The following is a 50370-nucleotide window of genomic DNA, read 5'->3' as shown; positions in this document are numbered from 1 at the left end:
TTGAAACTAGGTATATGGTTATCGAGAGCTAAAAAATATTTTCCAAATAGCCACAATACTATTATTCGTTGGTTTGATGAAATTATTGCTTACTTTGATAATAGGACAACTAGTGGTACTGTTGAGGATATAAATAACAAACTCAAGCTAATTAAACGCTCGGGTTATGGATTTAGAAACTTGGAAAACTTCCGGATTAGATGCTTATTAAATTGGCATTTTAATTGTTGATCTAGCATAACAGATACTGAAGAGCCAATACAATTTAAGCCTAGAATTGCTTGTGGTAGGTATATAAAGAAACTTCCAAATCCAAAATTATCCCAGAAAAAAGCTATGTCTCAAACCCATAAACAAGATGATGTTATCTCAGGTGCTGCCTTTGTTACCGGAGGCGCGGCGGCGGGTGCTGGAGTTTCCGCAGCAGTTGGTGGGATGGGCTTAGTCGGAGGATTCGGAGCAGTTGGAATTGGCATGGCACCCGTTACAGCAGCGGGCGCGGTTGCTGGTGTTGCTGCTTATGGAGCATTCAAAGCGATAGGAGAAGGAGATGCTTTCGCTTTAGGTTCGATGGGAATTGGTGCAGTAGGCGGCGCAGGTTTTTCCTCTGTTTTTGGCGGCATGGGATTAGCTTTCAAGGGAACAGCCGTTGGAATTGGGATGGGTTCCTTTGCAGCAACAGGTGCGGTTTTTGGACTGGGCGTTTATGGTTTATTAAAGCTGATTGACGAATCTGGAAGTGGGGAAAGTGCATATCAAGCTTTCGAGCGGATGGAAGAAAAAGTATTATGGCAAGAAGCTTATACTAATGCTCTTCTAGAGCTAGAATTGACAGCGCTAGATAACAAGTTATCGGGTGATGTTTTAGAGAAAAAATTTGCTGCTTTGGAAATTGAGGACGAGTTGAAGGCGCTAAAAGTAAAAATACCGACTAAAACTGTTTTTAATCTGAATTATTCTGCACCCTTTAAAAACGTTTCATCTCCAGTCTCTACATCTAACTCAAGTTTCAAGTCATCTGTAACTCCTAAAACTTCCACCCATCAAACACCGTTACCTCAACCGGAATTTGCTAAGCCTAAGATGGCAGCAGAATCGATGGCAATTGAGCCTCAGATACCTCAAGCTTGGAAATGCGTACATACCCTCAAAGGACACTCAGCCTCAGTCAATTCTATTGCCATCACCTCCGATGGTCAGACGATTGCTAGTGGGAGTGATGATAGAACCGTTACACTGTGGAACCTGAAGACTGGAAACCGGATTTTCAACTTCCTTGGGCAAGGACAGGAAGTTTCTTCAGTGGCAATTAGCCCAGATGGTCAGACGATTGCCAGTGGCAGTTTTGACCAAAAAATTACCGCCTGGAATTTGCGTAAAAAAGAATTTCTCCACACCTTCTTTTATTCAAACTCTTCTTACAGTCATTCGGGCTTTGTTTACTCGGTTGCCTTCAGCCCTAATGGAAAAATTATTGCTAGTGGAAGCGCTGATAAAACGATTAGGCTTTGGGGTGCCTATACAGGAAAACTAAGAAGCACGCTTAATGGACATTCTGACGCGGTTTTGTCTGTTGTTATTAGTCCTGATAGCCAAACTCTTGGCAGTGGAAGTGCTGATAAAACTATCAGGCTTTGGAATTTGAGCGGTGGACAACAGCCCCGCATCCTTATAGGACATTCAGGCTGGGTTACTTCTGTCGCCTTCAGCCCGGATGGAAAGACTCTAGCGAGTGGGAGTGGAGACGCGACAATTAAGTTGTGGAATTTCCAGACTGGAGAATTGCTTGGCACTCTTACAGGACACTCATCTGCGGTTGTTTCTATCGCTATCAACCCCGATGGCAAAACGCTCGCCAGTGGCAGCCGAGACGGCACCATCAAACTTTGGAACCTAAGCGCTGGAGAACTGCTGGATACTCTGTCTGGGTGTCATCCCGTTGCCTTCAGTTTCGATGGACAGACGCTGGTGAGTGGCGGTGAGAGGAACACGCTGAAAATTTGGCAAAAATGTGGCGCGAGTGAATCCATACTTGACGCCGTGCCATCTGGGGAATGGTGGGAAGTTTTGGGCGTGGTAAGGAACGCTGATGCTGACGATGTTAAGCGTGCTTACCGACGATTGGGAAGGCAGTATCACCCTGATGTTAATCCTTCTACCCATGCAAAAGCTCAAATGCAGGCGATTAATCAAGCTTATGCCAAGTTTGAGAAACAATTGAGCGATCGCTAACAGCATAACCCCTTTCAGAGATTCTCCCCACAAGTCCCCTCTAGCCTCTAACTATTTGACCTCACCTAGTCGTGAATGCTGCCATCGGGCATGATGGCTCCACTCAAATTGGCTTGGCTGAGATTGGCTCCACTCAAGTTGGCTCCACTCAAATTGGCTTGGCTGAGATTGGCTCCACTCAAGTTGGCTCCACTCAAATCTATCCAAACCATATCTGCCTTGCTCAAGTTAGTACCGCTCAAGTTAGCTCCACGCAGATTAACCCCAGGAAGGTTCGCTCTACTCAGGTCTATCCCTGCCAGCAATACATTCGGGGCAATCAACAACGCTCCTGCCAGTTTTGGGTCAAACTCTTCGGGAAACTTAGTTTGTTCGCTGTAGAGCGCTCTACGGAAGTTAGTCCCCACCAAGTTGGCCTCCCTTAAGTCAGCTTCATAGAGATGTGATGCGCTCAGATTAGCTCCACTCAGGTCAGCTCCACTCAGGTCAGCTCCGCGCAGGTCGGCTAAACTCAAGTTAGCTTCGCTCAAATCAGCTCCAATCAAGTTAGCTCCAATCAAGTCGGATAAACTCAAATTGGCTCTCGTCAAATCGGTGCCAATCAAGTCGGATAAACTCAGGTTGGCTGCAATTAAGAAGGTTCCAAGCATTTCAGCTCCACTCAAGTCGGCTCTACGCAAGTCTGCCTCACACAGGTCGGCTTCCTCCATGTGGGTTGCAGCTAGGGTGCATCGGCTCAGAATCGCTCGACTCAAGGTAGCTTTCTTTAAGTTGGCTCCACTGAAATCCGCCTGACTTAGATTTACCCCACTCAAGTCAGCTCCACTTAGGTCGGCTAGACAAAAATCTCTTTCGCCCTCTACATATTTCCTCAGTAGTTCATCTGCGTCCATCGATTCACACCCATTTGCGGAACAGTTGCATGATTTCCAATCGGGAAAGTCGCTTCCTGTCTAAGATTTTCAACCCAAAATCCCAAACCTCAAATCTAAAATTTTAAGACTCCTTCCCTCCTCCAATCAGTAGAGTAACTTTTCCTCATAAAAAAGCCCCCAATTGGGGGCAAGTTTGGTCAAAAAAAGCAAAAACAAAGATTCAAATCAGATAGAGGATGGTGAACAGAACAATCCACACAATATCGACGAAGTGCCAATAAATCTCTGCGGCTTCGACGCCAAAGTGGTGTTCGCTGCTGTAGTGACCTGGTTTGAAACTGCGCCACAAAACGGCAATCATCGCCCCCAGCCCCAAAAGAACGTGGAGACCGTGGAAACCAGTTAGAACATAGAACGTGCTGGCAAACAAGTTAGTGCTGAGGCCAAATTCTAAATGGGTATACTCGTAAATCTGACCCCCTAGGAAAATCGCTCCCATCAGGGCAGTTGCGGCAAACCAAGTCCTTAAGCCTGCCACATCGTTCTTTTTGATGGCAGTATCCGCATTGTGGATGACGAAACTGCTGGAAATCAGAATAATTGTGTTGATTCCGGGCAGTAATAGCTCTAACTTTGGCGTTCCTTCCGGGGGCCAACTCGGTGCCACGGCGCGAAAGGCTAGATAGGCGGTAAATAAGCCTACAAAGATCATGCCTTCCGCAATCAGAAACACAATCAGCCCCTGGATGCGGAAATCATGATGTTCTACGCCGTGGGCTTCCACGGTTGCTTCTGAGTTGTGGTGATAATTGAGGGCAGTCTTCGCTGGGTCAATGGTTGAACCTTGCATGAATCTCCTCTAGAAATTGGATAGGTAATGGGTAGTGGGGAATAGGTAATGGGTAGTCGTTTTTGCCCGATTACCTTTTTCCCGATTACCGATTGTGACTTTCTCCTTGGCGGTCATCTGGATGCGCCGCCACTGCGGGATCGGGATCGGCACGTAGAACCGAGTCAGGGCCAGCAGCCAAGACTGGATTTCGAGGCTCGTCAAGGGGCACCTCGACTTGAGTCCGGCGATCGCCCATGCCATAGTCATAAGGTCCTGTGGCTAACACTGGGTCTTTCTCAAAGTTTTCCGGTGGCGGGGGCGAGGTCGTCATCCACTCTAGGGTCAGTCCTTGCCAAGGGTTGTCAGGTGCCTTGGGACCCGCAATCCAACTCCAGCAGGCATTGACAATAAAAGGAATGGTGGACACGGCGAGTATGTATGCCCCAATAGTGCAAATTAAGTTGAGCGTAGTAAATTTCGGGTCATACTCAGCAATCCGCCGGTTCATGCCTTCTAGACCTAGCTTGTGCATCGGCAGGAAGGCCATATTGAAGCCAATCAACATCAAGACAAAGTGAATTTTGCCCCAAGTTTCGTTCAGCATCCGCCCCGTCATCTTGGGGAACCAGTGATAAAATCCGGCATAAATGCCGAATACACTGCCGCCAAAGAGGACGTAGTGCAGGTGAGCCACTACAAAGTAGGTGTCGTGAACGTGGATATCGAAGGGCACGGCTGCCACCATGACGCCACTGATGCCGCCGATGACAAACATGGAGATAAAGCCCATTGCGAACAGCATGGCGCTGTTTAGGCGCAGTTTGCCACCCCAAATGGTTGCCAACCAGCTAAAAACTTTGATCCCGGTAGGGACAGCAATCACCATTGTGGTGATCATGAAAAACATCCGCAACCAGGCAGGGGTGCCGCTGGTAAACATATGGTGCGCCCAGACGATTAGCCCCAAAAAGCTGATCGCCAGACTGGAATAAGCGATCGCCTTATAACCAAAAATCGGCTTGCGGGCGTGAACCGGCAAAATTTCTGAGATCATCCCGAAAAAGGGGAGGATCATGATGTAAACCGCCGGGTGAGAGTAAAACCAGAATAGGTGCTGATACACCACCGGATCTCCTCCGCCAGTCGGGTTAAAGAAGGACGTACCCACCAGCAGGTCAAAAGATAGTAGAATCAGTGCCCCTGCTAAGACTGGCGTAGCGATGAGAGCCAATGCAGAGGTAGCGAGCATTGCCCAGCAGAACAAGGGCATTTGATTCCACCCCATCCCCGGCGTCCGCATCTTCCAGATGGTGACGAGAAAATTTATCGCTGCCAAAATCGAGGAGGTTCCCAGGATCAGGACGCTGAGAATCCAAATCGCTTCACCGGGTTTGCCACTGACAAGGCTCAAGGGGGGATAAGAAGTCCAACCCGCACCGGGTGCCCCGACTAAGAAACTGCTCAACAGCAGCAACCCAGCGGGTGGGATCATCCAGAAGGCGATCGCATTCAGTCTGGGAAACGCCATATCCCTTGCCCCAATCAGCAAGGGCACCAGGTAGTTACCAAAGCCGCCGGTTCCCGCAGGCACGATCCACAAGAAGATCATCACCGTCGCGTGAACCGTAAATAAGCTGTTGTAAACATCTGGGGGGACAAAATCGGACGCTGGTGTTGCCAGTTCCGTGCGAACGGCTGTTGCCAGTACCCCACCGATCAAATAAAAGATAAACGTCGTGACCAGATATTGAATCCCAATCACTTTGTGGTCGGTACTAAAGCTAAAGTATTCTCGCCAATGCGTTACCTTCGGTTGTTTACCGTGAGCCGGTAGATTGGCTTGTTCTTGAAGCTCTACTTGTGTCATAAATCATTGAAGAATTGCTAATTGAAGAATTGAAGAATTGTCTTTTTTCCCATTAGCCATTAGCGATTAGCAGTCTTCCATTAATGGTGGTGGAGAGGGTGTAGAGTTTCGGCATCGATCCCCATTTCACTAGCGTAGGGAGCCAAAAACTCAGCATCGGAGCGTTCTGCGGGGTTTACTGCCACCGCCCGATCTAGAGCATCCGAACTAGCAACTTCTTGCTGTTCGGCAAGCCATTTCTGGAAATCTTCGAGTGTCTCAACAATTACCGTTGTCTTCATGGCTCCATGATAAGCACCACAGAGTTCCGCACAAATTACCGGATACTGACCGATTCTGCTGGGTGTAAGCCGCAGCTCAGTTTGTCGTCCTGGAATCGCATCCTGCTTGAGGCGAAACTCAGGCACCCAAAAAGCGTGTATGACATCATTTGCCGAGATGTTCAATTTCACTTCCCGTCCCACCGGAAGATGCAATTCGCCAGCTGTCACATCGGTTCCAGGGTAGTTAAAAAGCCAAGCAAACTGTAAACCCGTCACATTCACAAAAAATTCTGGGTCTTGACCTTGCTTGTCAGGTGTGGGACCAATGCGACCGGAAGTTGTTATGCCCATGTTGGATGAATCCCGCAGTTGGGGAAGCTCCTTGCGAACTTTTGCCGTAGCCTGGTCTTCCAGGACTTTTTCTTGCAGCTGCTGATTGCGATTTTCAGTGTCTGTGGCGTTTTCAGCCTCTGTCAAGGTAGCTGCGATCGCTGCTCCTGGCATTTTGGCAACCTGCTGATGATTATGACTCTGAACGTGGGCAACCGAATGCTCCATCGGATTCAGTCCGCCTATCTGACCATAAACCTCAAAACTGTAGATCGAGATTCCCAGGACGATCACTGCTGGAATCGCCGTCCACAGAATTTCTAAGGGAACGTTGCCATGCACGGGTGGCCCGTCCGTATCATCACCAGGACGACGCCGAAATCTAATCGCCGCAATGATGATTATTCCCTGAACCAGCAGGAACAGACCTGTGGAAATGGTCATCATCGCGTTAAACAGCGTGTCTATTAGGGGCGCTTCCTCAGAGGCTGCTATCGGCAAAAGACCGTGGTTTTGACCGTACCACAGGCTGACAAGGGTCAGCACAATGCCAACCAGTAAAGTTAATATCGAGCTTGGGATTTTCACGGGCTTTGTCTTGGATTTGGTGCAAAACTTCTGAATAAAACAGTGTGGGCTGATGCAAAAGACAGATTCGGTCTATCTAGACTGCCTCGAATTGAAGCTGCCTTTGTGTTCGATCTTAGAAAATCAGTTCCGCCTCATTAACCACGGTAAGGCAGAGATCCCATAAAGGTGAGCCTATCTGACTTATCTTTTGGTATTTTTTTGGGATCGCCGCCATTTACTCAGGAAAGTTACCAGCAGACAAAGCAATTGCTGCCAGGATTCAGCCTGGTAGGCGTCTCCCGCCATTTGGGGGATTCAGGATTTAGCAGCCCAAGGTTGCCTGTGGATTTTAGCGGATTTTTTTCTAAATACAACAGGACTCGCCGCACATCACCACATAGGAAGGGCAACCACAGGGGGATTGAACCCGAAAAAACGCTATATGCATAAGCTTTGCGTAAGTCCTATACCAGTGATTTTTTTGACAATTAACTACTTAATCTAGAAGAAATATAAAAATTTTAGAAGCCAATGTCACCTCATCGCCCGAATTCGCGTCAATTTCCGCCAAATCTCGGCAATTGGAAGAAATTCATAAAGCTGTGGCTGATGGTGCAACGGGATCATTAGAGTGGTAGCTAGAGTCGGTCATCTTCCCTAAGCAGATGCTAGGTTGGAATTGAGCGGATACTCTGGATTTGATTAAGAAAAATTAGCTTTTTGAACGCTATGACAGAATCCGTCCTTCATCAGGATGTTCGCACTCTGGAGGATTCCCACCCAAGGGACAAGATCCGTCGCTTGGTGTTTCGGCTGGGCGTAGCTACGCTGGTTTTGATGGCGATTGGGAGTGCCACAAGAGTGATGAATGCTGGGCTGGCGTGCCCGGATTGGCCTTTATGCTACGGTCAACTGGTGCCTTCTTCGCAGATGAATCTTCAGGTGTTTCTGGAGTGGTTTCACAGGTTGGACGCGGCGGCGATAGGCTTAGGGGCGATCGCGCTAGCTGTTCTTTCCTGGTGGCACCAGCGATCGCTCCCGAAATGGTTGCCTTGGGCGTCCACCTTCGCACTCTTTTTAGTGGTATTTCAGGGCGTCTTAGGGGGACTGACGGTAACGCAACTGCTGCGTTTTGATATTGTCACCGCTCACCTGGGAACAGCACTGTTGTTTTTCATCACCCTACTGACAATCGGCGCGGCACTCTTGCCTTATCAAGGCACGGGCACGGTGGGAAAATTGCCTTGGGTGAGCTTAACGGCTGCCATTTTGGTCTATCTACAAAGCCTCCTGGGTGGATTAGTGGGTTCTCGCTGGGCGCTACATCAGTGCTTTGGGGCGCAAGAATTGTGTACGGTGATGAATAGCCACATTGCGGGTGTTGTTCCACCAACTTTAGCGATCGCCGCCGTCGTGCTTTTGGCATGGCGCACACCCGCACTGCACCCGCTGCTGCGCCGTCTGGCTAATCTAGGTGGTGGTTTACTGATGTTACAAGTGATTCTTGGTGTGGCGACCTTCCGTTTACACCTCCAAGTAGAACCCTTGACCGTGGCTCACCAGGCAGTCGGAGCCGCCTTACTCGGATCGCTGGTTGCTTTTAGTGTTTTAGCGTTGCGCGATCGCGCTAGTGTCATTCCAAACCCCTCCGTATAGCTCTTCATCGCTCCGCATCCCTCAGGGTGGGACTCCACAAACAAAGCCTGCGCTCGTTTACCCTTGAGCGATCGCGTTGCGGCAGGCTAAGTAACTTAGGAAAAAAATAAATAATGCAGGAAATGATAGTTGGAACCGATGTCTCCCGCAGACACCAAAACTTCCTAGAGGTCATTCAAAGTTACTACCAGCTGACAAAGCCCCGAATTATCCCCCTGCTGCTGATCACAACGGCGGCGAGTATGTGGATGGCATCAGATGGACAGGTAGACCCGCTGTTGTTATTGGTGACGATGGCAGGCGGAACTCTCGCTGCTGCATCTGCTCAAACCCTTAACTGCATCTACGATCGCGATATCGATTATGCAATGGAGCGCACCCGCCACCGCCCGATTCCTTCCGGTCGGGTGCAGTCCCGCGATGCGCTAATTTTTGCAATTGTCCTGGCAAGTCTTTCTTTCACCTTGCTGAGTGTCTTCGCCAACCTGCTGTGCGCTCTCTTAGCAATATCAGGCGTTGTCTTCTACATGGGCATCTACACCCACTTGCTAAAACGCCACACCACGCAAAACATCGTGATTGGCGGTGCAGCAGGGGCGATTCCGGCGCTAGTCGGTTGGGCAGCTGTTACCGGCACCTTAAGCTGGGCAGCTTGGCTGCTTTTTGCCATTGTGTTTGTGTGGACGCCTCCCCATTTTTGGGCGTTAGCTTTAATGATTCGAGATGACTACGCCAAAGTCGGCATTCCGATGCTGCCAGTTGTTGAAGGTGAAGTTGTCACGACTCGGCAAATTTGGCTTTACACCTTGATTATGGTACCGATGACGTTGTTGCTGGTTTATCCTTTGGGGGCGTCTGGTATCGTTTATGGCATTTTTGCCTCAATCCTTGGGAGTATCTTTATTAAGAAAGCATGGCAGCTGTTGCAGTCACCTGGAGATAAACAGGTCGCGCGATCGCTTTTTAAATACTCCATCCTCTACATGATGCTGCTCTGCACCGGCATTGTCGTCGATAGTTTGCCAGTGACGCATCAATTCACCGCATTTGTTGGCGAACAGCTACAGACATTAATCAGCGCGATCGCAATTTTGCAATGATCCGGCGATTAGAAATCGCGTCTACACAAAACCCGCACAGGCGGGTTTTTTTGCGTTAAAAGCGATCGCGTTTTAGCAAGGAACTCTCAAGAGGCACTCAGGGCTAAACTAGGAAACATAAAGTAACGAAGGGTGTGAATTATTCCTACATCAGCACAGCTATTGACTTGCTTCATCCTGAGTTATTGGGCAACAAAGATGTATTTGCCTATTTATATAGTTCGCATAGATGAACCCACAGGAGGAGTATTCTTTCTAGCTGGAGAAGAGACAGCAATCCTGATTAATCGCAATGGACTTTGGAAACTTTTATGACGAAACCAAATTTTGAGGAAATGAGTCGCAAAGAACTACTAACCTACATACGAAAAAATCGAGACGACGATGAAGCCTTCCGGATTTACATGGATAGGGTGACGGCTGAACCTACTACAGAATGGTATCCGGCTCCCCAGTCAATTGACGATCTTAAACATTTTCCTGAGTTGCTAGAAAAACATCGCGTCCGACGAGAAGAGGGTTTGTAGGAGTAAAGTTTGAGAGCGATCGCCTTTCCATCAACAATTCGCGCGATCGCATACATTGAACCTGACAGTAGCAGGATTGCGCCTCAAGCCAACAACTCATCCACCGCTACATTAAATCCCGGCAATACCGTTTGAGTGCTGATTACCTCACCCGTTGTCAACATCAACGCTTGAGTTTGGGTAATCACAATTATCCATCGACTTTCAGGAAATACCAGCCAAACTTCCAAACAACCTGAATCCAAATACTCGCGTGCTTTGAGAAATATATCCTCACCCAAATCAGTGGGTGAAACGATTTCTGCAACCAGCGGGAAACTCTGCGGCAGAGTCTCAAATTCGCCATACTGCTCTAACAGTTCAGGAGTGATATAAGCTACATCTGGACGCCGTCCCTGTTTGTTGGTGCGACAAGGGACATCTGTGTAAGCTTCTCCCCCTTGACCACTTGAGATCATGTAATCTCTCCAGTCACTGCCCAGTCTCAGCTGAATTTTACTATGCTTGAGCGTCACTCCATTTTTCTCCACAAGTTCCCCATCCACCCACTCCATTTTTTCGGGGGGATTTCGCATAAAGTCTTCTAGAGAGAAATTTGCTGGGACAACAGCAGCAGTCACCATAGGTATTCACTCTCCTTTGCAGTATTAATCGGCGGTCTGGGTCTGAGCCAATGCTAGCGCGATCGCTTGCTCCGTATGCTTGTCTGGCGCTGTTCGTCCTGGGATGTCACGGTACGGACTTTTCGCCTTTCAAGTAGAGAATTCCAGTACGTTAGGAGTATAAATCCTGATGAGGGATTGAAATACAATAGAAACAAAGAGTGTTTAGATTTGTTAATTTGGGACATCTATGGCTCCCGCTGTTTTAATCGAAAAGCTTCAGAAACGCTACGGCTCAGTAGAGGCCGTTAAAAATGTTTCCTTTCAGGTAGAACCGGGTGAAATTTTTGGTCTATTAGGACCGAATGGTGCCGGGAAAACGACAACCCTGCGGGTCTTGTGTACCCTGACAGCACCTGATGCTGGCAAAATTGAGGTTTCTGGCATCTCCGTTGTGGATAACCCTAGGGGGGCACGGCAACGCTTGGGCTATGTGGCTCAGGAGGTAGCCTTAGATAAGGTGCTGACGGGGCGAGAACTCTTGCAACTGCAATCCGCCCTGTATCACCTCCCCGGTGCTGTGGCGAAACAGAGAATTGAGGCGGTGTTGAGCATCTTGGGATTGCAAGAATACGCCGATAAAAAAACTGGCACCTACTCTGGCGGTTTACGCAAGCGCCTCGACTTAGCCGCTGGGTTGCTGCATCAGCCAGATGTCTTAGTTCTGGATGAACCAACTGTGGGACTGGATATTGAAAGCCGTGTAGTCGTGTGGGATTTCTTGCGCCAGTTGCGAGCCTCCGGGACAACGGTGCTGATGACCAGCCACTATTTAGAAGAAATTGATGCTTTAGCCGACCGGGTGGCGATTATCGACCGAGGGGTGGTGATTGCCTCTGGGACGCCTTCTGAGTTGAAGGATCGGGTGGGAGGCGATCGCATCACCCTTCGTATCCGCGAATTTTCTCCCGTTGAGGAAGCAGAGAAAGCAAAAAATCTGCTGCAATCTCTACCCTTTGTCCAAGAAGTAATTATCAATAGCGCTCAGGGGAATTCTCTCAATTTAGTCGTGACGCCCCAAAGCGAGGCGCTGATGACGATACAGCAATCTCTACAAGCAGCTAATTTACCGATTTTTGGCATTGCCCAAGCTAGACCTAGCTTAGATGATGTTTACCTCGCCGCTACGGGTAGAACCCTTATGGATGCAGAACTTGCAGCAGCGGGTAGCCGCGATCCGAAGGCAGAGAAAAAGCAGAATATGCGGTAGAGCGAGCTTTTACACCACCAAGCGACCAACATCCAACATCCAACATCCAAAATTGATATGAGCAGTACGATAACGCCTCCTAAACCTGACATCCGGTTGCAGCCAGAGGCATCTGGTAAATCTAATGCCGGTGCTGCATCCAGCCTCGTCAGCGACTTTATTCAAGAAACTCTGGCTTTAACGAAGCGCTTATTCATTCAATTGCAACGGCGTCCCTCGACTCTCGTGGCGGGAATTATCCAGCCTTTGATGTGGTTGGTTCTATTCGGGGCGCTGTTTCAAAATGCTCCTCAAGGCATTTTTGGCAATAACTTGAGCTACGGACAATTTCTCGGTGCCGGGGTGATTGTTTTTACCGCGTTTGCTGGGGCACTGAATGCTGGATTGCCGGTGATGTTTGACCGGGAATTTGGCTTTCTCAACCGCTTATTAGTCGCTCCTTTGGCATCCCGATTTTCGATTGTTGCTGCTTCTGCTATCTATATTGTGACGCTGAGCTTAATCCAAGCCGCAGTCATTGTTGCCGCTAGCGCTTTTTTGGGAGCCGGTTTACCCAATCTTTTGGGCTTAGGCGCGATCGCGTTGATTGTTCTGTTGCTGGTTCTAGGTGTCACCGCTTTGAGTTTGGGTTTGGCTTTTGCTTTACCCGGTCACGTCGAGCTGATTGCTGTAATTTTTGTTACTAACCTGCCTTTACTGTTTGCCAGCACAGCCCTCGCCCCTTTATCCTTCATGCCCAATTGGTTGCAAGTTGTCGCAACTCTCAACCCCCTCAGCTATGCGATTGAGCCAATTCGTTATCTGTATCTCCACAGTGATTGGGCACTCAGTAGCGTCGTCATGCAAGCGCCTTGGGGTGCTGTAACTTTTGGCACTGCGATATTGGTGCTTCTCGGTTTTGATGCAGTAATATTATTAGCAATTCAACCACTGCTGCGTCGCCGGTTTGCTTAAGAATCGTGTTGAGTGATGAGTACTAAGTCCCGATCGAGTTCTGAGTTATAAAGTTGAACATAGATAGAGATAAATTTCTTTGTCTTTATTCAAAACTCAAAATTCAAAACTCAAAACTTTCTTAGCGTGTTTCGCCCCAAATTGCCATGAATAAAAAAACTAAACTGGTTCTCGGTGTCCTGGCTGGCATGGGATTCGCCTCCTGCTTGCTGCCTCAATTAACTCTGGCTCAAGCAACCCTGTCGCAACCAGGGGAGGTCAATCCCGCAGACACTTTCCAAGAGCAAAATACAGACCCATTTTCTCGGACGAATAATGGAGGTGCTTCCGGTGTCTTTGACTTGATGCATCGAGCCACCCTGGGCAACATTCGCAGTATGGAGGAGTTTAATACCGACCAGAAGAAAAATCTGAATACTGCCGCCGAGCAGTTCCGGCGTCAACAACTACAACTTCTTGGCACTCCAAATCAGGCATCACCTGTCAACCCGACAAACTCAGTTACACCCGCCTCTTCGACGCCAAATTAGTCAGTATTCAAATAGTCCTGTGGTTGAGAAGCCCGGTTTCTTAACGAAATCGGGCTTCTCGTATTAGTCGCAGATACTAAAGTCGTCGGCTCAAGAAGCCAGTGCCGCTAAGATATCCTGAGCATGACTACCCGTGTTGACGCTGGAATCAACGTGAACGATCTTGCCAGTGTCATCAATAACGTAAGTTACGCGCTGGGCATAGCCGCTACTTCCTTCAACTTCATAAGCTTTGATGATGCTGCCATCGACATCTGCCAGTAGGGGAAAAGGCAAATTGAATTTCTCGGTGAATTTCTGGTGAGACGATTCATCATCCTTGCTCACGCCCAAGACTACAATATCTTTGCCTTGATAGTCTGCATAGGCATCTCGAAAGCTACAAGCTTGTTTGGTACAGCCGGGTGTATCATCTTTGGGATAAAAATACAAAATCACGGTTTTTCCCGCCAAATCAGACAAGGAGACGGTGTTCCCATTGGTATCTTTGGCGGTGAAGGCGGGTGCCGTTGTACCGACTGCTAGAGCCATAAATTCTATTTCCTGCTCAGTTATGATTGTTTGGTGAAAATCAAATTTTACAATATTTTAAAATTGCGCTTGGGCTAAGCTAAGGTGGATGACGGCAGTAGGTCTCCTATCGAGACGCGCCGGAGAGCGTCTGCAGCTACAACCATAGAGTTTGTGGGTGCGAACGATAAAAATCGGTTAATGAATAACCGAAATTGACTAGATGGCAATTGTTAATCCTCTGCTGTTTCCTGGCATTAGAGATAAGAGATGAATTCTGTTGAGGCAAAAAACTCCCAGTCGATTCAATATTCCCCTGGCAGTGTATCCCGTGCCGAACGGGCGATGCGCTGTTCGCCCTTCCTCCTCCCTTTGTTTGCGGCGATGCGCTCAACGAGCGTTCCCCTGCAAGCGATCGCTAGTTCTTCAGGCGTCCAACACCAGTACACCCGCCAGCCTTTGCGGGAACTAGGTGCAGAAAGTTCCCTGTTGTGGCTGATTCAGGTAGGCATCCTGCGGCGAGAAGTGGATGGTCAAGGAATCACCGATAGTTTTCGCCTCACACCCTTGGGACGCCAATTGGTAGAAAAATGGGAACTTCAGGGTGGTTCGTGGCCTCCCCCCTCTCTTGGCGATCGCTTCTATAATGCCTTAAATCGTTGGTTCCGGTTGTTCTGAGGGCTGAGGGCTGAGGACTGAGGACTGAGGGCTGAGGACTGAGTGCTGAGGACTGAGTGCTGAGGACTGAGGGCTGAGGACTGAGTGCTGAGAACTGAGTGCTGAGTAAGAATTTTCCCCTGCCCCCTGTTCATCTCCTGTTCCCGGCTTGCCTGCTCCCCCCTCTTCCTTGCCCCCCTGTTCCCCTGCTTCCCGACTTGCCTGCTCCCTCCTCTTCCCTATATCCCCTAACTATTAAAATGAAAGCGATTATGGTCGTGGGAACCACATCCCACGCAGGAAAATCTCTACTCACCGCTGCACTTTGCCGGATTCTATCTCGGCGCGGCTGGCGAGTGGCTCCCTTTAAAGCGCAGAATATGGCGCTGAATTCTTACGTGACGCCCACTGGAGGAGAAATTGGTTATGCCCAGGCAGTGCAAGCTTGGGCTGCGGGAGTAACGCCCTGGGTGGAGATGAACCCAATTTTACTCAAACCCCAAGGGGACATGACTTCCCAGGTGATTATCAAAGGCAGATCCGTCGGGCAAGTGGGTGCTGCGGAGTACTACGAGCAGTATTTTGACATAGGTTGGCAGGCAATTGAAGAATCGCTGCAACGTCTCTCCGAAGAATTTGATTTACTTGTATGTGAGGGAGCTGGTAGCCCAGCGGAGATTAACCTCAAGCACCGCGACATGGCGAATATGCGGGTAGCGAAGCATTTAAATGCTTCAACTCTGCTGGTAGTGGATATTGACCGGGGGGGCGCTTTTGCTCATGTGGTGGGTACTCTGGAGTTGCTGGAGAAGGAAGAACGGGCGCTGATCAAGGGTATTGTAATTAATAAATTCCGAGGACAGCGATCGCTCTTAGACTCCGGCATCACCTGGTTAGAACAACGCACCGGCATTCCCGTAGCGGGTGTCATTCCCTGGATCGATCAAGCTTTGCCCGCTGAAGATTCCCTAGATTTGTTTGAGCGTCGCACTACCAAGTCTCACAGCGATCTCACCATTGCCATCATCCGCCTTCCCCGAATTTCTAACTTCACCGACTTCGATCCTCTGGAAGCAGAATCCAGCGTTACGGTGAAATACATTAGCCCCAGAGAACCCTTGGGACATCCGGATGCCGTGATTATTCCGGGTTCCAAAACCACCATCGCTGATTTATTACTGCTGCAAAAAACCGGCATGGCGCAGGCAATTCAAAACTACGCGGCAGCAGGTGGCACCATTCTGGGGATTTGCGGCGGGTTCCAGATGCTGGGCAAATTTTTAGCCGATCCCGAAGGAATTGAAGGCGAAACGGGACGTTACAAAGGTCTGGAACTGTTACCCGTAAAAACCGTGATTACCGCCCAAAAAATCGCCCGCCAGCGACTCGTAACTTCTAACTATCCTCAAGCTGGTTTACCTGTCGCCGGTTATGAAATCCATCAGGGGCGCACGCGGCTGTTGGATTCAGAGGAAGGAATGGGGGCATCCGGGCAGGCACCGAGGCAATACTCCTACAAAACGCTGTTTGACGATCCCACTTTGGGGATTGTCGATGGCACTCAATCAGTTGTGGGCACTTATCTCCACGGTCTTTTTGATAATGGTCCTTGGCGAAGATCCTGGTTAAATCACCTACGGCAGCAACGGGGACTTCCATCTCTCCCCACAGGCGTCGCCAACTACCGCGAACACCGAGAAGCAATTTTGGATTCGCTGGCAGATACGGTGGAAGCTCACCTAGATTTAAACCCTGTTTTGTCTTAAAAAATTGGTAATTGGTAATTGCTTTTTACCAATTACCAATTACCCATTACCAATTACCTATTACCAACTACTGATGAGCGTAAGTGTACTTTTTTTACCTGACGACATTGCGGTTGACGCTGAGGTAGGAGAAGCGTTATTACAGGTAGCAGAACGGGCTGGGGTGTTCATTCCCACTGGCTGCCTAATGGGTTCGTGTCACGCCTGCGAAGTGGAGGTAGGGGACGGACATACTATCTGTGCTTGTATCACAGCAGTACCGGCAGGGTGCGAACAGTTAACTATCAATCTCTACGTTGACCCCGCCTGGTAGCAAACTACACACAGGGTTGAGCCGTTAATGGAATATTTGCTTTACGGATTAGCAGTCTATGGGTTGCTAGTAGTGGCACCCTACTTGATTTTTTTTCAGCGACTTTTAGGCTTGACTCTACAGTATATCGAATACGAAATTCGGAGCGGCGAGGAAATCCCTGCTTATATCAAAGATTTATTTGAGATTCCATTGCCAGAACTTGAAAAGCTAGGGTTTCAGTTCTGTTCCTATTTCAGCTTTAATGACATTTACCTGGATGCCTCGAAAAGCTGGGGGATGGTGCTATACAACGAGGCATTTAAAACATTCGCCAATGTAAACATTCGTAGCCTGCCGGAATCGGTGAGGCTGTTTACGATTGAGTTCTTTACTTTTTTTGAGGATGGTGTCCTGTTACACACGATGAATGGACAGGCTTACGGCGTGATTGGGAAAATACCCAATACCATTCTCCAAGATCCTTACGCGGTGGAAACCCAGGAACAGTGGCAAGTCCATCAAGACAAGCTTGAGCATTTGGCGCTTACAAAAATGCCCCTCGCCATGTCATCAAAGGCGTTTATTGAGACATTGCGATCGCATCATGTCACCTACATAGACAGCTTGGTGAAATCAGGGCAGCTGTCACCGATTAAAGGAACAGAACTGCTAGAACTCAATCTCGGTACTGCGATGAAAACAGCTATCAAGATGGGGAAAGATAACAGCAAGTATATAACTCTCGTCAAAAAGTGGACGCAAAAGGCAAAAACAGAACCCTATCGATATGTGGAGATTCCTCCGGCGGTGGAAGTTGAGGGATTCCGCCGGATGGAACGAATCGAACGGGGACGCGCCAGAAAGGGGATAAAGTCTTGGTTGTTGCTTGGCAGTTTGGTCGTGTTTGCCATCTCCTTCACGCCGTTTTTCGACTTGGAGACACTGCTGATTCTCATCGGCGTCCTGTTTTTGCACGAACTGGGGCACTTTTTGACGATGAGAGGGTGCGGCTATAAAGATACGTCGATTTTCTTCTTGCCCTTATTTGGTGCTGCGGCTTCCGGACGCAAAGAAAATGCTACGATTCGGGAAAAATTTCTGGTTTTGCTGGCGGGTCCGGTTCCGGGGATAATCTTAGGAGTTGCGATCGCGCTGGCAATTCCCGATTCTCTCCAGCGTTCCTTAGGTTTGCAAGAGGTAATCAGCTTTCTAGTAATTATTAACTACTTCAATTTACTCCCTATCTTGCCCTTAGATGGAGGACGCATCCTAGATTTATTAATATTTTCCCGCCATCCCTACACCGATGTTTTGTTCAAACTTTTCGCAGTCGGATTGCTAGTTTTTATCGGCATGAGTCCAGGGACTGGGATTTTTCTTTTCCTCGGATTTTTGATTGCGTTTAGCATCCCTGCTAGCTTTCGCAGTGCCAAGATTCTGAAGATACTGCGGCGAGAACTACCTCAATCAACTGACGATGCTGATAGCGTACTGATAGCTATTTTCCAGACGCTCAAAAAGTCTGGTTACGGTTCCCTACCGTTTGCTCAGAAGTATAGAATGGTCAAAGATATTGCCCAACGCTGTCGGGAATCCCATTCCAGTTGGGGAACCAGACTGTTGTTGTTAGGCGTATATTTGATGTGCTTATTTGGCGGTTTGATACTTTTAGGTAATAGCTTCGTACCAGTTCGTTAGCTATTTATCCGCAAATTGAAATTCAGATATTAGAGATCCCCCTTTTTAAGAGGGGTTAGGGGGTATCGGATCGGTTCTCATCGAAAAATGATATGAAAACCAATAGTAAAAGGATCTGATGAATCAAGAACAACTTAACATTGAAAGTATTCAAGAGGAACTTAGAAATATTCCTCTGGATGAACTATTTACTCTTGAGGAATGGAACATAACTTTCGCAAGATTCACTGAATTTATTGGTCATCAGAACGAGAAGATTAGAGAATTAGCGGTTGAGAGAATTGTTAAAGATATTTGCTCAGAAAATTTACAGAAATACCGCCAAAATAACTTTGTACCTGAATCCTCCGCGCAACGCATCGCACCAATTTTAAGTGCGATCGCTTACCAAGAAAATCAAACACCTGGATTAGTTGAAGAGTTTTGTTACTACGCTCAGCGCCTTATCAGATATGAAGATTATCTGGAATTAATTCTCCAATGGCTAAACAATTTGGCAGAGAATAAACAGTGTGAATCCCTAAGTGTAGAAACAATTCTAACTTGCCAAATCCGCTTTTTTTTTATGGTTATATTTGGAAAGAAGCTCAATTAAATTTACTCGCTGCTCTGGATCATCCTCACCCTTCAGTTCGAGCCTGTGCTGCACAGAAAATTGGTGAATTTTATCAGTATGGCGATCCAGATATGCCGCCAATCAATGAAATGATGCAATTAATTAAAGACAAAGAAATTGAACGTCCTGGAATTGCTGGACCGTTTTTTGATCCTATCTGTTTCGATTTTAAAAATATTCAGCAATCCTATGAAACGCAGATTGATGTTTGCCAATGGATATTGGATATTTTAGAAAATCGCAAATCTTCAAAGCCAAAATTAAAACTAAAATATTTCGGTGTGAGTATTGATTTTCAAGCTCACGAACTGCTTTCCAACAATCCCTCCCACATTCAACATCTAATAAAAATAGGTAGATTTGACATCGCTGTATTGGCGGCGACAGACAGGGAGCGGAAAATCGAAGCGCTTGAACATATTTTAATGGACTTAGGAAATCACAACGAGCCGGAAATAGTACGCCTCGCCTCTTGGCATTTGGCATATTATTACCATCGCTTGCATCCGAAAGGCGAAGAAATGAATTTTGTCAAGCTCATTTCTGAACTAGCTGATATTGATGTATTTCTGAATTTTTCCTCAGACTCAAAACCACCTTACGCAGCAATTATTTATCCAAAAGACGATAATAAACTAATGAATAATCAGACAGCTTGGACATGGATAAATAAACTTTTCCCGGAATCTGTTCGAGGCAAGGTAGTTCCAAATACCTGGGATAATGAAGATGAAGTGACTTACCAGTACGAGTGCGGTTACATCCAGTTTCGCGGTTCTGTTGAGCGAAAAGAATGGGAGAGTGTAACTATCGCAGATTATGGTAATTTTTGGAACCCTATAAAGCTACTTGAGCTACCCAATTAAGATTTAGCTTGAGAGTTAATGGCGTATTCTCGAAACCGATCCAAATCGGCTTGGATAGTGGATTCGACAACGCGCCCCAGAAAAAGATTATCCATTAATCTGCCCAACCAACCGGGAATGCCGTAAGCCACCGTTAGTTTAACAATGCTACTGCCGTGTCGGTCATAAAAGCGAATCGCACCCCGATTTGGCAATCCACCAACCGATTCCCATTGGATAATCTGGTTGGGCACTTTTTTCAGGATACGAGCAAGCCAGGTAAATTCTAAGCCGCCTGTAGCGAGTTTCCAGCGGGATAATTGTGGGTCATTATCCAGAACTGTAACCGAGTCAATCCACTTCATCCACCGAGGCATTTGCTCCAGATCGGACCAGAGGTTCCACACCTCGTCAATGGGAACCGGCACCTCTACCTGCACGCTATGCTCTAGCCAATCAGCCATTTACTTCTTTTCTTCCTTCGCACTATGCGGCGTCTTTGCGGTTTCTTCCTCTAAACTGCCGACAACTGACTCTTACCCTTTATTTCTTGCACATTTTCTAAAATCGCCTTCGCCGCCTGACGCCCAGACAGAGTTGCCCCTTCCATACTATCGATGTAATCTTGCTGAGTATAGCTACCCGCAAGGAAGAAATTTGCAATCGGCGTCTTCTGAGGAGGACGATAGGGGTCCATGCCAGGGGCTTCGCGGTAGAGAGACTGAGCCAGCTTCACCACACTGTACCAGGTCATGTTCAACTCGCGGGAGGAAGGGAATAGCTCATGCACCTGCTTGAGGACGTGTTGAGCGATCGCTTCGTTACTTTCCTTGATAAACGGATCTCCCGGCGTCAGCACTAGCTGCAACAGCGAACCTTGTCCCTCGCGGTAATAATCAGAGGGACTTGTTAAAGCTAAATCTGCAAAGCAGGAAAAGTCGGCATCTGCTGTATAAAGCAGATTATCAATTCCGGCAGCATGATGCACTTGGTGTCTTTCTTCGGCATCGTACAACTCAGTCACCCAGCCATCAAACCGCAGCTGCACTGTCGCCACTGGCACTGTATCCAGCTTATAAATATTGTCAAATTCCGACCATTGACGCCACGCTTGCGGCAAAACGCGCTGAATTCCTGGCACGTCGCAGGCGCAGACATAAGCATCTGCGGTGATGGTTTCTTCAGTTTCTCCTTTAGCAATCAGTAAGCCAGTCACTTGCGTCTCATTGCCTTCGCCGGTATATTGAATTTCTCGTACCCGGCGACGAGTATGAATTTTCGCGCCTCGTGCTTCTATGTATTCAATAATCGGCTTGTGCAGGTACTCGTAAGGAGAACCTTCCAGCATTCGCAGTACCGACGCCTCGGTTCTGGCGGCAAACATCTGAAAGATGGTTAGCATACAACGAGCGGAAATATTTTCGCAATCAATAAATCCGAGTGCATAAGCAATTGGGTTCCACATCCGCTTGATGCTGCCATTACTGCCACCGTGACTGCGAAACCAATCGGCAAAGCTAATTTTATCGAGAGCGCGAATTGTTTTCATCGAACCCTCGAAGTCTACCAAGCCGCGCACGATGGTACTGCTACCAAGTGCGATCGCATTCTGTACTTTATCCTGCAACGATAGCTGCGATGTTGTGAAAAATGCTTTCAATCCATTGAAAGGCGCACCTGTGATGAAGCGAAAATCCAAGGCACCCGTGACGCCTCCTTGATTGATAAAGGTGTGGATATGTTCTTTCAGGCGCAAATTTTCATCTGCCCCCACCTTCTTCATCAATTCAAATAGCTGGTAGTAGTTCCCAAAAAAGACGTGCAACCCCATCTCAACGTGATTGCCATCGGCATCCACCCAACTGCCGACTTTACCCCCCACAAACGGACGAGATTCAAAGATTTCGACTTCGCAACCGGCATCGACTAAATCGACTGCCGCTGCCATTCCAGCCAATCCTGCCCCGACGATTGCAACCCTCATGCCATCTGTCCTTGTCAATTTCTTTACAAAGTTTAACAGGTGACAGGAGAAGATTACCGATTTTTTAATGGAAGACTGGCTAATTGAAGGATGGCTAATTGATAACTCCCTCTGCTTTTCAGCTTGTCGCCGCATCACCAAATACAGATGGGGAAAACATCTCCCACAACACACGGAAGTAAGGCTGCAAAGTATCCGCTTGTGTAGAACTCAAGCGAGTCCGAATTTCCTGTCCCAACAAGTGGAGCAGTTGCCGCACCAGTTCCCACTTCACCTTTAATGTAGGGTACAGCATCACGCACAGGGGAAATAACTCCTCTTGAATCGCGCTGATGTTTCCTTCCAAGGCACATACCCACAGATAAACTTGGAACATCTCTACATCGCGGATGCTAGATGTCTTAACCGTGCTGTCACTGAGATTGCCAGTGTAGCTGCGATAGGCGGGATATAGTGCCATAACTCGCTGGACAATTTTATTGGCAATTTCTGTACTTACTGGCAATAGGTTTTGTACTGCTGCCAAAGCTGGCGAATCATAATCATGTTTAGCTGCTGCATCGTAGGCGCGTTGCAATGGCATATAGAGGTGATCGTCAATTACTTTGAAGTAAGCATTAACTAGCGATCGCTCTTGAGGAGAAAGCGTCTCTAGCAGCATCTGACTGGTGTAATGGAACTGCATACTTACAAAACCAATTATTCTCGGATCGTTACAAGTATATTTCTTCCGCATTGCTCCGATATCGGCACCAATTACTGTAGATAGCTGACTGGGGGCAACCTGTTCGGTATAAACTTCTAGGGCATTTTCATCAATCGGATGGGAATTGCAAGCCGTTTCCATCACTGCAAGACGCCGCGATACCGATTGTTGAGTATAGACTTCTAACGCCTTCTGATAGATGCCAAAGGAATCGGCTGCAACTTCCCAGGGATTAATTAACTTAGGGTCAATCCGATTTCGCTGAACTTCTTTGGCAAGCAACACCTCAGTTTTATTCCAGGCTTTGGCACTGACGAATCGCAGAGAATGCATTAAATTTTCGGCGGTTTGCGCCCGTCCTTCTTTAGAAATAATTTTGCCAAAGCTTAGCTCGTTTGTATCCTCTCGCTCTTCTGAATCAAACTCTAAGTTCTCAACATACTTTTTAGCCCATTGCTGTGCTAAACCTTCAAGATTACTAGAGTTTGGTATCTCTGTTTTTGGTTTATAATTATTGCTAGTTAAGTTTGTCATTATGCCCCCAGATTGGTATTTCTTTGTTTAGTAGAGCTAAAACGGTCTATTTTATTATTTAATACTATTGTTTGAAATTCTATAAGCGTAAAAATACCAGTTAAGTCTATTTAAATAAAATTTAATATTGGGTATTTTTACTGATTCAAACTAATTTAGTAAAATTGTTTTGACTACAGTTACTAACAACTTGTTTGATATAGCAATCCTACTTGAGTTGTGAGAAACGAACCGCTCTGTTCGCTTTAGACGCAGAGAAAGACAGGAGAGAATTTCGCAGCTAATTTATGACTGTTATAGCAATCCTAAATGAGAGGTGAAATTTTATTTATATAGACGTTCTATAGAACGTCTCGGAAGAAGGACAGACTCACCACAACCTATTTAGGATTGCTATATATTTTGGGTCTTCCGGGTATACAGGTTTAACCGTATACTGGGATACAAAAAATTGGCTCTGATAGGGCTGAAACCCCTGTCCTGCTAAACATAAATCTTACTTATCACCCAATACCTAGGAGAGCCTATATTTTTACTATTGTTACAATTAATAAAGCAGATTGTCAAATAATCAAAACCGATGATTATTAAAGATTTGATTAATTAACTCTAGGTAAAAGGTTTAGTAATTAGTTAGATTTACGGCTCCTCTGGGTGGGGTGAATCTAGAGCAGTCCTATTTGATTGGGAGCATCTCGCTTTTGTCGCCGACACCCTTGAGGGTGCGATCGCCTACAAAAACGCGCCTTGCCGTGGTTTAGTAGTCAGGACTTACGCAAATATCACCACATCTGAGGGCAACCACAGGGGGATTGAACCCGAAAAAACGCTATATGTATAAGCTTTGCGTAAGTCCTGTTAGCCTGAAGAGAGCAGTCGTTGTTTGACAAGCCACGACTTTAGTCGTCAGGTGTTTTTACAAAACTAAGATGCACCTATTTGATTTGTAAAGAGACGCTGGCATGAAAGCGTCTCTACTTTCAACTTCTCAATCCACCTCAAACTGGGGCATCAGCTGGAGCATACCCAATCCTAATTCTTTGGTGGAGAGCGATCGCGCTTCAAATAAAGCCATCATGTCGCCTAGCTGAGGATTTCCCCTAGATGCTCCTTTTAGCCCCCTAGCAACAATCAAGCCGCAGTAGCCTTTGGTTTTCTTACAACGCTGATCCCACTTGCGACGAGCTTCGCTATGAATCGGATCGTCTTCTTGAAATTCACCAAACAGGTACATATTGCCATTTTCAGTTTGGAGAATTCCTAAGTCATAGCGATCGCTAGTTAAAGGATCTTCTCCCGGATTAAAGCAAATTCCCTTCAACCCTCCAGCACCTTGGATTTGCTCAATCAATTCTTTTGCCTTGGGACGAGAAGTTTGAATCAAAATCACCGGCATTCCCTCACCCGCCGCGATCGCATCCTTCGCTTGATAGAAATCGACGCTTTGACGCAGCACCTCCACTCTCTCCCAAGTCATCATCCCCAAGCTGAGGAAAGAATCTTTGGGCACCAAGTCATCCCGCAGAGGTAGCGTCATCTCCTCAATGTCGGCGTCTTCCTCCTCTGCCAACTCTGCCATCTCAAACAGTTCCGACGCCACATCGGGCACCGTTGCCACCTTAACGGGAATCGATTTTTGCAGATCCGCCTCTAGGGGTGCGGCGATGCGGTAGCGTTTGCTCAAGGTGGGGAACTTCTCTGCTGCCAACTGCCGATTGGATGCCCGGAAAAAGCGATGGAGGGCTTCCAGTGCCACGTAAACTGCGATCGCTTCTTCCTCATACAAAAATGGTCGCATCCCCTCTAACGGATGCACATTTCCGAAATTGGGTTGAATTTCCGAAAGCGGCAAGTCAGCTAAATCAATGTCTTCGTCCTCTTCATCTTCGTCTAAGGAATCTTCAGCTGGCTCGAAAGTGACAAACAAGCAATCTTGCCCTAAAAATGCTTCTTCTAGCTCCTCAAAAGACTCCTTTGCCAAAACCGACGACCGAAACCGTTTCAGAGAGTCAAGAGAGCGATACAACAAAATGCCGTACTCCATGCCCAGCATTCCCATCACCGAGGCGTACAGCGTCTCCACATCCCACTGGTTTAGCTCAATTGAGATAATCTGGTGGTCGGCAAGCAGTTCCCAAGGCGCATCGTGCCAAATCTCATAAGCTTTTTGCACCAGTAACTCGGCATATTCCGGCGGTAGCTTGGGAGGTCGAGTGCTGGTGATTTCCTGGAACCCGCGAAATAGTTCGTCAATCAGGGGCAGTTCCGGTACATAATCAACGGCAATGTCTAGATTCTGAAGGACACCCCGCAGGTAGAACTGAAGTTCTCTGTCTCGGACTACAATTTTCTGAGGGCGAGATGGCTTCCCAGGGCTGTGGGGATGTTCCATTGCTCGCAGCAGGGCGCGAACAACGGCTTCCGGTCCCGTCTCGGAAGTCACGACATCCATCGCCCGAACCATTCCCTCGACGCCATCCACCCAAACAATGCATTCGCTATCTGCTTGAGTATCCGACTCTAAGCTTTGCGCCATCCCAGCAGATAATCGACGGCGATCGCCTTCCCAGACGCTGGGAATTTGTTGTAAAGTTTGCAGCCGACGAGATGTAGAGCGATTGAGAGCAGACATAGACTAGGCCAACTGGGGGAACAACACACCGTGCGCTTTGTAGATCCTCATTTTAAATACTAATCGTCTCTTCGCCGTCCTTCTATAAACTGATGCTTGTCAGTGATGAAAGCACCACGATATAATCCTTGCGCGATCGCCCCATCTATCCTCAACGCCTAATGGTTAACATAGATAATAAACAGCTTTTCGCTTCGCCTGTCTGCGGTTAAGTTAAGATTCTTCGATAAAATTGACCTAGTGGACTGGCTTCCTCAAGTCGTCTAGATAAAACAGCAAATTAGGAGTCGAGAGCGCCATGACACAAGCTACTCAATCGCAACAACGCGGCATCCAGTTAAGCGAAACCGCCCTCAAACACGTCCTCTCCCTGCGCGAGAAACAAGGCAAGGATCTGTGCCTGCGAGTTGGCGTCCGCCAAGGTGGCTGCTCTGGGATGTCGTACCTGATGGATTTTGAAGAGCCTAGTCAAATTCGGGAGAATGATGAAGTATACGACTACGATGGCTTCAAAATTGTCTGCGATCCCAAGAGTATGCTATACCTCTATGGTCTGATGCTGGACTATAGCGATGCCATGATTGGCGGTGGCTTCCAATTTACGAACCCCAATGCTGCTCAAAGTTGCGGCTGCGGTAAGTCATTTGGCGTCTAAGTCATTTGGGGTCTAAGTCATTTGGCATCTAAGTTCAAGCTTGGCGTACAGCTTGTAAAAACATCTGATTGGAAAGCAGGTATCTCGCCTGCTTTCCAGATATGGGTGGATTCAAACTCCAACCTCCCCATAAAATAACGATAAAGAGCGCCGCTATCTAGCTCGCCATCCGCTACGCGATCGCTAACATCTTTCATCTTTCAGAAATGACCGATCCAATTAACGACCTTTTTGACAATAGCCTGGAACGCTATAAAGCGGGAGAAGGCCCGGATACTTTGCTACCCGTTTTCAAGGACATTTGCGATCGCTCCCCCAAACTCACTGCTGCCTGGATTTGTCTGTCGTGGCTGTATCTATTGGACGATCAAGCTACTCTGGCTTACAAAGCCGCTCAAAAAGCTGTCAAGTTAAATCCCCAAGATCCGCAGGCTCACATTAACCTGGTTCTGGCGATGCTTGAGGAAGGGAAAACCGGCGTCCGCCAACACATTGAAGAGGCTCAACGATATCTGGCGATTAATCCAGAACTACGCCAAGATATCCAAGAAAGTATTGAAGATGGATTAGCCAGAAAACCCGACTGGAAGGGTTTAAATCGGGTAAAAAACTGGTTGTTTACCTAATTGGGAATTGTCCTCAGAAACCCTAACTTTGAAGGTGAAATATTGGAAAAAGTTAGGGGTTTTTAGGGTATACTTATTTAAGTAAGTTAAAAATGCTTTTTTATATAATTGAGTGTTTGCAATTTTTAAAAAATCTAATATATTCCCATTATATAAGAATACCATTTAGGAGCGAAGAAGTAAAGATAGTAACAACAATTTGTAAATCGCCTCAATAAATCCTAGTTAGGTGCGCCGTTCGCCAACAAAAACAAAGCGCCCTCGCTATACTAATTTGGGATATCTGTTTTCACGATCGCGCTCAAACATCACTGCATCAATCAATTCTTTTCTTTTGTTTTAGTTCTTTTTTTTGAGATTGCCTCCATGTTGCCTTCAAGGACACCCTTAATCGGTCTCTCGGCAGACAAATTTCGCCATCCCCTAGATTTGGAGGCGACCAACGCCTTAAAACAGCTACCGGGAATGGATATCCTGGTAAGAAATTTGCTTGGCCCCCTTGCCGAACAGTTTTTTTACCTGGAAAATATAGCGGCGGGCGTCCTCGTAGGCGAACAACAGCTGCCTCATCTGCATAAACTGCTGTTAGAAGCTTGCCAGATATTGGATTTGGAACCACCGCAACTGTACGTCCGCGCCTCACCCGCGCCAAACGCCTACACCTTTGCCATGCGAGGAAAGCAGCCGTTTATTGTGTTGCACACCTCATTAATCGATTTGCTGACACCCGAAGAGATTCAGGCAGTCATCGCCCACGAACTGGGACACCTGAAATGCGAGCATGGAGTGTACCTAACACCCGTCAATATTATGGTGTTAGCGGCAGGATTAATTCCTACTTGGGGTGCGGCGATCGCTGAAACTTTGAGGGCACAGATGCTACAGTGGCTGCGATGTGCAGAATTCACTTGCGATCGCGCCGCACTTCTTGCCACCCAAGACTCCAAAGTCGTCAGTTCTGTCTTGATGAAACTCGCCGGGGGTTCGCCCACTCTCGCACCGCAGCTGAACCTGGAAGCCTTTTTAGCTCAAGCGAGAGCTTACGACGATATCAGTAAAAATCAGCTGGGTGAAATGCTCAAACAAGCGCAGACAGCCCAACTCAGTCACCCAGTTCCCGTCTTGCGGGCGCGAGAAATTGACCGCTGGGCCAGCAGTCAGGAATATCAAGCCTTGCTACAACAGCACTCCATAGACTATAATGGTGAAGCTAAACCCAAGGGCGGGTGGCGAAATTGGTAGACGCATCAGACTCAAAATCTGACGATTGTGAGATCGTGAGAGTTCGATTCTCTCCCTGCCCACTCTTTACACAAGAGAACGACCATGACTCAACGACTCAAGCGGTGGGAATCTCCCCGCCGAGAGGGAAGAAACGACAAAGGGAAAGGTGGCTCCGCCAGGGCGAGACAAATTAGAAAGCAACAGAAGATGTTGCGGAAGAAGCTAAAAGACCAGGGTGCATCTGAAAATAGTCAAGATTCGAGGAGAGGGAAGATTAACTTCCCTCTCTTTTTTTGTGTGCAATTCCAATTAAGTGAGACCTTGGCAAATGGGAATCTCAATCCAAAACTCCGCTCCTTGTCCTGGTTTTGAGACACACTTTAAAATGCCACCGTGCTTCTCCACCACAATTTGATAACTGATGGATAATCCCAGACCTGTGCCTTTCCCCACAGGTTTAGTCGTGAAGAAGGGGTCAAACAGACGGGCTTTTACTTGCTCGGTCATTCCCGACCCATTATCAGCAATCCGAATGGCGACATGGGAATTGACAACCTGGCTGCGAATAGTAACGATCCGAGGAAGGGGTTGGGTTTCCAGAGCGTCAAAAGCATTGTTCAGGAGGTTCATAAACACCTGATTCATCTGCCCTGCATAGCACTCCACAAGAGGGAGGTTGCCATACTCTTTGACAATCTGAATGCCTGGACTGTCGGGTTTGGCTTTCAGACGATTTTGCAAGATCAGCAGGGTGTTATCAATGCCCTCATGGATGTCCACCTCTTTCATTTCGGCTTCATCCAGCCGCGAGAAATTCCGCAAACTTAGTACAATCTGACAGATGCGGTCTGTTCCCATCTTCATCGAACCCAGAATTTTGGGGAGGTCTTCCACCAGGAAATCCAGGTCAATCGCCTCGGTCTCATCTTGAATTTCCGGGACTGGATGGGGATAGTGCTGCTGGTAAAGGCGGAGAAGATTGAGTAAGTCTTGGGTGTATACGTTGGCGTGGGTGAGATTGCCGTGGATGAAATTGACGGGATTGTTAATTTCGTGAGCAACGCCAGCGACCATCTGACCCAAACCGGACATTTTTTCGCTCTGAATCAGTTGGGCTTGGGTTTGTTGCAACTGGTGCAAGGTTTGCTGTAGTTGTTGAGCTTTTTGTTGGGCTTGCTGGGCAGAGTCTTGGGATTGGGCGTAGAGTTCGGCTTGGAAAAGTGCGATCGCTAGTTGATCCGTCACTGCTTGCAAGAGTTCTACTTCATCGTCACTCCAAAGTCGAGATCCACGATGATGTCCGCAGATGAGCAAACCAATCTCACCAGAAGGTGTCTGAATCGGCAGTGCCAGTATCGCGGTGTAGCCAGAACCCATATAGAGTTCCTGCTCTCCTGAATCGGTGGCAGTCGTCAGATCGTCAACACGGAGCATTTCTCGGTTGATGAACTTCTGCGTGACAGAATTTTCCGGCGCTGGGTAGTGACCCAGGAAGCTCGGTAGCGCCGGTATCTTCGCTTCTTTCACCACGTCCCAGGCAGGTTCCTCTGCAAATGGTCGATACCAAACAAATAAGCATCGGTCAATTTGCAACAAACTGCGGGTCTCCTCCACGGCAGTTTCCAGAATGGTATTTACGTCCAGAGAGTTGCGGAGCAGGTTTGCTAGTTGGTTGAGCAGTTCCTCTCGTTGGGCGAGTTGTCTAAATTGTGCTTCCGATTGCCGCAACGCCTCCTCTGCCTGCTGGCGCTGAGTGATATCGCGGACAATGACCATGATTTGGTTTTCCAGCAACGGCACAAGCCTAGCTTCATAACTTTTATCTTCGTTCTCACTCGGTAGAGAATACTCAAGGTGTACGGATGCGGGACTGTGCGCCCCTAGGGAGTTTTTCTGCAACACCTGAAGAATGCCTTCGTCAAACTGGTGTCCGATGTGGGGGGGCAGAATATCTTGCATTCGCTTGCCGAGGAATACTTCCGGTGGAATGTACAGATTTCCCGTCCCGATTTGTCCGGCGTTGTAGTCCAGAATAGTGCCATCAGAGTTGAGCCGAAAGTACAAATCGGGAAAAGCTTGAAAAACTGCTTTCAGCTCCGAAGTTGTTTGGCGTAATTGCTCCTCTGAGAGCTGGCGATCGCTAATATCTAGCCCGATGCCACATAGCTTAATCACCTGACCCTGCGAATTCAAAATCGGCTGCCCTTTAGAGAACATATATCCGATCGCACCGTCAGGCAGCAAAGTCCGGTTGTCGAATTCATAAGGCTTGCCTTCGGTAATTGCCAACTCAACTGCTTTTGCAAAGACTTCCCGATCATCCGGATGAACTTTTTGTAAAAGATCTTCGTAACTCGGTACAGTTTGGTTCGGCTCCATCCCCCAAAGGCGGAACAGTTCCTCCGACCAAGCGATTTCTCCAGTTGCGAGATCGAATTCCCAACTGCCGACGTGGGCGACTTTTTGAGCTTCTGCAAGTCTGGCTTGGCTTTGGCGGAGGGCTTCCTCTGCCTGTTTGGCGGGAGTGATGTCGCGGGCGATCGTAGAGAGAAATTCAACCGCTCCGTTTTCCCCTTTGTGCGCCATAATTACTTGCGAGACGGGAATCTCATTGCCGTCGCAGGACTGAAAAGCAGTCTCGCCACTCCACACTCCGTCCTTGATGGCAGCAGGCACACCTTCAGCTAGCATCATTTCAGCTGCACTCTTGGTGGAGAGTTCAGAGATATGTTTGGTTGAGAGGTCTTCATCTTCTTCAATCCCCAACATTCTTCGACCAGCGCCGTTGATGTAGAGTACATTACCTTGGGCATCAGAGGTGCCTACAAAGTCAGGTGTTGCTTCTAAGATTGCGGTCAATCTTGCCTGAGTTTTTTCTGCCTGTTTGCGATCGCTGATGTCATGCATCGCCACGACTGCACCTAGTTTTTTTCCCTGAGCATCAACGATCGCTTGTCCGCTAGCGAGTAGGGTGCGGATTTTTCCTTGCTTCGGGGCGATGATCATTTCTACTTCCCGAACCGTCTCTCCCCAAAACGCTCTAAACAACGGAATATCTTCCGTTTTCATCAGTGTTTTCCCATCGGGCAGATATAAATCAAAGTGTTCTGCCCATCGATCGGCAGGAAGTGCTTGTTCCGGCAACCCATGAAACTCTTGTGTCGCCCGATTAAATAGCGTTAAAACTCCATTGGCGTCACAAGCGACAATGCCGTCTGCCAAGTTATTAAGCAATGCATTTAAAAATTCTCTTTCTTTGTATAAAGCTTCCTCTACCCGCTGGCGCTCAGTCATCTCGTCTTCTAGCTGCTGGAGGGTATGCCTTAATTGGGCGGTGCGTTCCTCGACTCGGATTTCGAGAGCTTCATTCGCCTGTTTTAGTGCTTCTTCTGCTAACTTGCGATCGCTGATATCAACGAAGGTGACAACAGCACCTTTGATTTCCTCACCCTCAAGGATCGGATAAGACGAATACTCGGCAGCAAAAGCAGTCCCATCCCGCCGCCATAGAACTTCGTTGTCTATCCGGCAACTGTTTCCTTTGCGAACAGCACAAAAAATCGCACACTCAACACTTGGATAGAACGAGCCATCGCTGCGACTGTGATGGATTAACTCGTGCATCTCCTTGCCCATCACTTCATCAGGCTGGTATCCCAGCATCTGAGCCGCCGCTTTGTTGATGAAGGTACAACGTCCTTGTAAATCAATGCCGTAGATGCCTTCCCCGGTCGATTGCAGCAGCAATTGGATGTGATTAGCTAATTGCGATCGCTCTTGTTCTGTTCGCTGACGCTCGGTGATGTCCTTCATAAAACAGTGATGACCCATAAATCGCTGCTGCTCATCGTAATCGCAGATCATCACCACTTGCTTATAAAAAATAGAGCCATCTTTACGGATGCCCCTAGTTTCAGCTTCTACCTTGCCATCCACAAGCATTTTGTGATAAGCGGCGATCAGCTTGTCGAGTTCTTCAGGATGGACAGTTCGCTGCCATTCCATGCCAATCATTTCTTCAGGCTCGTAACCGGCTGCATTGGCGTAGGCTTTATTGACAGTAACGTAGCGCCCTTGAGTGTCTAGCCGAGAAATTCCTTCGACAGCATTTTCTAAGACAGCTCCTAAATTGCGGAGTTTTTCTTCAGCAGGTTTGCGATCGCTAATGTCACGAACCACTGCATACAGCAAATCTTCTTCGGTGGAGACAGCAGAAGTCCATAATAGCCATTTATAGGAGCCGTCTTTGCACAGGTAGCGATTCTCAAAAGAGATTGTTTCCACGCCTGTAGCCAGCTTCTGTACTTCGGTGAAGGTTGCTTCCCTATCTTCAGGATGAACAAACTCCATAAACGGTTGGCTTAAGAGTTCTTTGTTAGTAAAACCCAGGGTTTTTTCCCAGGTAGGATTTAGGTGCTTGAAGTAGCCATCCAACCCGGCGATACAAAGCAGCTCCAGCGAGAGATTGAAGAAACCCGCCTCTGCCGATTTGTACCCGTTAACGCTCTTTTTCTTTAGTTTGTCGCTATCATGGGTCAACACTTTGGTTTACTTCCTTCGTCTCAGATGGAACTGAACTTAGTTTTCCCAAAAGCTGAATCAAAAATTGCTATTACCAAAGGCTCAGGGAGAAGCAACTTGCCAAATTTTAATGGTTCTGTCAAAGCCGCCACTCGCCAGGGTTCGCCCATCGGGACTAAACGCAACCGATTTTACCCAATCGGAATGTCCCACCAGCAAGGCAATCAGTTCGCCCGTTCTCAAGTTCCACAAGCGGACGCCATCCCGACTAGCAGTAGCAAGGACTTCTCCAGAAGGATTAATCGCGATCGCCCTAATCCATCCTGTATGTCCGGAGAGTGTGTAAAGCAATTGCCCGGTGTTAAAATTCCAAACTTTGATGGTGCGATCGTAGCTGCCACTAATCAGAGTATTTCCATCCGGCGCGAACGCTAAGGTACTGATTGCACCGCTATGTCCCGACAATGAATCAATAAATCTTCCACTCTTGAGATCCCACAGCTTAATCGCGGTATCTTTGCCTCCACTCGCCAGAATCTCCCCATTGGGATTCGTGGCAACTGCATAAGTTTGGTTATCGAAACGCACCAGGTTGTAAATCGGGCGCTGCGTTCTCAAATTCCAGACTCGAATGCCATCCAAGGCACCCGTCACCAGCATTTCACTATCCGAGGTAATCGCCGCCGACAGAATGTTACTCGTATGATCCAGAAAGGTACGGGTATATTTTCCAGTCTTCCAATTCCATAAATTCAGCGAGGAGTCATTGCTACAACTCGCCAGGATTTCGGAATTAGGACTCATGGCAAGGGTCATCACTGCCCTACTATGCGCCCTGAGGCTACCCACTTCTTTCCAACTTCTGACCCACCAAAACTTGATTCTGCCGTCATTGTCGCTACCCCCGCTGAAGAGAAATTTCCCATCTGGTGTGAAGGTCAAGGAATCAATGGTCGCCTTGTGACCTTTGAGCGTGCGGAGGAGTTTAACGTTTCTCCAAGCTTCAGCTTGCGGGATCTGGGCTGGGGCGTCAGACGGCGCAGCTGGCTGGATTACTGTCTCGGCGGAGGCTGGGAGAGGCTGACTGGCAAGGGCGAAACAATAAAAGCTAAAAGGTAAAAATGCAAAACTCAGAATTTTTTCTTTGCATAAGTGCCTTTTTACTTTTGCCTTACTCGCCAGAGGTTTCATGGTGCTGATTGAATATTGGGGCAGATAGTATGATCGATCTGGTGAGCGGGCGGTCGGTCTTGCCAACCAGAGATTAGCCCTTCTAGCTCGCTCTTGAGGATTTCTAGCGATGCGATTTGTTCGGCGATCGCCTCTACTTTCGCGTGCAGCAGCTGCTTCAAGGCACCGCAGGGTAGCTGCCCCCGATCGTGAACCGTTAAAATTTCTTGAATTTCGCTAAGAGTTAGTCCGAGTGCTTGCGATCGCTTGATGAATGCCAGTCGATTGACGATCTCACGATTAAAAAGACGATAGCCGGAAGCTGTCCGCTTTACCGTCGGTGCTAAAAGACCAATATCTTCGTAATAGCGAATGGTTTTGACAGGCAGACCACTCCGAGCGGCAACTTCACCGATTTTAAGCCATTCAATGGAAACAGAAGTGGCAATCATAGTTGTCAGAAAATCCCACCCAAAGGTTTACTGATTTGGATGGTGCTTGGAGGCACTCAGCATGGGCAGGACAGGACGAGAGGATTGGGGGGGAAGAAAGTGTTTTGCAGTTTGGGGGATTGGTTCGACTTCTTTTCCCTGCGTTTGCCACCAACGTAGAGCGATCGCTGCCCCCACTGTCAAGACTCCGAAACTAAACAAACCCCAGCTTTCATCTACGCCGCCAATCACTGCATCTACAGCACCAACTATCACCACAAAGCTGGAAATTGGCTCTTTACGATAGGCTGACTTTAAAAATCTAGGCCACAAAGCATTCATCACGACTTGCTCTATTCCGTTATTCTTTAATCTAATTTCAGGTTATCTCATTCAGGAGTCAGGAGTCAGGAGGCAGAAGTCAGAATCATTTTTGGATTCTAAACTTCATCCTTTATCCCACCCTTCGGCAAGGGCAAAGCCCTACATCCTGCAAAAGTTGTACTAGACCGAGGAAAGCCTGTACGGGTTGCCGATTACCAAGGGCGTAGAAGAGCGCTTTTTTATTGCAAGCCCAGCCAGGATAGCACCCCTTGACCCGTGACATATTCAACGATCGCCGTCAGCAAAAAGCCGATCATTGCGGCTCGACCATTCAATCGTTCTGCGTAATCATTGAAGCCTAACTTGGGTTCTTCCAGCTTAGGAGTGGTGGTAGGTTGAAGTTGTGTCATAGCTTTGGCAATCCTTGCCCCTTGATGGGTTTACAATTCGTTATATATTGTCTTCTATTGTAGAGGTGCTAAGCCTTGAGTCAAGGGCAAAGCAGATAGAGTTGCTAATCAACCTCTTTGATCACCATGATTTCAGTCGCCTTGATCAGGGCAGTCACTTCATCGCCAACCGAAATTTGCAGATTTTCTGCCGAACGACGAGTAATCACCGCGTCAATCAAGTTATCTCCCACCTGAATCGTCACCTCGGCGAGAATATCACCCAGTTGAATAGCAGTAACTTTACCCGTAAGTTGATTCCGTCCGCTAATTTGCATCGTCATCTTGGTGTTTCCAAATCCTTTGGATAAGGTACCCGTCTTGATTGTTACAGCATTCCTGTGAAGTAAACCGAAAATTTTTGGGAGTCCTAAATAAATAAGTAATCATGGGATCAGGGGAGAGAGGGAGTTTCAGGAGAGGGAGTAACCAATTCCTGATTCCCGATTAGCCGCCCGTCCCGATCGATGCGCGAATTACCCAAACCAAAAACCGCTTTACTTGAGAAGTTGTCAGTCCAATTTCTCACTCGCCCCTTCAGGGAGGTAATTCCCAATGCAACGAGTCACTTGGTGTGGCACCTATAGTCAATTCAATACATAGCCGAGCAATTGAGGTATATAAATGGAAATTGGCGTTCCCAAGGAAACCAAAGATCGTGAATTTCGGGTGGGGTTAAGTCCTAGTAGCGTCCGGGTGCTGAGTGAAAACGGTCACGCGATTTTTGTAGAAACTGCGGCTGGTGATGGTGCTGGTTTCGCTGATGAAGATTATATTCTTGCCGGGGCGAAAATTGTCCCAGAAGCGAAGGACGCTTGGAACCGAGAACTGGTGGTTAAGGTGAAAGAACCGCTGAAGCCAGAGTACCAGTTTCTCCAGAAAGGGCAGATGCTGTTTACTTATTTACACTTGGCAGCAGATCGGGGGTTGACCGAGCATCTGATTGATTGTGGCGTCAGCGCGATCGCTTACGAAACTGTAGAACTACCCGATCGAAAATTGCCCCTGCTTACCCCCATGAGCATTATCGCCGGTCGCCTCGCCGTACAGTTCGGGGCACGGTTTTTGGAGCGCCAGCAAGGAGGTCGGGGTATTCTTCTGGGCGGCATTCCCGGTGTCAGACCTGGTAACGTGGTGATTTTAGGCGGCGGTGTCGTTGGCACCGAAGCGGCTCGAATGGCGGTAGGCATGGGTGCCCGCGTCCAGATTTTGGATGTGAATGTCGAGCGGTTGGCGTATCTGGAAACCCTCTTTGGCTCCAGAGTTGAGCTGCTCTACAGTAACTCCCTGCAAATAGAAGCGATCGTTTCGGAAGCCGATTTACTTGTCGGCGCGGTTTTAGTCCCTGGGCGTCGCGCCCCTATCTTGGTGCCTCGGACTTTGGTACAAAAAATGCGTCCCGGTTCGGTAATTATCGATGTGGCAGTCGATCAGGGCGGTTGTGTCGAGACGTTGCGACCAACTACCCACACGAATCCCACCTACATTGAGGAAGGCGTCGTCCACTACGGCGTCCCGAATATGCCGGGAGCCGTTCCCTGGACAGCAACTCAGGGACTTAACAACAGTACTTTACCCTACGTCCTGAAGCTGGCGAACCAAGGGATGAAAGCTCTAGAACTCGACCCAGTTTTGGCAAGGGGCGTCAACGTGCAGAATCACCGCCTGGTTCATCCTGCCGTGCGCGAAGTGTTTCCCGATTTAGCTGATTAAATAACAGTTACCACCTACCCCCCTTAAAAGGGGGGTAATTACATCTATCGCTGGGAAGAAAGGGAAAGCGATCGCATCTTTTATTTCAATTTCTAATCTGGTTTTATACCCTTTCCCTGCTGGCATTCTACAGTTATTTATAAATAGGTCTAATAACAAAGGAAAATACCAAACTATGCGCGGCGTTCAATTTTTAACTGACCATCAAGATAAGAAAACTGCTGCACTTATTGACCTAAAAGAACATAGTGCATTTTGGGCAGATGTTCTCGAAGAGGTGGGCGAACCGACAGATTTTCAGTTTTTAATGAATGACCAAGGTGAAAAAATTGCCGTCCTCCTTGACTTCGAGAAACACGGCGAACTGTGGGAAGATGTCTATTTTGGTCTGATTACCGAAGATATAGAGGATGAACCGGGCATACCTTGGGAAGAATTTAAACGCGAACTAGAATCAAAAAGGAATTTGAGTGTCTGATTACCAAGTCACCATTCAACCATCAGCCCAAAAACAGCTTAACTCACTTCCCGCTGAAATTATTAGCAGGATTGAACCAAGAATTATTGGTTTAGCAAATGATCCCCGTCCAGATGACTGTCGCAAGTTAAAAGGTAGACAAAATCGATGGCGAATTCGGGTTGGGGATTACCGGATTATATACAGCATTGATGATGAAACTTTCACCCTATATATACTGACAGTAGCTCATCGGAGAGAAGTGTACGACAGGTAAGGCAAGCGATCGCTTTCATTTTTTCAAAAGCGCGATCGCTTCTTGCCACCGGAAAGAGACTAAGATTTTTTCTTAGTGCTAGTTGTTGCCGTCGTCTTTTTAGCGGTTGTCTTCTCAGTGGTGGTCTTTTTGGCAGATGTTCCACTCTTAGTTGATTTGCGACTAGATTTTGTTGTGGCCGCCTTCGCTGCCAATGCTTCCAACGCTTTTTCCATCGTCAACCCTTCCACAGATTCCCCTTCTGGCACAGAAGCATTCGTCTTCCCATGCTTAATATAAGGGCCATAAGGGCCATCGTAGATATTCACGGGTTCCCCATCAGCGGGGTGAGTCCCCAGTTCTCGTAACGGTTCCTTAGACTTGCTGCGAGTACCGCCGCGTCCCTTCTTCGGTTCAGCTAGCAGCTCGACTGCACGTTCGATGTCAATTGTCAATACATCGTCACTGGCTTTCAGGGAGCGATACTCCTTGCCCTCCTTGCCTTGGTCGTGGACGACGTAAGGACCAAAGCGTCCCAATCCTGCCTGGACTTTGCCGCTAGTTTCTGGGTGAATGCCCAAAGTACGCGGCAGAGATAGCAAGCCAACTGCCATATCCAGCGTCACATCCTCAATAGTGACACCCTTGGGTAGAGAGGCGCGTTTGGGTTTTTTGTTCTCCTCTGTGGCATCACCCAGTTGGACGTAGGGGCCGTAAGTGCCTATTAGCACGTAAATCGGTTCGCCGGTTTCCGGATGCAAGCCGACTTTATCGGGGCCTTCTGTTTTCTGCTGTAGCAGCGTCTCAATTAGCTCAGCGTGGATGTCTGAGGGGGTAAGATCCTTAGGAAGCGAGGCTTTCACTGGCCCAGAGCCATTTACAGCTTCGATGTAGGGGCCATATTGACCAATCCGGACTTTCGCCCCACCGAGATCGTCCAATTCGATGGTACGGGCAGATGCCGCATCAATCTCATTTTCCCGTTCCTTGACTTGGGTTGCCAGACCCGTTTCTCCGAGATAGAACTTTTTCAGGTATGGCAGCCATTTGGCTTCCCCAGTGGAAATTTCATCCAGGGTTTGCTCCATTTTGGAGGTGAAGCTGGGATCGACCAAATCGGGAAAGTGTTGTTCTAGCAGACTGGTGACGGCAAAGGCGGTGAAGGTAGGAACGAGGGCGTTGCTATTCATCTGGGCATAGCCTTTCTCGATAATCGTGCCGATGATGCTGGCGTAGGTGCTGGGACGTCCGATGCCTTCGCTTTCCAGAGTTTTGACTAGGGAAGCTTCCGTGTATCTTGCCGGTGGCTGAGTTTCGTGACCGATAGATTCTAACTTTTTGCAGGTCGGGCGATCGCCTTTTTTGAGAGTTGGTAAGATGACTTCCATGTCTTCTAGTGCCGCATGGGGATCGTCCGATCCTTCCACGTAGGCGCGTAAGAAGCCGTGAAAGTCAATCCGCTTGCCGCTAGCCCGAAAACCGGCATCTTCGACTTGCAACTGCACGGTAATTTGAGTTTGGCGAGATTCTGCCATTTGGGTGGCGACGGTGCGCTTCCAAATCAGGTCATACAGAGCGAATTCCCGACCGCTTAAGCCGGTTTCCTGGGGAGTGCGGAAGCTGCTACCAGCGGGGCGAATGGCTTCGTGAGCTTCTTGAGCGCCCTTGCTTTTCGTGGTGTACTGACGGGGTTCCGGGCTGAGGTATTGCTTGCCGTACATTTGCTCGACACAACTGCGAGCGGCAGCGATCGCTTGCTGCGACAAATGCACCGAATCTGTCCGCATATAGGTAATATACCCCTGCTCGTACAAACTCTGGGCAGTTCGCATCGTGTCGCGGGCAGATAAATGTAGTTTCCGATTCGCCTCCTGTTGTAGCGTCGAAGTTGTAAACGGCGGTAAAGGTTTGCGAGTAACAGGACGCTCCTCTAAGTCAGCCACCGTCCAGCTTTTATCCGCCAGTCGCGTCTCTAAACTTCTCGCTTCCGCTTCCGAGAGCAGAATCACATTGCGTCCGGCAATAATTTGTCCCGTGGCTTCATCAAAATCGCTGCCAGTGGCAATTCTCGTCCCTTTGAGGGCAACAAGTCGCGCTTCAAAGGATGTCTTGTCTTTGTTTAAGCTTGCCTTGAGATCCCAGTAACTGCCTTGGCGAAAGGCTCGGCGTTGGCGCTCTCGATTTACCAAAAGCCGCACTGCTACCGACTGCACCCGTCCCGCCGATAAGCCATAGGAGATTTTCTTCCACAAAAGCGGCGACAGCGTATATCCCACCAGTCGGTCTAATATCCGCCGCGTCTCCTGAGCGCGAACCACCTGCTCATCAATATTACGGCAGTTCTTGAGGGCGTCGCGGATGGCTTCCTTGGTGATTTCGTGGAAGACCATTCGCTTGATGGGAACCTTGGGCTTCAATAGCTGGAGCAAATGCCAGCTAATGCTTTCGCCTTCTCGGTCTTCGTCAGTTGCCAACACCAATTCATCAGCCTCTTTCAGGGCGTTTTTCAGCTGGGTGACAATTTTCTTTTTGTCGTTGGGGACGACATACAGGGGTTCAAAGTCCGCATCCACATTTACTCCCAGCTGCGCCCATTTTTCCCCTTTGTAGGCTTCGGGAATTTCTTTGCTGGATTGGGGCAGGTCGCGCACATGACCCATCGACGCCTCGACCCGGTAGCTGGAAGGCAAGAATTTACTGATGGTGCGTGCTTTGGTGGGAGATTCGACGATAACGAGGGTTGACATGGGAGCTTGGAGAAATAGCAGCTGGGCTGAACAGTCTAATTTAAATACTTTATGTCAGATGTCAAGAGCGATTGAGAGGATTTTATGCGGAAAACCGACGACTGAAGTCTTGATTCTGGCGTACCACGCCTGACGAGAGCAGGTTCCAAGAATGGCGGTAAATCGCATCAAGCAGCGATTCGCTCTCCCAAAGATAACTCGCTTTTTTAGAGCCGTTCGCGCCAGACTTAATTTAAAGCTATCTCAATGTTTAACTTATAGAGGATTGCAATGGCGACCTCCCTAAGTATTCGAGTTGTGCCAGAATGAATGCCAACATCAGGCTCAGACAGCTTAGCAGCATTTGGAGGAGAACCGATGCAACCGATTCGACAAGGCGATGTGATTTTACTCCCCCTGGGGCAAATCGAAGCAACTAAGGGTGGGGAAACCCCACTCCTACCTCACCTGACTTTAGCCGAAGGCGAGGTGACGGGACACAAGCACCGCATCAGCGACGGACAAGCGGAACTATACGAGAAAGATGGCACGCTTTATCTGCGCGTCTTTTCAGAGACGGCGACTTTAACTCACGAAGAGCATAAGGCTATTTCTATTCCCCAAGGCAGCTGGATGGTGCGAATTCAGCGCGAATATGAGCCTCAAGGATGGCGATATGTCGCAGATTAAGATTGAAAAGCTAACAAAGAATTAGAAGTAATTAAATTACATACTTGGCAGGAATACACCTTATTAGAAATAGATACTAATGTCGATGCCGAGCCAATTTATTTATTAAAAATGACTTGTCCCAGTACCGGACATATTCACACCTTGCGAGTGCCACCTAATATGAAATCAGCGCGTGAAACTATTCGCTAGGTAAATTGGGGAATCGATCCTGAAGAATTTGCAATGCAAACCTAAAACCCTCTCCAGACGCGATAACCCTTGTCTCTACAAGATGTGGGTTTTGCTTGTTGGCGGTTCGTTTCTTTAAACGCGAACTGACACTTTGGAGCGCTTCGCGATCGCGCTTACAACAAACGCAGCACAGGCAAGGTAAATCCAAGCACCACATCTTCACCATTCAAAACGGCTGTAGCGGGATACTGCGTAACCGAGCCATCTGCACGATACACCCAAGCTTGCTGATTTTGACGGTCAAACAACCATCCCAAACGCACCCCATTATCGATATATTCTCGCATCTTTGCCTGAAGCGTTTCTAAACTATCCGATTTAGAACGAATTTCTATGACAAAATCGGGAGCTAAATTTAAAAATCTATCTTCTTGCCGATCCCAATCTTCTGCCAAGCGTCCTTTAGCAACAAAAGCAGCATCTGGCGATCGCACTGCACTATTCGCTAATCTAAAACCACCGCTGGAACTAAACACTTCACCCAAATCGTGACTTTCTACCCAATTGAACAGATAAGCCATTGCTTTCGCCTCTCGATTGCTAGAAATTCCCCCAGTTGGCGGCATAATTACCAATGTCCCGTCAGCATTCCGCTCAAATCGCAAATCAGGATTTTTAGAACTGATTAGCATCAATTCTTCATCAGTTACAGTAGCCCAAGACTGTACCATTGCTTTTTGCCCTTGCAGAATCTCCAAACATATCAATGGCGTCACCTTTACAGAATCTCAGACAGGCGATCGCCTTACTAAGATTTTAGCGATCGCGCGATCGCCTCTTCCCTCTCTTCCCTCTCTTCCTTGGCGCTATGCAGCGTCTTCGCGGTTCATTTCTTTAAACGCGATCGCCCTCATCAACAATTCAAGCAACCGCGAACGCCATAAAATTAAATAATATTAAGAGTCTCAGTCTCTGTGCCTAAATACCCAAAACTATATATCTCATGAGTTTTGCTGAACTTGCAGCCCAGCTGAATGCTGGGACAATCTGGCCTGAAGGGATTTTAATTGTCACCCTTTTGGCGGTTCTAATCGTTGACTTGATTATCGGGCGGTCGTCCTCGCGCTTCACCCCCTATATAGCGATCGCGGGTCTACTCGCCTCTATCGTCGCCTTGTACTATCAATGGGGGAACACGAACACCATCGCCTTCTTGGGTAGCTTCAACGGTGACGCCATGAGTGTCGTCTTTCGCGGCATCATTGCTTTGTCTACCACCGTCACAATTTTGATGTCGATCCGCTACATAGAACAAAGCGGCACCTCCCTGGCGGAATTTATTGGGATTATGCTCAGCGCCACCATTGGGGGAATGATCCTGTCTGGTGCAGATGAGCTGGTGACGATTTTTGTCGCCTTAGAAACCCTCAGTATCTCGTCCTACCTGATGACGGGATACATGAAGCGCGACCCCCGTTCCAATGAAGCAGCGTTAAAATATCTGCTGATTGGCGCTTCGAGTACAGCAATCTTCCTCTACGGTGTCTCGCTGCTGTACGGACTATCGGGAGGAGAAACTAAGTTGAGCGCGATCGCCACTGGCATTGCCAACGCCAACGCTGACTTATCCTTAGGGTTGCTGATTGCATTAGTCTTTGCGATCGCCGGGATTGGCTTCAAAATTGCCGCCGTTCCCTTCCACCAATGGACACCCGACGTTTACGAAGGTTCGCCAACACCTGTCGTTGCCTTCCTCTCCGTCGGTTCAAAAGCCGCTGGATTTGCCCTCGCCATCCGGCTGATGGTGACAGCTTTCCCCCTCGTCACTCAAGAGTGGCATTTTGTCTTCACCGCCCTCGCAGTCTTGAGCATGGTACTGGGTAACGTAGTTGCTCTTACCCAAACCAGCATGAAACGTCTGCTGGCTTACTCTTCCATTGCCCAAGCTGGCTTCATCATGATCGGTTTGATTACCGGCACCGAGGACGGTTATGCCAGCATGGTATTTTACCTGCTGGTGTACCTGTTCATGAACTTGGGAGGCTTCGCCTGCGTGATTCTGTTCACCCTGCGAACGGGTACCGATCAAATTAGCGAATACGCGGGACTATATCAAAAAGATCCGCTTCTGACCTTGTGCTTGAGTATTTGTCTGCTGTCCTTGGGAGGGATTCCGCCCTTGGCTGGCTTCTTCGGCAAAATTTACCTGTTCTGGGCAGGTTGGCAGGCGGGTGCTTACGGCTTAGTCTTACTAGGGTTGCTCACTAGCGTCGTCTCGATTTACTACTACATCCGTGTCGTCAAGATGATGGTGGTAAAAGAACCGCAAGAAATGTCTGACGCCGTGAAGAATTATCCAGAAATTCGCTGGAATTTACCGGGAATGCGACCTTTGCAACTGACTTTAGTGCTGTCGTTAGTGGCGACATCCTTGGCAGGGATTTTGTCTAACCCGTTGTTTACCCTGGCGAATAATTCAATTATCCGCACGCCAATGCTGCAAGCATCGGTGCATAACACAGTAGCGACGCAAGACCTTGCTCCCTTAGAATCTAAGGTGACTGCGGCTGACTCGCTTAGTCAAATTCAGCCTCAGCTTGATTCCAGCGCCAAGATTTAACATACTGGCGTTGAGGTTGGGACGAGGGATGAGCGGGACTCTTTTCGCCTAAAAAATGTCAGGACTTACGCAAAGCTTATACATATAGTGTTTTTTCGGGTTCAATCCCTCGTGGTTGCCCCCAAATGTCGCGCAAGTTGCGTAAGTCCTGATGTCAATAGTCCTTTCTTAGGAAAACCCGGTTTCTTGAAGAAGCCGGGTTTCTGGTATTTGGGCGAAATGTAGCGTGTATTTTTGCTTTCGGGCGATCGCATCCACTGCCAGTTAGCATCCCTGGACGCTCATCAGGCGGACAGTTAGAATGATCAAGTAAATCTATCCTCAGATAGATGAACCGATCAAACGATAGCTGACGCTAGAGGTTGTTTTATGCCAAATCTGCGCTATTCGCCCAAACTTGCTTCCGTCCAGCATTCGACCAGCAAAAAGTTAAAATTGGGCGGCTATCGACCCGACACAAAGGATGCTAACGATAAGAAGTACGCGGCTCATCGATTTCAAGCCCAAAAGCTGCCGCCAAGGGTTGATTTGCGTCACTATCTGACTCCGGTAGAAGATCAGGGGGAAGTGGGAAGCTGCACGGGCAATGCGATGGCGGGAGCCTACGAGTACCTGGCAATGCGCCAACTCGGTACCGCCGGGGATGTGAGCCGGTTGTTTATTTATTACAATGCGCGATCGCTCGCCGGAGAAATTGCAGAAGACGCCGGAGCAACACTTCGCAATTGCATCCAGGTATTGCGAAAGATGGGCGCTTGTTCTGAGTTAACCTGGCCCTATCACCCAGAGCGGTTGTTTCACCGTCCCCACGACCAAGCTTATGAGGAAGCAACCCAATTCTTGATCGACGATGCTGAGCGAATTGAGATAGATTTGTATGCCATGAAGCATTGTCTAGCTGAGGGCTATCCGTTTGCCTTTGGGTTGCAGCTTTTCGATTCGTTCATGAGGGAGGGAAACAAAGGGATTCCCATGCCTAACCCAGAACGAGAGGAGTCTCAAGGTGGTCACGCAATGTTGTGCGTCGGCTACTCGGACAAAGATCGGGTGTTTGTTGTTCGCAATTCTTGGGGCGCAAACTGGGGAGACAAGGGATACTGTTACATTCCCTACGACTACATGACCAATCCCGAATATTGCGATGACTGCTGGACGATTCGCAGCGTCACCGACCTCGACTATAGCCGGGACGTTTGGAGCGATGATGACTTCTCGTTCTTTGATGACATTATCCCGTTGATTGCCGATGCTCTCGATATTTCAGACGGCGAGATCGGTAGTGACGAGGAAGAGTACGAAGAGGATATAGAAGCCGTCGCCGAAGACGAATACGTCGAAGATGAAGAGTACGAAGACGATATAGAAGCCGTCGCCGAAGACGAAGAATACGTCGAAGATGAAGATGAAGACGAGATAGAAGCCGTCGCCGAAGACGAAGAAGCTGTAGAGGAAGACGAAGATGAAGAATACGTCGAAGATGAAGACGAGATAGAAGCCGTCGCCGAAGAAGAATACGAAGACGAGGAATACGACGAAGAAGCTGTAGAGGAAGAATACGATGAAGATGCCGAGGAGCTAGAGGAAGACTACGACTCAGAAACCCTCGAAGAAGAGTAAAATCCGGAGAGCGAGTAGCGCTATAGCCTTTTGGACATACGCTTTGCGATCGCGCAAAATAATCGCTCTAGAAAACAACTCAAGACAATCGATGGTATTACTGTTAGGTGATTTTCAGCCATTAGCCGCGATCGCGACCACTCCCACGGGTGCCGAAAAACTACAGCCGCTTTGCCAATCCACTGGTGCTACTCTTTGGGTTCCAGAGTCTCTAACCGACGTTGTAGAGACAAAGGTTATCGCGTCAGCCCAGGTTTATCGCGGTTCCCTCAAAGACCACCTAGCGACCTTGTGGAATACACATCGGGGCTTTATTTTCTGCTTGGCATCTGGAGCCGTGGTGCGCTTGATTGCACCCTTATTGCAAGATAAATCCCGCGATCCAGCAGTGGTCGTGGTGGATGAAAATAGCCAGTTTGTGATTAGTCTGTGTAGCGGTCATCAGGGAGGGGCGGATCGGTTGGCACAAGCGATCGCGCTTACCATTGGGGCAACGCCAGTCTTGACAGGTGCCTCCGCTGGGTTAAAACTACCAGCAGTGGATATGCTGGGCGTTCCCTTTGGCTGGAGTCGAGGCGAGGGAGATTGGACAGGCGTTAGTGCAGCGGTGGCGAGAGGGGAACGGGTACAAGTCATTCAGGAAGCGGGTTCTACTTTATGGCAAAGTCATCTTCCTGAAAAACATCCATTCTATTTTGGGTTTCCGGAATCTACCGCCAGCCAATCAGAGATTGTTCAATCTAACCAGGAACCCGATCGTCCAAAATCATCCCCGGCGAGGATTTGGATTAGCCCCACCCGGCGACGATTTTCCTCAGAATCAGAGCTGCCAAAAGTCCAGTGGCATCCTAGAGTCTTGTGGGTGGGAATCGGCTGCGAACGAGGAACATCGAAAGAGTTGATAGAAACAGCGATTGGGCAGGTGTTTGAGAAAAATCACCTAGCGGAAGAAGCGATCGCCGGGATTGCCACCATCGATATTAAAGCTTCGGAAATTGGGTTAGTGGAATTATGCCGCGATCGCCACTTGCCTTTGCGAACTTTCTCGGCTGATATCCTCCGTTCCGTTAGCGTCCCCACTCCCTCAGCGGTTGTCGAAGCAGAAGTCGGAACGCCCAGCGTAGCAGAAGCCGCAGCAATTGTAGGGGCAGGTCTTGTACCTGCCCTCCATGAAGGTGTAGGGCACCTAGGGGCAGGTCTTGTACCTGCCCTCTATGAAGGTGTAGGGCACCTAGGGGCAGGTCTTGTACCTGCCCTCTATGAAGGTGTAGGGCACCTAGAGGCAGGTCTTGTACCTACCCTCTATGAAGGTGTAGGGCACCCACAAGGGGTGCTACTACGGGTGGCAAAACAAGTTTTTAAATTAGAAGGGCAACCAGGGGCAGTGACGGTAGCGATCGCTCAATCCGAACTAGAATATACGGGTCGCACGGGCTGTTTATTGCTAGTTGGTACGGGACCTGGAAAATTAGACCAAATGACCCCAGCGGCTCAAACTGCTGTATCCTGCGCTGACGCCATCATTGGTTACTCTCTCTATATCGATCTCATTTCTCCTTTGCTGCGTCCCGGACAGATTGTAGAAGCGTTACCGATTACCCAAGAACGTCAACGGGCAGAACGAGCCATAGAATTAGCTAATTGGGGATTAACCGTAGCGGTTGTTTCTTCTGGAGATTGCGGCATCTACGGCATGGCTGGGTTAGTCATGGAAGAACTCCAAGCCAAAGGCTGGGATGGCAAAACGCCAGGGGTGCAGGTGTTTCCGGGAATTACCGCCCTACAAGCCGCTGCGTCGCGGGTGGGTGCGCCTTTGATGCACGACTTCTGCGCGATTAGTTTGAGCGACTTGCTGACCCCCTGGGAGGTGATTGAAAAGCGCCTGAGTGCCGCCGCGCAAGCAGATTTTGTCACCGCACTTTATAATCCGCGATCGCAAACTCGAACCAAACAGATAGCGATCGCCCAAACTATCTTTCTGCAATACCGCGATCGCCACACGCCGGTAGCGATCGTAAAATCAGCTTATCGAGAAGACGAACAAATTACTCTGATTACACTTGACAAATTACTCGATACTCCGATCGATATGCTGACAACGGTACTGATTGGCAATAGCACTACTCGCACCCACGCCGATTGGATGATTACCCCACGCGGCTACTTAGGTTTTGACGCCGAAATCCGTTAATTTATTCAGCGTCTCTGTTGAACAAAAAGTTTAGCCCACTAGCCACCAGAGTCAGAACGATTGAACCTATCAAAGCAGGCACGAAACCAGCGACACTAAAACCGGGAGTAATCGCCCCAGCAATCAAAATTGTGATGGCGTTAATCACAAACAGAAACAAACCTAGCGTCACCAGCGTCAGCGGCAATGTCAAAATTACCAAAAGGGGTTTGACAATTGCGTTCACTAAGCCCAAAACAATCGCAGCAAGCAGCGCCGCCACAAAACTTGTGACGGCAAAACCGGGGACAATGTATGCAGTAATCATGATTCGCGATCGCTGTAACCAGCCAAGTCACCAAAAAGTATGGCATAAGCTTTCGTTAAACCTCGTTCACTCACAATTTTAAGGGTTTGTTCGCATCAGTAAAGGATTCCACAATACACTAACCTAAAAGATAGCCAACTCTATAGCGCGTTTTGAAACGCTTTTCTATGACCTTTCGGCAACTAGCTGCGTTCCTACTAACAATCGTTCTCTTCATCTGGGCATTCCCAGCACAAGCAGGAAACTACCCGCCTCCCTTGTCGTATAGCAATGCCGAACTGAAAGCCAAGGATTTCTCCGGTCAAATTTTGCAGGTGGCTGAGTTTTCCAACGCCAACATGGAATTCGCTAACTTTGAGGGTGCGGACTTAAAAGGGGCGATTTTTAGTGCATCGGTGATGACAAATGCTAATTTACACGGAGCAGATTTAACTAATGCAATGGTCGATCAGGTAAAACTCAACGGCGCGGATTTAAGCGATGCCGTTTTGGTGGAAAGTATCCTGTTGCGTACTATATTTGACGGTGTAAATATCGCTGGTGCCGACTTCACCGATGCAATTTTAGATGGGGCGCAAATAAAAGAACTCTGTATTAAAGCATCTGGTGTAAATTCTAAAACTGGTATAGCAACTCGTGAGTCTTTGGGGTGTCGATGAAGCGTGTAGGGGTGATTGGAGGGGGACAGCTAGCCTGGATGATGGCAGGTGCAGCGGAGGCGTTGGGGATTGAATTGGTGGTGCAGACGCCCAATCAGAACGATCCGGCGGTGGCGTTAGCGAAGCGTGCGGGAAGCGCGATCGCATCTTCCACCATTTTTGCCCCCATTGATGATGCTGCTGCTACAGCCGAGTTAGCGTCTCGCTGCGATGTCATTACTTTTGAAAACGAATTTATTAACCTGGAAGCTTTAGATTCACTTGTCCAGCAAGGCGTCTGCTTTCGCCCTAGTCTAGAAGTATTAGCCCCGCTGTTAGATAAATACGATCAGCGCTGCTATTTAGAAGATATAGGCTTACCAACTCCCAGTTTTATGACGCTTGAAGGAGAAGCCGGAAATCATCAAGTAAATCTTTCAAAATCATTCACTCACCCCTTGAACCTCAAAAACCTGGATTTTCCAGTCGTTCTAAAAGCCCGACGCGGCGGCTACGATGGTCAAGGCACTTTCATAATTAAAGATAGTCACGCCCTAGAGTCAACTTGGCAGCGACTGAAATATGCGCCAGTGTTGTTAGAAGAATTTGTGCCTTTTGAACGAGAATTAGCGATTATTGCCGCTCGTTCTGCCGCTGGTGAGATAGTGACTTACCCTGTAGTAGAAACTCAGCAGGAAGATCAAGTGTGTCGGCGCGTCTTGGTGCCAGCGGCAATTACGCCAACGGTGGAACAAGAGGTGAAAGCGATCGCTCATACGCTTCTAGATAGCCTGCAAGCAGTTGGCGTCTTCGGCATTGAGCTATTTTTAACCCCAGCCGGAAAAGTGTTGGTCAATGAAATTGCCCCCCGCACTCACAACTCCGGACACTTTACCCTTGATGCCTGCGAAACTTCCCAATTTGAACAGCAACTCAGAGCCGTCAGCGGTCTACCTTTAGGCAATCCTACCCTCAAAAGTGCGGGTGCCGTTATGGTAAATTTACTCGGTTACGAGCATTCCCAAAGCGATTATCTTGCCAAACGGCAACAGCTAGCCGAGTTGTCTCACGCTCACGTCCACTGGTACGGCAAAACCGAATCTCGTCCCGGTCGAAAACTCGGTCACGTCACCGTTTTACTAGAAACAGCCAACCGTTCTGAGGCAGAAGCGATCGCCCAAACCATCGAATCTATCTGGTATTCAAAAGAGGATTGAGGGAAGAGGGAAGAGGGAAGAGGACTGAGGGCTGAGGACTGAGGACTGAGGACTGAGGACTGAGGACTGAGGACTGAGGACTGAGAGAAGAGGATTCCTCTACTGTGCGACTTTGAGTTGAGACGCCTGGTTCCTCAGTCCTCAGTCCTTTCACCTCAGTCCTCAGTCCTTTCACCTCAGTCCTCAGTCCTTTCACCTCAGTCCTCAGTCCTTTCACCTCAGTCCTCAGTCCTTTCACCTCAGTCCTAAGTCCTTTCACCTCAGTCCTCAGTCCTTTCACCTCAGTCCTCAGTCCTTTCACCTCAGTCCTAAGTCCTTTCACCTCAGTCCTCAGTCCTTTCACCTCAGTCCTTTCACCTCAGTCCTTTCACCTCAGTCCTCAGTCCTTTCACCTCAGTCCTCAGTCCTTTCACCTCAGTCCTCAGTCCTTTCACCTCAGTCCTCAGTCCTTTCACCTCAGTCCTCAGTCCTTTCACCTCAGTCCTCAGTCCTTTCACCTCAGTCCTCATTCCT

At 48.3% G+C, this 50370-nt stretch carries 50 protein-coding genes, 1 tRNA gene and 1 pseudogene; 30 read left to right on the top strand and 22 right to left on the bottom strand.

The window, feature by feature from the left end:
- Together ACFW2W_RS00995 and ACFW2W_RS00990 are read left to right on the top strand one after the other, a co-directional pair.
- Window positions 1-231: transposase (locus ACFW2W_RS00995; protein ID WP_378172089.1), on the top strand; the 231-nt coding region annotated here is incomplete at its 5' end.
- A gap of 105 nt (window positions 232-336) precedes the next feature.
- Window positions 337-2232: a DnaJ domain-containing protein gene (locus ACFW2W_RS00990; protein ID WP_378172086.1), complete on the top strand. Its 1896-nt coding sequence runs from the start codon at window positions 337-339 to the stop codon at window positions 2230-2232.
- A gap of 65 nt (window positions 2233-2297) precedes the next feature.
- On the opposite strand, the gene ACFW2W_RS00985 is transcribed toward ACFW2W_RS00990, so the two are convergent.
- The 4 genes from ACFW2W_RS00985 to ACFW2W_RS00970 form a co-directional block, all read right to left on the bottom strand.
- Entirely contained in the window at window positions 2298-3125 is an 828-nt protein-coding gene (locus ACFW2W_RS00985; protein WP_378172083.1) for a pentapeptide repeat-containing protein, read from the bottom strand.
- 202 nt (window positions 3126-3327) lie between these two features.
- Window positions 3328-3957: a heme-copper oxidase subunit III gene (locus ACFW2W_RS00980; protein ID WP_378172080.1), complete on the bottom strand. Its 630-nt coding sequence runs from the start codon at window positions 3955-3957 to the stop codon at window positions 3328-3330.
- Between the two features lie 85 nt (window positions 3958-4042).
- On the bottom strand, window positions 4043-5806 hold the full coding sequence (gene ctaD, locus ACFW2W_RS00975) for a cytochrome c oxidase subunit I (protein WP_378172077.1): 1764 nt from the start codon (window positions 5804-5806) through the stop codon (window positions 4043-4045).
- 80 nt (window positions 5807-5886) lie between these two features.
- The gene (locus ACFW2W_RS00970; RefSeq protein ID WP_378172074.1) at window positions 5887-6987 is read right to left on the bottom strand and encodes a cytochrome c oxidase subunit II; all 1101 of its coding nucleotides are present in this window, start codon (window positions 6985-6987) and stop codon (window positions 5887-5889) included.
- 711 nt (window positions 6988-7698) lie between these two features.
- On the opposite strand from ACFW2W_RS00970, the gene ACFW2W_RS00965 reads away from it, so the two are divergent.
- The 4 genes from ACFW2W_RS00965 to ACFW2W_RS00950 all read left to right on the top strand — a co-directional run bounded on the left by ACFW2W_RS00965 (window position 7699) and on the right by ACFW2W_RS00950 (window position 10252).
- Window positions 7699-8625, top strand: coding sequence for a heme A synthase (locus ACFW2W_RS00965; protein ID WP_378172072.1), 927 nt, complete (start codon window positions 7699-7701; stop codon window positions 8623-8625).
- Between the two features lie 122 nt (window positions 8626-8747).
- Window positions 8748-9725: a heme o synthase gene (locus tag ACFW2W_RS00960; RefSeq protein ID WP_378172110.1), complete on the top strand. Its 978-nt coding sequence runs from the start codon at window positions 8748-8750 to the stop codon at window positions 9723-9725.
- A gap of 138 nt (window positions 9726-9863) precedes the next feature.
- A complete protein-coding gene (locus tag ACFW2W_RS00955) occupies window positions 9864-10040 on the top strand; it encodes a DUF6888 family protein (RefSeq protein WP_378172107.1) in 177 nt (58 codons plus the stop codon).
- Window positions 10037-10252 (top strand): DUF6887 family protein, encoded by a 216-nt coding sequence (locus tag ACFW2W_RS00950; protein ID WP_378172069.1) that lies wholly within the window; start codon window positions 10037-10039, stop codon window positions 10250-10252. Before ACFW2W_RS00955 ends, ACFW2W_RS00950 begins: the two co-directional genes overlap by 4 nt.
- Window positions 10253-10335: 83 nt before the next feature.
- On the opposite strand, the gene ACFW2W_RS00945 is transcribed toward ACFW2W_RS00950, so the two are convergent.
- A complete protein-coding gene (locus ACFW2W_RS00945; protein WP_378172066.1) occupies window positions 10336-10875 on the bottom strand; it encodes a Uma2 family endonuclease in 540 nt (179 codons plus the stop codon).
- A gap of 229 nt (window positions 10876-11104) precedes the next feature.
- On the opposite strand from ACFW2W_RS00945, the gene ACFW2W_RS00940 reads away from it, so the two are divergent.
- The 3 genes from ACFW2W_RS00940 to ACFW2W_RS00930 all read left to right on the top strand — a co-directional run bounded on the left by ACFW2W_RS00940 (window position 11105) and on the right by ACFW2W_RS00930 (window position 13608).
- Window positions 11105-12124 carry an ATP-binding cassette domain-containing protein gene (locus ACFW2W_RS00940; RefSeq protein WP_378172064.1) on the top strand — a complete coding sequence of 340 codons (1020 nt, stop codon included), beginning with the start codon at window positions 11105-11107 and terminating at the stop codon, window positions 12122-12124.
- A gap of 57 nt (window positions 12125-12181) precedes the next feature.
- A complete protein-coding gene (locus ACFW2W_RS00935) occupies window positions 12182-13078 on the top strand; it encodes an ABC transporter permease (protein WP_378172061.1) in 897 nt (298 codons plus the stop codon).
- 146 nt (window positions 13079-13224) lie between these two features.
- Window positions 13225-13608, top strand: coding sequence for a hypothetical protein (locus ACFW2W_RS00930; RefSeq protein ID WP_378172058.1), 384 nt, complete (start codon window positions 13225-13227; stop codon window positions 13606-13608).
- A 90-nt stretch (window positions 13609-13698) separates the two neighbouring features.
- On the opposite strand, the gene ACFW2W_RS00925 is transcribed toward ACFW2W_RS00930, so the two are convergent.
- Window positions 13699-14139 carry a peroxiredoxin gene (locus ACFW2W_RS00925; protein ID WP_378172055.1) on the bottom strand — a complete coding sequence of 147 codons (441 nt, stop codon included), beginning with the start codon at window positions 14137-14139 and terminating at the stop codon, window positions 13699-13701.
- Window positions 14140-14388: 249 nt separating this feature from the next.
- On the opposite strand from ACFW2W_RS00925, the gene ACFW2W_RS00920 reads away from it, so the two are divergent.
- Window positions 14389-14796 carry an Npun_F0494 family protein gene (locus tag ACFW2W_RS00920; protein ID WP_378172052.1) on the top strand — a complete coding sequence of 136 codons (408 nt, stop codon included), beginning with the start codon at window positions 14389-14391 and terminating at the stop codon, window positions 14794-14796.
- On the opposite strand, the gene ACFW2W_RS00915 is transcribed toward ACFW2W_RS00920, so the two are convergent.
- The gene (locus ACFW2W_RS00915; RefSeq protein WP_378172050.1) at window positions 14760-14930 is read right to left on the bottom strand and encodes a hypothetical protein; all 171 of its coding nucleotides are present in this window, start codon (window positions 14928-14930) and stop codon (window positions 14760-14762) included. The two genes, ACFW2W_RS00920 and ACFW2W_RS00915, sit on opposite strands and share 37 nt — an antisense overlap.
- Before the next feature lie 105 nt (window positions 14931-15035).
- Here ACFW2W_RS00915 and cobQ point away from each other — a divergent pair, with 105 nt between their 5' ends.
- The 5 genes from cobQ (at window position 15036) to ACFW2W_RS00890 (ending at window position 20016) form a co-directional block, all read left to right on the top strand.
- Window positions 15036-16541 carry a cobyric acid synthase CobQ gene (cobQ, locus tag ACFW2W_RS00910; RefSeq protein WP_378172047.1) on the top strand — a complete coding sequence of 502 codons (1506 nt, stop codon included), beginning with the start codon at window positions 15036-15038 and terminating at the stop codon, window positions 16539-16541.
- Between the two features lie 73 nt (window positions 16542-16614).
- Window positions 16615-16854: a 2Fe-2S iron-sulfur cluster-binding protein gene (locus ACFW2W_RS00905; protein ID WP_190823166.1), complete on the top strand. Its 240-nt coding sequence runs from the start codon at window positions 16615-16617 to the stop codon at window positions 16852-16854.
- A gap of 27 nt (window positions 16855-16881) precedes the next feature.
- On the top strand, window positions 16882-18534 hold the full coding sequence (locus ACFW2W_RS00900; protein ID WP_378172044.1) for a site-2 protease family protein: 1653 nt from the start codon (window positions 16882-16884) through the stop codon (window positions 18532-18534).
- Window positions 18535-18652: 118 nt separating this feature from the next.
- Complete coding sequence (locus tag ACFW2W_RS00895; RefSeq protein ID WP_378172041.1) at window positions 18653-19129, top strand: hypothetical protein; 477 nt, start codon at window positions 18653-18655, stop codon at window positions 19127-19129.
- Window positions 19078-20016, top strand: a complete 939-nt coding sequence (locus ACFW2W_RS00890; RefSeq protein WP_378172039.1) for a hypothetical protein — start codon at window positions 19078-19080, stop codon at window positions 20014-20016. The genes ACFW2W_RS00895 and ACFW2W_RS00890 overlap by 52 nt, the downstream gene beginning before the upstream one ends.
- Here the strand turns inward: ACFW2W_RS00890 and ACFW2W_RS00885 are convergent.
- The 4 genes from ACFW2W_RS00885 to ACFW2W_RS00870 form a co-directional block, all read right to left on the bottom strand.
- Window positions 20013-20459, bottom strand: coding sequence for an SRPBCC family protein (locus tag ACFW2W_RS00885; RefSeq protein ID WP_378172036.1), 447 nt, complete (start codon window positions 20457-20459; stop codon window positions 20013-20015). The two genes, ACFW2W_RS00890 and ACFW2W_RS00885, sit on opposite strands and share 4 nt — an antisense overlap.
- 50 nt (window positions 20460-20509) lie before the next feature.
- Window positions 20510-21979 (bottom strand): 9,9'-di-cis-zeta-carotene desaturase, encoded by a 1470-nt coding sequence (zds, locus tag ACFW2W_RS00880; protein ID WP_378172033.1) that lies wholly within the window; start codon window positions 21977-21979, stop codon window positions 20510-20512.
- A 118-nt stretch (window positions 21980-22097) separates the two neighbouring features.
- The gene (locus ACFW2W_RS00875) at window positions 22098-23219 is read right to left on the bottom strand and encodes a hypothetical protein (RefSeq protein ID WP_378172031.1); all 1122 of its coding nucleotides are present in this window, start codon (window positions 23217-23219) and stop codon (window positions 22098-22100) included.
- Between the two features lie 988 nt (window positions 23220-24207).
- The gene (locus tag ACFW2W_RS00870) at window positions 24208-25851 is read right to left on the bottom strand and encodes a DUF6930 domain-containing protein (RefSeq protein ID WP_378172028.1); all 1644 of its coding nucleotides are present in this window, start codon (window positions 25849-25851) and stop codon (window positions 24208-24210) included.
- Between the two features lie 298 nt (window positions 25852-26149).
- On the opposite strand from ACFW2W_RS00870, the gene ACFW2W_RS00865 reads away from it, so the two are divergent.
- Window positions 26150-26506, top strand: a complete 357-nt coding sequence (locus ACFW2W_RS00865; RefSeq protein WP_378172024.1) for a HesB/IscA family protein — start codon at window positions 26150-26152, stop codon at window positions 26504-26506.
- Between the two features lie 17 nt (window positions 26507-26523).
- On the opposite strand, the gene ACFW2W_RS00860 is transcribed toward ACFW2W_RS00865, so the two are convergent.
- Window positions 26524-26703 carry a hypothetical protein gene (locus ACFW2W_RS00860; protein WP_378172021.1) on the bottom strand — a complete coding sequence of 60 codons (180 nt, stop codon included), beginning with the start codon at window positions 26701-26703 and terminating at the stop codon, window positions 26524-26526.
- 9 nt (window positions 26704-26712) lie between these two features.
- On the opposite strand from ACFW2W_RS00860, the gene ACFW2W_RS00855 reads away from it, so the two are divergent.
- The 4 genes from ACFW2W_RS00855 to ACFW2W_RS00840 all read left to right on the top strand — a co-directional run bounded on the left by ACFW2W_RS00855 (window position 26713) and on the right by ACFW2W_RS00840 (window position 28728).
- The gene (locus ACFW2W_RS00855) at window positions 26713-27132 is read left to right on the top strand and encodes a hypothetical protein (RefSeq protein ID WP_378172019.1); all 420 of its coding nucleotides are present in this window, start codon (window positions 26713-26715) and stop codon (window positions 27130-27132) included.
- 366 nt (window positions 27133-27498) lie between these two features.
- Window positions 27499-28374, top strand: coding sequence for a M48 family metallopeptidase (locus ACFW2W_RS00850; protein WP_378172016.1), 876 nt, complete (start codon window positions 27499-27501; stop codon window positions 28372-28374).
- A tRNA-Leu gene (locus ACFW2W_RS00845) sits at window positions 28353-28436 on the top strand. Before ACFW2W_RS00850 ends, ACFW2W_RS00845 begins: the two co-directional genes overlap by 22 nt.
- 22 nt (window positions 28437-28458) lie before the next feature.
- Window positions 28459-28728: a hypothetical protein gene (locus tag ACFW2W_RS00840; RefSeq protein ID WP_378172013.1), complete on the top strand. Its 270-nt coding sequence runs from the start codon at window positions 28459-28461 to the stop codon at window positions 28726-28728.
- On the opposite strand, the gene ACFW2W_RS00835 is transcribed toward ACFW2W_RS00840, so the two are convergent.
- The 6 genes from ACFW2W_RS00835 to ACFW2W_RS00810 form a co-directional block, all read right to left on the bottom strand.
- The gene (locus tag ACFW2W_RS00835) at window positions 28666-32898 is read right to left on the bottom strand and encodes a PAS domain S-box protein (RefSeq protein ID WP_378172011.1); all 4233 of its coding nucleotides are present in this window, start codon (window positions 32896-32898) and stop codon (window positions 28666-28668) included. The genes ACFW2W_RS00840 and ACFW2W_RS00835 overlap by 63 nt on opposite strands.
- Before the next feature lie 81 nt (window positions 32899-32979).
- Entirely contained in the window at window positions 32980-34068 is a 1089-nt protein-coding gene (locus tag ACFW2W_RS00830) for a WD40 repeat domain-containing protein (protein ID WP_378172008.1), read from the bottom strand.
- Complete coding sequence (locus ACFW2W_RS00825; RefSeq protein ID WP_378172005.1) at window positions 34065-34499, bottom strand: heavy metal-responsive transcriptional regulator; 435 nt, start codon at window positions 34497-34499, stop codon at window positions 34065-34067. Before ACFW2W_RS00825 ends, ACFW2W_RS00830 begins: the two co-directional genes overlap by 4 nt.
- Before the next feature lie 27 nt (window positions 34500-34526).
- A complete protein-coding gene (locus ACFW2W_RS00820) occupies window positions 34527-34820 on the bottom strand; it encodes a hypothetical protein (RefSeq protein WP_378172002.1) in 294 nt (97 codons plus the stop codon).
- A 221-nt stretch (window positions 34821-35041) separates the two neighbouring features.
- Complete coding sequence (locus ACFW2W_RS00815) at window positions 35042-35212, bottom strand: hypothetical protein (protein WP_378171999.1); 171 nt, start codon at window positions 35210-35212, stop codon at window positions 35042-35044.
- A gap of 104 nt (window positions 35213-35316) precedes the next feature.
- Window positions 35317-35535, bottom strand: a complete 219-nt coding sequence (locus tag ACFW2W_RS00810) for a molybdopterin-binding protein (RefSeq protein ID WP_378171996.1) — start codon at window positions 35533-35535, stop codon at window positions 35317-35319.
- Between the two features lie 340 nt (window positions 35536-35875).
- Here ACFW2W_RS00810 and ald point away from each other — a divergent pair, with 340 nt between their 5' ends.
- The 3 genes from ald to ACFW2W_RS00795 all read left to right on the top strand — a co-directional run bounded on the left by ald (window position 35876) and on the right by ACFW2W_RS00795 (window position 37698).
- Window positions 35876-36964: an alanine dehydrogenase gene (ald, locus tag ACFW2W_RS00805; protein WP_378171994.1), complete on the top strand. Its 1089-nt coding sequence runs from the start codon at window positions 35876-35878 to the stop codon at window positions 36962-36964.
- Window positions 36965-37139: 175 nt separating this feature from the next.
- On the top strand, window positions 37140-37442 hold the full coding sequence (locus ACFW2W_RS00800; protein WP_378171992.1) for a hypothetical protein: 303 nt from the start codon (window positions 37140-37142) through the stop codon (window positions 37440-37442).
- Entirely contained in the window at window positions 37435-37698 is a 264-nt protein-coding gene (locus ACFW2W_RS00795; protein ID WP_378171990.1) for a type II toxin-antitoxin system RelE/ParE family toxin, read from the top strand. The genes ACFW2W_RS00800 and ACFW2W_RS00795 overlap by 8 nt, the downstream gene beginning before the upstream one ends.
- A gap of 59 nt (window positions 37699-37757) precedes the next feature.
- Here the strand turns inward: ACFW2W_RS00795 and topA are convergent, their stop codons facing one another.
- Complete coding sequence (gene topA / locus ACFW2W_RS00790; protein ID WP_378171988.1) at window positions 37758-40424, bottom strand: type I DNA topoisomerase; 2667 nt, start codon at window positions 40422-40424, stop codon at window positions 37758-37760.
- Between the two features lie 357 nt (window positions 40425-40781).
- Between topA and ACFW2W_RS00785 the strand changes: the two genes are divergently transcribed.
- Window positions 40782-41093 (top strand): hypothetical protein, encoded by a 312-nt coding sequence (locus tag ACFW2W_RS00785; protein WP_378172104.1) that lies wholly within the window; start codon window positions 40782-40784, stop codon window positions 41091-41093.
- A gap of 347 nt (window positions 41094-41440) precedes the next feature.
- Here ACFW2W_RS00785 and ACFW2W_RS00780 read toward each other — a convergent pair whose 3' ends face one another.
- Window positions 41441-41959: a Uma2 family endonuclease gene (locus ACFW2W_RS00780; RefSeq protein ID WP_378172101.1), complete on the bottom strand. Its 519-nt coding sequence runs from the start codon at window positions 41957-41959 to the stop codon at window positions 41441-41443.
- Between ACFW2W_RS00780 and ACFW2W_RS00775 the strand changes: the two genes are divergently transcribed.
- The 4 genes from ACFW2W_RS00775 to cobJ all read left to right on the top strand — a co-directional run bounded on the left by ACFW2W_RS00775 (window position 41865) and on the right by cobJ (window position 47695).
- Complete coding sequence (locus ACFW2W_RS00775; RefSeq protein ID WP_378172113.1) at window positions 41865-42221, top strand: hypothetical protein; 357 nt, start codon at window positions 41865-41867, stop codon at window positions 42219-42221. The two genes, ACFW2W_RS00780 and ACFW2W_RS00775, sit on opposite strands and share 95 nt — an antisense overlap.
- Before the next feature lie 49 nt (window positions 42222-42270).
- Window positions 42271-43887: an NAD(P)H-quinone oxidoreductase subunit N gene (locus ACFW2W_RS00770; protein WP_378171986.1), complete on the top strand. Its 1617-nt coding sequence runs from the start codon at window positions 42271-42273 to the stop codon at window positions 43885-43887.
- A gap of 369 nt (window positions 43888-44256) precedes the next feature.
- Entirely contained in the window at window positions 44257-45504 is a 1248-nt protein-coding gene (locus tag ACFW2W_RS00765; RefSeq protein ID WP_378171984.1) for a C1 family peptidase, read from the top strand.
- 91 nt (window positions 45505-45595) lie between these two features.
- Window positions 45596-47695, top strand: a complete 2100-nt coding sequence (cobJ, locus tag ACFW2W_RS00760; protein ID WP_378171982.1) for a precorrin-3B C(17)-methyltransferase — start codon at window positions 45596-45598, stop codon at window positions 47693-47695.
- A 1-nt stretch (window position 47696) separates the two neighbouring features.
- Here cobJ and ACFW2W_RS00755 read toward each other — a convergent pair.
- A pseudogene (locus ACFW2W_RS00755) lies at window positions 47697-48048 on the bottom strand (phage holin family protein).
- A gap of 121 nt (window positions 48049-48169) precedes the next feature.
- On the opposite strand from ACFW2W_RS00755, the gene ACFW2W_RS00750 reads away from it, so the two are divergent.
- Window positions 48170-48661, top strand: a complete 492-nt coding sequence (locus ACFW2W_RS00750; protein ID WP_378171980.1) for a pentapeptide repeat-containing protein — start codon at window positions 48170-48172, stop codon at window positions 48659-48661.
- Window positions 48658-49857: a 5-(carboxyamino)imidazole ribonucleotide synthase gene (locus tag ACFW2W_RS00745; protein ID WP_378172098.1), complete on the top strand. Its 1200-nt coding sequence runs from the start codon at window positions 48658-48660 to the stop codon at window positions 49855-49857. Before ACFW2W_RS00750 ends, ACFW2W_RS00745 begins: the two co-directional genes overlap by 4 nt.
- Here ACFW2W_RS00745 and ACFW2W_RS00740 read toward each other — a convergent pair.
- Window positions 49832-50200 (bottom strand): hypothetical protein, encoded by a 369-nt coding sequence (locus ACFW2W_RS00740; RefSeq protein ID WP_378171978.1) that lies wholly within the window; start codon window positions 50198-50200, stop codon window positions 49832-49834. The two genes, ACFW2W_RS00745 and ACFW2W_RS00740, sit on opposite strands and share 26 nt — an antisense overlap.
- Between the last annotated feature and the right edge of the window lie 170 nt (window positions 50201-50370).

Origin of the sequence: Coleofasciculus sp. H7-2 (assembly GCF_042747725.1) — a bacterium.
In the GTDB taxonomy this organism is placed as follows: domain Bacteria; phylum Cyanobacteriota; class Cyanobacteriia; order Cyanobacteriales; family FACHB-T130; genus FACHB-T130.
The sequence above is the reverse complement of the archived record's forward strand: the minus strand, read 5'-3'. Positions and strand labels throughout refer to the sequence as shown.

Bases quoted from the DNA above. Each gene is read 5' to 3' on its own strand.
- ACFW2W_RS00990 (WP_378172086.1), top strand. From the start codon at position 337: ATGTCTCAAACCCATAAACAAGATGATGTTATCTCAGGTGCTGCCTTT.
- ACFW2W_RS00985 (WP_378172083.1), bottom strand. From the start codon at position 3,125: ATGGACGCAGATGAACTACTGAGGAAATATGTAGAGGGCGAAAGAGAT.
- ACFW2W_RS00980 (WP_378172080.1), bottom strand. From the start codon at position 3,957: ATGCAAGGTTCAACCATTGACCCAGCGAAGACTGCCCTCAATTATCAC.
- ctaD (WP_378172077.1), bottom strand. From the start codon at position 5,806: ATGACACAAGTAGAGCTTCAAGAACAAGCCAATCTACCGGCTCACGGT.
- ACFW2W_RS00965 (WP_378172072.1), top strand. From the start codon at position 7,699: ATGACAGAATCCGTCCTTCATCAGGATGTTCGCACTCTGGAGGATTCC.
- ACFW2W_RS00960 (WP_378172110.1), top strand. From the start codon at position 8,748: ATGATAGTTGGAACCGATGTCTCCCGCAGACACCAAAACTTCCTAGAG.
- ACFW2W_RS00950 (WP_378172069.1), top strand. From the start codon at position 10,037: ATGACGAAACCAAATTTTGAGGAAATGAGTCGCAAAGAACTACTAACC.
- ACFW2W_RS00945 (WP_378172066.1), bottom strand. From the start codon at position 10,875: ATGGTGACTGCTGCTGTTGTCCCAGCAAATTTCTCTCTAGAAGACTTT.
- ACFW2W_RS00940 (WP_378172064.1), top strand. From the start codon at position 11,105: ATGGCTCCCGCTGTTTTAATCGAAAAGCTTCAGAAACGCTACGGCTCA.
- ACFW2W_RS00935 (WP_378172061.1), top strand. From the start codon at position 12,182: ATGAGCAGTACGATAACGCCTCCTAAACCTGACATCCGGTTGCAGCCA.
- ACFW2W_RS00930 (WP_378172058.1), top strand. From the start codon at position 13,225: ATGAATAAAAAAACTAAACTGGTTCTCGGTGTCCTGGCTGGCATGGGA.
- ACFW2W_RS00925 (WP_378172055.1), bottom strand. From the start codon at position 14,139: ATGGCTCTAGCAGTCGGTACAACGGCACCCGCCTTCACCGCCAAAGAT.
- ACFW2W_RS00920 (WP_378172052.1), top strand. From the start codon at position 14,389: ATGAATTCTGTTGAGGCAAAAAACTCCCAGTCGATTCAATATTCCCCT.
- ACFW2W_RS00915 (WP_378172050.1), bottom strand. From the start codon at position 14,930: ATGAACAGGGGGCAGGGGAAAATTCTTACTCAGCACTCAGTTCTCAGC.
- cobQ (WP_378172047.1), top strand. From the start codon at position 15,036: ATGAAAGCGATTATGGTCGTGGGAACCACATCCCACGCAGGAAAATCT.
- ACFW2W_RS00905 (WP_190823166.1), top strand. From the start codon at position 16,615: ATGAGCGTAAGTGTACTTTTTTTACCTGACGACATTGCGGTTGACGCT.
- ACFW2W_RS00900 (WP_378172044.1), top strand. From the start codon at position 16,882: ATGGAATATTTGCTTTACGGATTAGCAGTCTATGGGTTGCTAGTAGTG.
- ACFW2W_RS00895 (WP_378172041.1), top strand. From the start codon at position 18,653: ATGAATCAAGAACAACTTAACATTGAAAGTATTCAAGAGGAACTTAGA.
- ACFW2W_RS00885 (WP_378172036.1), bottom strand. From the start codon at position 20,459: ATGGCTGATTGGCTAGAGCATAGCGTGCAGGTAGAGGTGCCGGTTCCC.
- zds (WP_378172033.1), bottom strand. From the start codon at position 21,979: ATGAGGGTTGCAATCGTCGGGGCAGGATTGGCTGGAATGGCAGCGGCA.
- ACFW2W_RS00875 (WP_378172031.1), bottom strand. From the start codon at position 23,219: ATGACAAACTTAACTAGCAATAATTATAAACCAAAAACAGAGATACCA.
- ACFW2W_RS00870 (WP_378172028.1), bottom strand. From the start codon at position 25,851: ATGTCTGCTCTCAATCGCTCTACATCTCGTCGGCTGCAAACTTTACAA.
- ACFW2W_RS00865 (WP_378172024.1), top strand. From the start codon at position 26,150: ATGACACAAGCTACTCAATCGCAACAACGCGGCATCCAGTTAAGCGAA.
- ACFW2W_RS00860 (WP_378172021.1), bottom strand. From the start codon at position 26,703: ATGAAAGATGTTAGCGATCGCGTAGCGGATGGCGAGCTAGATAGCGGC.
- ACFW2W_RS00855 (WP_378172019.1), top strand. From the start codon at position 26,713: ATGACCGATCCAATTAACGACCTTTTTGACAATAGCCTGGAACGCTAT.
- ACFW2W_RS00850 (WP_378172016.1), top strand. From the start codon at position 27,499: ATGTTGCCTTCAAGGACACCCTTAATCGGTCTCTCGGCAGACAAATTT.
- ACFW2W_RS00840 (WP_378172013.1), top strand. From the start codon at position 28,459: ATGACTCAACGACTCAAGCGGTGGGAATCTCCCCGCCGAGAGGGAAGA.
- ACFW2W_RS00830 (WP_378172008.1), bottom strand. From the start codon at position 34,068: ATGAAACCTCTGGCGAGTAAGGCAAAAGTAAAAAGGCACTTATGCAAA.
- ACFW2W_RS00825 (WP_378172005.1), bottom strand. From the start codon at position 34,499: ATGATTGCCACTTCTGTTTCCATTGAATGGCTTAAAATCGGTGAAGTT.
- ACFW2W_RS00820 (WP_378172002.1), bottom strand. From the start codon at position 34,820: ATGAATGCTTTGTGGCCTAGATTTTTAAAGTCAGCCTATCGTAAAGAG.
- ACFW2W_RS00815 (WP_378171999.1), bottom strand. From the start codon at position 35,212: ATGACACAACTTCAACCTACCACCACTCCTAAGCTGGAAGAACCCAAG.
- ACFW2W_RS00810 (WP_378171996.1), bottom strand. From the start codon at position 35,535: ATGACGATGCAAATTAGCGGACGGAATCAACTTACGGGTAAAGTTACT.
- ald (WP_378171994.1), top strand. From the start codon at position 35,876: ATGGAAATTGGCGTTCCCAAGGAAACCAAAGATCGTGAATTTCGGGTG.
- ACFW2W_RS00800 (WP_378171992.1), top strand. From the start codon at position 37,140: ATGCGCGGCGTTCAATTTTTAACTGACCATCAAGATAAGAAAACTGCT.
- topA (WP_378171988.1), bottom strand. From the start codon at position 40,424: ATGTCAACCCTCGTTATCGTCGAATCTCCCACCAAAGCACGCACCATC.
- ACFW2W_RS00785 (WP_378172104.1), top strand. From the start codon at position 40,782: ATGCAACCGATTCGACAAGGCGATGTGATTTTACTCCCCCTGGGGCAA.
- ACFW2W_RS00780 (WP_378172101.1), bottom strand. From the start codon at position 41,959: ATGCTAATCAGTTCTAAAAATCCTGATTTGCGATTTGAGCGGAATGCT.
- ACFW2W_RS00770 (WP_378171986.1), top strand. From the start codon at position 42,271: ATGAGTTTTGCTGAACTTGCAGCCCAGCTGAATGCTGGGACAATCTGG.
- ACFW2W_RS00765 (WP_378171984.1), top strand. From the start codon at position 44,257: ATGCCAAATCTGCGCTATTCGCCCAAACTTGCTTCCGTCCAGCATTCG.
- cobJ (WP_378171982.1), top strand. From the start codon at position 45,596: ATGGTATTACTGTTAGGTGATTTTCAGCCATTAGCCGCGATCGCGACC.
- ACFW2W_RS00750 (WP_378171980.1), top strand. From the start codon at position 48,170: ATGACCTTTCGGCAACTAGCTGCGTTCCTACTAACAATCGTTCTCTTC.
- ACFW2W_RS00745 (WP_378172098.1), top strand. From the start codon at position 48,658: ATGAAGCGTGTAGGGGTGATTGGAGGGGGACAGCTAGCCTGGATGATG.